Genomic DNA, 57,671 nt, shown 5'->3' with positions numbered 1-57,671 from the left:
ACGGCCTTGATGCCGAGCGAGTTGAGAATCACGGCGTAAGCGTGCGAGCCGACCAGCACAGCCCCGGCCTCGAAAAGGCCGTAATTGTAAAGAACGCCGACGGTAGCGTAGGTTTTGTTGTCTGCCAGTTGAAAACCCAGCTTGCCGAGATCGCGGATTCGCGAGATGAGATCCTTGCTCAGATCGATGCGTTGCCGCACCTCCTCCACCCGGCTATCCACCTCTGGATCGCCCTTTGGACCGCCAAGGCTCTCCTCCTGCTTCTTGCCTTCCGGCCCCATGTACTGACGGGCGTAGTAGATAGCCCCGCCCCGTTTATGTTCGATAACCGTTCCGGGCGCGCCCATCAGGACCTTGTCCTGAGTGGCCGCGGCCTGTTCGATGTTGGCGAACTGGGAGCAGTAGGCTTGCTCTTGCTGCTCGTAGAGAGGAAAAGGCGGCATGGGACCTTTCAGTAATTTTTTATATTTTACTGAAAAATGCCCGTCTGTGGTTTTTTCAGTACTTTTTCACGAATTACTGAAAAACGGAGGCCAGGCGACCAGCCAGACTCCGAATGACGAAAGCCCCTGTTCGTCATAGACAAACAGGGGCTTCGGACACATCAGAAAACCAGCCTCCACGCGACAAGGCCGAGCGAACTCAAACCCTTATCGCCGGCGGCACATACTTACACTCATACCGCTTCCTCACCGTGCCATTCTCATCGACGCTTTCCAGGTAGACGTCGAACTGCCACAAGCGCGCCATGTGCTTGAGCACTTCATCGCTGTCGCCGGACAGATGCCGGTTGTCGCTCATGAAATGCCGCAGCGTCAGACTCCGGTCGCCCCGCGTATTCACCGCCCACACCTGGATATTCGGCTCCCGATGATGCATGTCGTACTGCCGCGACAACGCCTGACGCACGTACTGATACCCGCTGTCGTCATGAATCGCGGACACTTCGAGCGCATCGCGCATGTCGTCGTCGAGCACCGAGAACAGACGCATCTCACGGATCAGATGCGGCGACAGATACTGCGCGACGAAACTCTCGTCCTTGAAGTTGCGCATCGCATAGTGCATTGCCTGCAGCCACGGGCTGCCCGCCAGTTCGGGGAACCACTTGCGGTCCTCCTCCGTCGGCGATTCGCAGATCCGGCGGATATCGCTCATCATCGAAAAGCCGAGCGCATACGGGTTAATGCCGCTGTAGTACGGTTTCGTGACCGGCGGCTGGTAGACCACGTTGCTGTGCGAATGGAGAAACTCCATCATGAAGCCGTCTTCCAGCTTGCCCTGGGCATACATCGTGTTGAGCAAGGTGTAATGCCAGAACGTCGCCCAGCCTTCGTTCATGACCTGGGTTTGCCGCTGCGGATAGAAATACTGGCCGACCTTGCGCACGATGCGGATCACTTCCCGCTCCCACGGCTCGAGCAGCGGTGCGTTCTTCTCCGCGAAATACAGCAGGTTTTCCTGCGGCTCCGGCGGATAACGCTCCTCGATTTCCTCCGGCAACGGCGTATGCCGGGTCGGCAAGGTGCGCCACAGTTCGTTGACCTGCGATTGCAGATAAGCCTCACGTTCGCGGCGCGCCGCAAACTCCTTTTCCAGCGACAGTTTCTGCGGACGTTTGTAGCGGTCCACGCCGTAATTCATCAACGCATGGCACGAGTCGAGCAGCTCCTCCACCCGGTCAAGCCCGAAGCGTTCTTCGCACTCCGCGATGTAATTCTTCGCGTAGACGAGGTAATCGATGATCGCGTGTGCATCCGTCCACAGCTTGAACAGATAGTTGCCCTTGAAAAACGAATTGTGGCCATAGGCCGCGTGCGCGATGACGAGCGCCTGCATCGTCATCGTGTTCTCTTCCATCAGGTAAGCGATGCAAGGGTTCGAATTGATGACGATCTCGTACGCCAGCCCCATCTGCCCGCGACGGTAGCTCTTTTCGGTGGAGAGAAAGTGTTTGCCGAACGACCAGTGACGGTAGTTCACCGGCATGCCGACGGACGCGTAAGCGTCCATCATCTGTTCGGCGCTGATGAGTTCGAGCTGGATCGGATACACGTCGAGTTCATATTGCTCTGCAACACGGGCAATATGCGAGTCGTACTCTTCGATCAATTCGAAGGTCCAGTCGGACGGGCACGGCAGAGGCCGTCTATCGGCTACGTTCATACGGACTTCCCTTTGCCCCTCAGTGGGCGTTCCGGTGTGTCCCCGTGCTGCAGCGGCGTCGACTGCTCCGGCTGCGGCGGCTCCCGTATCGTCCGCCTTCGCCTCGGCATGCCCCGACTGTTGCTGCTGCGGCACGCCTTTCCCGCGCGCCGGCTGATCGCCGCGCGCTTCGTTGTGCAGGGGCTTTGCCGTCATGAAGACGCCACCTGCTTTTCAAACAACTCCCGAAACACCGGATAAATGTCAGCCGCGGTCTCGACCTTCTTCATCGCCATGTGCGGCTGGCTCAGCGCCAACTGTGCATATTCGAGCCACAAGTTCTGCTCTTCCGGCGTAACCTGGATATACGCAAAATAGCGCACCTTCTCCAGGATGTCATCCGAAAGTATCTTGCGGCACTTGGGCGAATCGTCGGTCCAATTGTCGCCGTCAGAAGCCTGAGCGCCGTAAATATTCCATTCAGTCGGCGAATAGCGCTCGTCCATCACCTTCTGCATCAGCTCCAGCGCGCTCGACACCACCGTGCCGCCGCTTTCCGTCGAATGAAAGAACGTGTCTTCGTCGACCTCTTCGGCGCGGGTGTGGTGGCGAATGAACACCACTTCGATCTTTTCGTAGTTACGCTTGAGGAACAGATACAGCAGGATGAAAAAGCGCTTGGCGAGATCCTTGCGCTGCTCGTCCATGGAACCGGACACATCCATCAGACAGAACATCACCGCCTGGCTGGACGGCGTGGGCTGCTTCACCCGGTTCACGTAGCGCAGATCGAACGGATCGATAAACGGAATGCGCCAGATGCGCCCGCGCAAATGGTGGATTTCCTCTTCGAGCAGTTTGATCTCCTCGCGCCGGTCGTCCGGATCGGCCTTCATCACTTCGAGTTGCCGTTCCATCTCGTGCAACTGATTGACGAGCGGCGCACCAAGCGCAATCCGGCGGCCGAGCGCGCTGCGCAGCGAACGGACCACGTCGATATTGTTTGGCGTGCCTTCGGCCGCCCAGCCGGCGCGGATGCTTTTCCACGTGGGCACGGCCATCAGATGGGTTTTGACGAGACGCGGCAGTTCGAGGTCGTCGAAGAAATACTGCATGAATTCTTCGCGGCTCAGCTCGAACACGAAGTCGTCCTGACCCTCGCCCTCGTTGCTCGCCTGGTTGCCCCCGCCTCCGCCGCCGCCCCCTTGCGGGCGCTGGATCTTGTCGCCGCGGATGTAGTCGGAATTGCCCGGATGCACCATTTCCCGCTTGCCGCCGGGACCATGCCGGAACGACGGTTCCGCGATGTCCTTGCGCGGGATGGTGATGCTCTGGGTGTTCTGAATATCCTTGATGCTGCGATCGCGAACCGCTTCCGAGACGGCGCGACGAATGTAGTTTTTAACGCGACGTAAAAAACGCTCGCGGTTTGCAATGCTCTTGTTCTTACCAGCTAACCTGCGGTCGATGATTTGATGAAGCACGCCCGGTCTCCAGTATCGACCGGAGTTGGCGCTTCAGCGCTTACTCCGGTCCTATGCAGTCGCAATTTCCGCTGCGCGAGACGCACGTTGCAATAGGCATGTCCGCAAACACAACGCTATGTCCATGCAACTTGCGCTTCGCAAGGTGCCCGCGCGGTCGGACCGCGCGGGCGGCACGCAGTGCGTATCATGACGACTTGCGCACGCGCAGATACCAATCACACAGCAAGCGCACCTGCTTCGGCGTATAGCCCTTCGTCACCATGCGATTGACGAAGTCTTCGTGCTTGCGTTGCTCTTCCGCCGAACCCTTGGCGTTGAACGAAATCACCGGCAACAGCTCTTCCGTGTTCGAGAACATCTTCTTTTCGATCACGACGCGCAGCTTCTCGTAGCTGATCCACGCGGGATTCTTCCCCGCATTCGCAGCCCGCGCACGCAGCACGAAGTTCACGATCTCGTTGCGGAAGTCCTTCGGGTTGCTGATGCCCGCAGGTTTCTCGATCTTCTCCAGTTCGGCGTTCAGCGCCGCGCGGTCGAAACTCTCGCCGGTGTCGTGGTCGCGGAACTCCTGATCCTGAATCCAGAAGTCTGCATACGTCACGTAGCGATCGAAAATATTCTGACCATACTCGGAATACGACTCCAGATACGCGGTCTGAATCTCCTTGCCGATGAACTCGGCATAGCGCGATGCCAACACGTCCTTGATGAACGACAGGTACTTCTGTTCGGTTTCCGGTGGGAACTGCTCGCGCTCGATCTGCTGTTCGAGCACGTACATCAAATGCACAGGGTTCGCCGCGACTTCCGTCGAATCGAAGTTGAATACGCGTGACAGGATCTTGAACGCGAAGCGGGTCGACACGCCGGTCATCCCTTCATCCACGCCCGCGAAATCACGATACTCCTGATACGACTTGGCCTTCGGATCGGTGTCCTTGAGATTCTCGCCGTCGTACACCTGCATCTTCGAGAACAGGCTGGAATTTTCCGGCTCCTGCAAGCGCGTGAGCACCGACATCTGCGCCATCATCTTCAACGTACCCGGCGCGCATATCGCACTGGCCAGCGACGAATTGCGCAGCAGCTTCTCGTAGATCTTGACCTCTTCACCGTAGCGCAGGCAGTACGGCACCTTCACAACGAAGATCCGGTCGAGTAGTGCTTCGTTGTTGCGGTTATTTCGGAACGCCTTCCATTCCGACTCGTTCGAGTGAGCGAGGATGATGCCATCGAACGGGATCGCGCCGAAGCCCTCCGTGCCCTTGAAGTTGCCTTCCTGAGTCGCGGTGAGCAGCGGGTGCAAGACCTTGATCGGTGCCTTGAACATTTCGACGAACTCGAGCAGGCCCTGGTTCGCAAGGCACAGGCCACCGGAGTAGCTATATGCGTCCGCATCGTCCTGCGCATACTGTTCAAGTTTGCGGATGTCGACCTTACCGACCAGCGACGAAATGTCCTGATTGTTTTCGTCACCCGGTTCGGTCTTGGCGATACCGATCTGACGAAGGATCGACGGGTAGCGGCGCACCACGCGGAATTTGCGGATGTCGCCGTTGTATTCGTGCAGGCGCTTCACCGCCCACGGGCTCAGAATGTTTTTCAGGTAGCGGCGTGGAATACCGTATTGCTCTTCGAGGATCGGACCGTCCTCGTCGTAATCGAACAGACCGAGCGGCGACTCGTTCACGGGCGAGCCCTTGATCGAGTAGAACGGCACGCGTTCCATGAGTTGCTTCAGACGTTCCGCGATCGACGATTTACCGCCGCCGACCGGTCCCAGCAGATACAGAATCTGTTTCTTTTCTTCGAGCCCCTGGGCCGAGTGCCGGAAGTAGGCGACCACCTGCTCGATCACTTCTTCCATTCCGTAGAACTCACGGAATGCGGGGTATACCTTGATGACCTTGTTCGCGAAGATACGCGACATGCGCGGATCGTTGCGAGTGTCGATCTGTTCTGGTTCACCGATTGCCGTCAACATGCGTTCGCCAGCCGTAGCGTACGCGGCGGGATTGTCTTTGCAGAGCGCGAGATACTCCTCGAGCGAGAGCTCATCTTCTCGCGTTTTCTCGAAGCGGGTCGCGAAACTGCTGTAGATATCCATGCTACCTCCTCGCCGAAGTCTAGACCGATGTCGTGCGCGGCGCGCTATTCGGAAACGACATCGCTCGAATTCATCCTAAACCCTTTTAAATTTTTTTTCACGAACTACGTTGCGAAAATCGCGCCGTACCCGCCTCCCAACATTCCTCACTTGGAAACACAGATTCGCTCACCTACAATCTTCCGCTCACATCACAGCGAATGTGCAGCGATCTCCGGCTCACGTTACTGCCTCTCCTGCGCCCTCTGCTCGCCATGATGACCAGCACGGCTCGCTATGCTCCGTTACACGAATCGTCTCGTTCATCGAACGATCCCACTGCTCTACCAGACGGCCTGTCTGCATGCGCACACTTTCTTGCATTGAGCACGGACGTCATGCGTTTTCTATGCCCGGAACCTTTTTTCATCAACGCGCGGCATCGCCATTTGGTCTACAGCGACATGCGCTGTGTTACATGTTCGTTCGCCGCGCTGACCTGAGACGCTGTTCACCGACGCATCTGCAAGCAGTTCGTCAACGCGCTGGCGGTATTGTTCCGCACTATTTCGCTTGAAGCGGGGTGTGTTGCCGCCCGCTTGCTGCCCATGCCTGCCTCGCGTAGTAACCGCGTCGGCGATATGGTTAGCCGCATGTATAACTGGATCACGGCAGCGCATCGGGTCGCTTCATAGGTGTATACGGCTAAGCGCGCAGTGCGGATGCTGCGGCAAATGTAAAACGGCCGCCCGTGGGCAGCCGTTTGCCTGATACTTCGTAATCAGCGGTTACAAGCGGACCATGACGAGCGCGCCGTTACAAGTACACGACGACACGCTCAGGTCAGTTCAATCTCCACTTCCCCAAGGCCGTCGATGTGGCCGCGCACGATGCCCGGTTTGTCCACATTGTGCGCACCGACGTATGAACCGGTGGTGAGCGTCCATTCCGGCTCGATTGTGATGCCCATGGCGGCGCAATGGTTGACGAACCACACCAGCAGTTCACGCGGGTCGCCGGCCGGATTACCCGTGGCTTCGTGCACCAGCGAGTTGCCGTCGAAACTCAGCTCGAGCTCGGGCGATACGAAATCGAAGCTGCGTGCAAGGCCCGCATAGGCAACCGGATGACCGGTGATCAACGCGCCGTTGTTCTGTGCGTCGGCCAGTTGCGCGAGCGGCGCGACATTGGGCCACTCGGCAAAGCGGCTATCGACGATCTCGATGGTCGGCAGCACGACGCCGACCTTCGACAGCACCTCGTCGCGCGCATAAGCCCGGCCGCGCGGCTCGATCGCCTCGGCGAAACGAAAGGCGACCTCCAGCTCCACCAACACCCGGAAAAAGCCGGTATGGGCCACCCGTCCGGGCGACGGCAGCACCAGCGAAGCCGGGATCGGCGCGCCCGCGGCGGCCCCGCCAGGCGCTCTGGCGCCGATCTTCCACGCGCCCGTCGAGTCGCCGAGGCCCACGATGACGGCCTGCTGGATCGCGTACGCGGTTGCCGCGTCAGGCGGCAGGCTGTCGGGTGGGGGCGCATCGATCGGGCGATGCTGCCGGCGGGCTTCGACGAGGCGGTGCGCGAGGTCGTATGGCGTCATGTCGGTCCTTTATGGCTGGCGCGTTGAGCGTTGGGTTGCCGCGCTGAGTTGCAGCAGTTGGGAAAAGCGGGCTCACGGTCCGCGCGCTGACTGCCTGTCGCGGCAAGGTTGCCGGTACAAGCGGTAGTCGCGCCCGTCAATGTACCGGATCACGACGCTTGCCAGGGTGTAGACAACGCTTGTGAACGTTACTTAGTCCGCAGACCATGAAAAAAGACCGCGGTTGCAGGCGCAATCGCGGTCTTTGTCGTCATGCGGCCGATCCGCACAAGCGTCGTTCCGTCTGATGCATCATCGGGAACGAATGTTGCAACGCTCAGAAGGTTTCCCAATCCTGATCGCTTCCGGCGCTCGCCGTTGCCCGGGCCGGTGTCTTCGCCGGCGCGGCGGCAGCCGGTGCCGGTGTCGCTGCGGGCGCAGCAGGTGTCCTGGCTACCGGGGTGGCTTGTGAGGCGGAATGTGACACCTTCCGTGCCGCCATTGGGCGAACCGGCGCAGTCACGCGCTTCGGCGCCGCGCTCACCGGCGCCTTGAAGCCGCTTTCTTCGAGCTGGAACACCGCGACCGCGGTACGCAGCTTGCCGGCCTGATCTTCGAGCGAAGACGCTGCTGCAGCGGCTTCCTCGACCAGCGCGGCGTTCTGCTGTGTCACCTCGTCCATCTGCGTGACGGCGCGCGCCACCTGGTCGATGCCGCTGCTTTGCTCTTCCGAGGCCGCCGCGATCTCACCCATGATGTCGGTCACGCGCTGCACCGCACCGATGATCTCGGTCATGGTGCGGCCGGCTTCGTCGACCAGCGCCGAGCCGGACTGCACACGTTCCACCGAGGTGTCGATCAGTTCCTTGATTTCTTTGGCCGCCGCCGACGAGCGCTGCGCGAGGCTGCGCACTTCGCCTGCCACCACGGCGAATCCGCGCCCTTCTTCGCCGGCCCGCGCCGCTTCCACTGCCGCATTCAGGGCCAGGATGTTGGTCTGGAACGCAATCCCTTCGATGATCGAGATGATGTCGGCGATCTTCGCCGAACTCTGATTGATGTCGCCCATCGTGCCGACCACCTGGCCGACCACCGCGCTGCCCTTGTTGGCAATCTCGGACGCATTGGCCGCCAGCGAGCTCGCCTGGCGAGCGTTGTCGGCGTTCTGCTTGACCGTGCCGGTCAGCTCTTCCATGCTCGACGCGGTTTCCTGCAGCGCCGAAGCCTGCTCTTCCGTTCGCGAGGACAGGTCGATATTGCCGGCCGCGATCTGGCGCGTGGCCGTCGCAATCGATTCACTGCCGCTGCGCACCGTACGCACCGTTTCGGTGAGGCTGCGCTGCATTTTGGCGATACCTTCGAGCAACTGCCCCATTTCGTCGCGCGAGGTGACCACGACCGGGCGGCGCAGATCGCCAGCGGAGATCGCGTCGAAATGGCCGAGGGCTGCGTCGAGCGGGCGGCCAATCGCGCGGCTGAGCGTCAGGTAGGACAGCGCGGCGGCAAGCACGCCGACCAGCAGCGCACCGGCGCTCACCATACGGAACACCTCGAAACTGCTTTGCGCGGAGTCGAAACCTTGCCTGGCCGAGACGAACTGGAACTTGCGCAGCGCGTCATCCGAGGTGGAGAGGTCGTTGTATGCCGCCTGCAAGCGCTTGGCACCGTCGACGATCTTGCTCTGGTCGTTCGCCGTGACGATTGCCGCAAACGAGTCCAATTGCTGATGCAGCGCGTCGCGTTTGGAGACGACGTCCTGCGCAAGACGGTCTTCCTCGGTGTCGCGCGGCAGATCCATATACTTTTTCCACCACATGTCGGACTCCACGCGCATCGCACGCGCGCGCTCCATCGTCGACGCCACCTCCGGCGTGCCGAGCATGAACGCGGCCCGGTCGAGCGCCAGCCGTTCGCGCGCCGCATAGAGCTCGGCGTTGCCGATATCGACCGCGCCCGGCATTGCGTTGGTGAACGTGTCCTTGTAAGCGTCATTCGAACGGCTCATGCCGAACAAACCGAAAACGCCGATGGCGACTAGCAGCGCGGCGAGAAAAGCCATCGTGAGGCCAATCCGCGCCTTGATCGTGATGCCTTTGTTCAACATGCTCGTTCCTGTACTTAACAAATGAGAAGCTGCGTGCGCAGCGCGGGGTAGCGTGTGGCTCTGCGTACATGGCGCCGATTTGAGGCCGCGCTCTAATAGTCGTGTTTACGGCATCTGATCTGCATACTTGAAGGATTTATATGGTATGAAGAAAGACGTTGTAAGCAATTGGAAGAAATTACAAAGCGCTGACAGGCCGCGCTCATGCGGATGTCACGCAGCGCTTCTGACATTCAGGGAATTGAATTCAGGCGGCTCGGAAGACCGAACGCGGATAGGCGAGACGGATTCAGGCGGGGTTCAAACGAGATTCAAGCGGGGTTCAAAACGGAACCCTCGACCTGCGGAGCGCAACGGCGCGCTTGAAAACGGGCACGAAGCACTCGCGCCCGAATCTGTGCCCAACTCCCGCGCACGATCCATGCATGGCGGAAAAGCGGCATCAAAACCGAACGCGAGGCTTTTCGGCTCGCGCCCGGCAACGCAATCATCGATATCAGGCCGCCAGATCGCGCCTCGCCACGCCGGCCCATGTCGAGGTCGATTCGCGCACGATCAGGCGCGGCGACACGACGCGCCGGCGCCCCAGCGCGCGCGGACTGCCCGACGACGTCCCGGCAATGCGTTCGATCAGCGTCTGCGCGGCCATGTCGCCAAGCGCGCGGACCGACTGGCCGACCGTCGAGAGCGCCGGATAGGTGAATCGTCCCAGTTCGATATCGTCGAAACCGATGATCGAGCAATCGCGCGGCACGCTGATATTGCGCTCCGCCGCGGCGCGCAGCGCGCCGATGCCCATCATGTCGTTGCCGGCAAAAATCGCCGACGGCTTCACCGTGTCGAACAGTTGTCCCGCCGCGCGATGGCCGCCCATCCCCGAAAAATCGCTTTCGACAATCGCCCCGGCCGGAATCTCGATACCGCGCTCGGTCATGGCGCGGATGAAGCCGTGTACCCGCATGGCGCTCACCGCCGTCTTCACGGGCCCGGTGATGCAGCCGATCCGCACGTGCCCCAGTTCGAGCAGATGCCGCGTTGCAAGATAGCCGCCCTTCTCGTGGTCGATCTGCACCAGATCCGCGTTCACACCCTCGATATTGCGGTCCACGACGACCAGCGGCTCGCGGGCGTCGGCAAGCGTCTGCGCCAGCACCGCGTCGTCGCCCGCGGAGGCGACGATCAGTCCGTCGATACGCTTTTCCTGCAGTACGCGCAGATAGTTACGCTGCTTGGCCGGATCGTCGTCGGAATTGCAGAAGAACAGGCAGTAGCCGTTGCGCGAGCAACCATCTTCGATACCACGCGCCATCTCCGCGAAATACGGGTTCGTACTGTTCGGCACCACCAGACCGATCGTCGCCGTCGCCCGCGCCTTGAGCGAGCGGGCCACCGCCGACGGTACATAGTGAAGCTGACGGATCGCGTGTTCGACCTTCGCGCGCACGTCGGCCGACACCGGCCGTGAGTTGTTCACCACGTGCGATACCGTCGTGAACGACACGCCTGCCACGGCCGCTACATCCTTGATCGTCGCCATAACCTGTTGCTCTCCTGCCTGTTGTTCCCGCCGGCCACGCCATCTGGCAACCCACCGGACGTCTTCCTCGAAGACAGACCACACCCATGAATACTTGCCTTACCGCACTGATTGGCGATCGCGCCGAACGTCTCGTACGTCAGAAAGGCGATCCGGCAGCGAGAACAGCACGATCATCGCCAGCAGTCCGCCGGCGAGGCTCAGGTAATTCGAAAAGCCGAGCCGCGTGCCGGCCGCCTTGTCGCTTACCTCTGGATTTAACGGCGGCTCAGCAGGTTTCTTGAGCGGTTATTGAATTGACGCGGATTCGCCTGTCTTGTGCCATGCATTCAGCAGGCAGCGGCGTGAGCGCGAGCCCGCGTGCCTCGGCGTGTTGCGGTGCTTCTTGCGAAGCGTATTTCGGTACTGACTGCCCGACGCTTACTTTGTCACGAGGTCGCACGGCGTTTCCACCACGCCGGACAGCTGCGACTGCTTCTTGCGCTCGCTGATCGCCTTCAGTGCGGTGTCGATACCGAACACGGCCTGCTTGGCGGCGTACTGGTCCGCGGTGGCGAGCACGCGACCGTCCTTGAGCATCGGCTTGATCGCGTTGATGTTGTCGTAGCCGACCACCAGCACCTTGCCCTGCTTGCCGGCCGCGCGTACGGCCGAGACCGCGCCGATCGCCATGTTGTCGTTGCCGGCGAGGAGCGCCTTCAGGTTGGGATACTCATTGAGCATGGCCGACGCCACCGCGTTGCCCTTGTCGATTTCCCATTCGCCCGATTGCACCGACACGACCTTCGCGCCGACGGTCTGCATGGCGTCCTTGAAACCCGCGGTGCGTTGCTGCGCGTTGGTGGTGGTCGACACGCCTTCGATAATGCCGACTTCATCGCCCGCCTTCAGCTTTTTGGCCAGATAGTCGCCGACCTTCTGCGCGCCCTTGCGGTTATCCGGGCCGACGAACGGCACGTTCAGGTCTTTCGACTTGAGCACGTCCGGGTCGAGCCGGTTGTCGATATTCACGACGATGATGCCCGCGTCGATGGCCTTCTTGACGACCGGCACCAGCGCCTTCGAATCAGCCGGGGCCAGCACGATCGCATCGACCTTCGAGACGATCATCTGTTCGACGATGCGGATCTGGTTCGCCGTATCCGTCTCGTCCTTGATACCGTTGGTGATCAGGTCGAACTGCGAGGCATTGTGTTTCTGGTAGTCCTTCGCGCCGGTTTCCATGGTCAGGAAGAACTCGTTGGCGAGCGACTTCATCACCAGCGCGACCTTCGGCTTATGGGCCGGCGTAGTTTGCGCGTAAGCGGAGGAAAACGGCAAAGCGGCGGTGGCGGTGACGAGAACAGCGGCCGCCAGCATGCGGCGGCGAATGCGATGGCTCATGCTTATCTCCAGGGTTTGTCGGGCTCGCGGGCGAGCCGTATTTTTAGTGACGCGCAAACGTTTGCGAGGCCTATTCTCAGCGTGCCCTTCTAGGAATGTCAACGATTCGCAGTGTTGCGGGGCACCGGCCCGCAGAAAGTGCGTCGATGCGATGCGCTCGATGGCTTCGGCGTAGTGTCGCGAATAGGCGCACCGGCAGGCTGTGTTCTGGCAACGGTTCCTCGCTCAGTTTGTGCGTGGCAGATTTACCGCCGGCTGCAAGCTTAGCGGCCGGCGGGCCGCCTATGCTGGACTTTTATTGCGCACGGTGCAAGCGGGAATTAAGCGCAGCGATGGGCTAACGGTGTGTCAAAGCCAGCCGGACTTGCGAAAGCGCCAGTACAGGATCAGATCCACGGTCGCCATCACGGCAAGACAGACTGGATAGCCGAACTTGTAGTGCAACTCGGGGATCGTCTGGAAGTTCATCCCGTAGATACCGGCGATCATGGTCGGCACCGCGAACAATGCGGCAAACGAGCCGAGCCGCTTGGTCACCTCGTTTTCGACGAGCGAGATCATCCCCAGATTGACCTGCACCGCGGTCACAACCAGTTCGCGCCGGCCATCGATGATTCTGACGATCCGCTCGAGATGGTCGTAGACGTCGCGGAAATAGGCTTGCATGCCTTCGCAGACGCTCGGAATCCGGCCGCCCGTCAATTTGCCGATCGCTTCCTGAAGCGGCGCGATGTGGTGCTGCAGGATCACGAGACGACGTTTCAGCGAATACAGATCCTCGATGATTGCCCGCGACGCCACCGAATTGTTGCGCTCGAAGATGCGGTCTTCGAGCGCCTCGATCTCGGTGTTCATCGCCTCGACGATCGGAAAATAACGATCGACGATGTCGTCCGCCAGCGCGTACAGCACGAACGCCGAGCCCTCCTTGAGCAATTGCGGCTCGCGCTCGCAACGGGCGCGAACGTTCTGGAACCCGGCGCGCGTACCGCGGCGCACCGACAACACATAGTTGTGCCCCACGAACACGTCGACCTCGCCGATCAGCAGCTCGCCCTCTTCGTCCATTTCCACGGTATGCATGACGGCGAATAGCGACTCGCCGTACTCCTCGATTTTCGGACGCTGATGGCCGTTTTGCGCATCTTCGATCGCGAGTTCGTGCAGGCCGAACTCGTGCTGCATCACGGCCAGTTCTTCGGGCCCCGGGTCTTTGAGCGCAACCCAGACGAAGCACTCGGGCCGCGCCACGTAGTCGCTGATGCTATCGATATCGATATCGGCCAGCTTCCGGCCGTCCTGATAGGCGGCGCAATTGATTAGCATGTTGGATTACCTTGAAAACGGAACAGATCGGCCGGCTTCGCACTATGCGTAGGCCTCACACCAAGTCTGCATAAACGGATACACGATGCCCGCCATGTTAAGGGCTCTGCGTGACTGTCATGTATCCAATTGTTAAACGGTCAGACTGGAAACATAGCTAAAGCTTGCTTGCGGCAGCGGGCACTGTTCGCCACTGTTCAACACGCGCCTGCCGCAATCCCGCGTTGTCAGACCCGGCCCTGCGCTATTGCGCAACCCTGCGCAAAGCGATGCCGTGATCGTCGCCGAAGGTGACCGACGCGCGGTTCGTGTAGCGTGTATCGGCCGTGACCGTAAAGCGCATTTCCACGACCGGATCGAATTGCGTGGAGACACCGATGCGATGCACCCCCGGGCTCAGATAGAAGACCACATGTTCGCCGTTCATCAGATCGGTGACCTGCTCGCCGTCGATATACACCAAGGCATCGCGGAACCGGACGATAACGTCGCGGGAACGCTCGCGCCGCACGTCCACGGCGACCAGTCCGGTTCCCGGCTCCGTGTAACCGGGCTGGACGATGCGCGCTTGCGGCACCTCCTTGAACGGGACGGGCTCGGCCGGTGTCGAGGCGCAACCGGCGAGCAACGCGATGGCCAGCGCAAGCAGCGCGGCCTTGCAGCGGAAGTGCGGACGCATCGGCATGCTGGGTCTCCCGTGTTGTTGGTGGTGTTGCTCCTGTTATAGGCGCATTGCGAGATCCTGGCCGAACGGCCAACCGTCTTTGCGCCCTCTTGCGCGCTGCCGCGTTCTTCTTCATGATCGCTGCAAAGCGCTGCGCTGTGGGCGCCGCGCGCTGCGGATTTACCCTCGGATCCGCCGCGCACTATCTTTATCCGCCTGCATGTTTGCTTCTCTGTACCGACTATGCGTACTGCCTCACCGGCTACCTCGCCGGACATACGATCAAGGAGACCGCGATGTGGTATTTCACCTGGATTCTTGGCATCGGCGTGGCATTGGGCTTCGGCATCATCAATGTGATGTGGCTGGAGGCCAGCGGCAAATTCGCGCGTGACCCGCAGCACGCCGGCAGCCCGGCCGCCGCGCCCGAGGACACGTCTTCGTGACCCACCTGGTTTTCTTCTGCGGTCACGCCGGCACCGGCAAAACCACCCTGGCGAAGAAGCTGATCGGCCCGCTGATGCAGGCGAGCGCGACGCCCTTCTGCCTGCTCGACAAAGATACGCTGTTCGGCGGCTACAGCGCGGCCGCCATGGCCATGCTGACCGGCGATCCGAACGACCGCGACAGTCCGCTCTTTCTGCAACATCTGCGCGATCCCGAGTATCGCGGCCTGCTCGATACCGCCCGCGACAATCTCGAGCTCGGCGTCAGCGCGCTGGTGGTCGGGCCGCTCTCGCGCGAAGTGCGCGAGCGGCGCCTCTTCGATCGCGCCTGGCTTGGTATCGGCGCGGACGTGACGCTGCGGGTCGTATGGGTCTACACGTCCGAAGAGATGGCACATCAGCGCATCGTCGCGCGTGGCAATCCAAACGATGCCTACAAACTCGCGCATTGGGACGAGTATCGGCAGCGCCGCTTCGTGCCGAGCGGTGACATTTGCGAAGACCTGTTGATGTTCGACAACACCGCGCCAACCCGCGCGGATTACGAAGCGTTGCTCGCATGCCTCGTAGACGAGCCGCCTGTGGCGCCTGCGATGCTGCCGCCGCTGCCTGTGTAGCAGCCTATGTCACAGCCAGTGCCGCTGCCTGTATGGCTCGGGCGTTTCAAACTAGCAGCGGCGTTTCAAACGCAAAACGCCCCGCATGGCGGGGCGTTCATCAAACGGCCTTCTGCGAGGCCTGCTTCGTTGCTCGCGGCAATCACTACCGCGTCGTCGCACGGCCCTCGGTATTGAGCCTCTTTTGCAAACTCAACGCGACAGCCGCGGTTTACACCGTTGCCATCGCATCCAGCGACTGCCCTTCGTACAACTGGCCAAAGCGGTTCGCGAGGAAGTCGCGCAGCGACACCTGTTCCTGACGCACGAAACCGCTTTGCGGCAGCTTCTGCTCACGGAACAGATCAAGCACCGCGCACATCGCGCCGGCCGTGGTGATCTGAATGGCGCTCATCGGCACGCCGCACACCGTCTTCGCGAAGATCTTGCGGGTGAAGACTTCCTGCACCAGTTGACCGTCACGCATACCGCTCACGGTGATGAACACCAGCACGACGTCTTGCGCGGTCGCAGGCACCGAGCGGCGCATGATGGTCTTGAGCGTATCGCGGTCGCTCGAAAGACGCAGGTCTTCCAGCAGGAACTGCATCAGGTTGCGGTGGCCCGGATAGCGCACCGACTTGTAGTCGAGCGATTCGACGCGGCCTGCCAGCGTTTCGCATAGCGTACCCAGCCCGCCGGATGTATTGAAGGCTTCGTATTCGGTACCGTCGAGCGAGAAGTGTTCGAGGCCTTCCAGCGGCTGCACCCACTGCGTGCGGCTGTCGCGGATCGCTTCGCACGGCTGGCAGTACTCGTTGATGAGACCGTCGACGCTCCACGTCAGGTTGTACTTCAGCGCGTTGGTCGGGAACTCCGGCAGCGCACCGACGCGCATTTTCACGTCGCGGATTTCGGTGAAGCGGTTCGCCAGTTCATGCGCGGCGATGCCGATGAAGCCCGGTGCGAGACCGCACTGCGGCATGAAGGCGTGATCGGCGTCGTCGGCGATTGCACGAATCGCGCTGGTGGCGCGCACGTCTTCAGTCAGGTCGAAGTAATGAACGCCCGCACCCTTGGCGGCCGAGGCCACGTTCACCGCCAGGTAATACGGCAGCGCGTTGATGAGCGCGTCGAAGCCTTGAATGGCGGCACGCAGCGCGGCGGCATCGGCGGAATCGACACGGCGGGTCGGGATACCCTGGGCGGCGAGCTTGTCGAGCGCGTTCTGGTCGCGGTCGAACGCGACGACGTCGTAGTCGCCAGTTTCGCGCAACATATGGGCGATGGTGTGCCCGATCAAACCTGCGCCAACGATGGCTACTTTCATGCGCTTCTCCTTGTTCTGTGTATGCTGTCTCCAGCTTTGGAAGTGCGCTGCGCTTAGGCGCTGCGCCCGGCGGGCTGAACCCTTGAGACACAGTTTAGGGAGAAGCAAAAACAGTTCATACACGCAAAATGCTGCGCTATGACTATGAACTTCGACGTTATGACGACACAATTAGTCGATATGTCGAAAACATGTCAAAACGGCGTAAAAATTGGGCAGCGGGATCACACCATGCCGCGGTCGATCTTGCGCGCAAGAATGATCGACGTGGTGGTTCGCTCCACCCCTTCCAGGCCGCCGATCTCGTCGAGCAGATCGTTGAGGCGGTCGGGCGAATCGGCGCGCAGCCACGCGACATAGTCGAACTCGCCGCTGACCGCGCATAGCAGTTGCACCTCGGGCATCTTGCCGAGACGTTTCTGCACCGCCGGGCCGTACTTCGGCGCAATGATGATGCCGACGTACGCCTGGATGCTCGAGTCGAGCACATCCTGGCCGAGCCGCACGCTATAGCCGCCAATCACGTTGCTGCGCTCAAGCCGGGCGATCCGGGCGATCACGGTGGTACGCGCCACATCCAGTTGACGTGCGAGGTTGGCGACGCTCTCACGGGCGTTGGCTTGCAACAGCGCAACGAGGTTGCGGTCGAGGTCGTCGAGTTGGTCGAGGCGCGGAGGTCTCATCGAGGGCGAAAGAAGTTGGTCGGTAGTGAAGGATTATCGCGCGTCCTGGGCATCGGGCGGCAGGCAGAGGAACCCCGAACCATGGCAACGCGATGACGAGCGGCTAACAGCGAGCGGGAAGCGGCACGCAGGAAGCAGGAAATGCGGCGTAACAAGGCAAGCGGCAAGATCACGCCCCGAATCGCTCGATCACGAAATCGATGAAGCTGGTGAGCTTGGGTGTGGCGCGGCGGTCGCGTGAGTAGAGCAGATGGACGGGCGCGCCTTCGGGCAGATAGTCCTCCAGCACCGACACCAGTTCGCCACTGGCGATCTCTCTCGCAAGCAGCGCCTCCGGCTGCAACACCAGCCCGAAGCCGCGCAATGCCGCAACCTTGAGCGCCTGGCCGTTGTTCGCCCGGAACCGTCCGGCGCGCAACTGGTTTTCGTCCGCGCCCTCGCCGCCTAGCCGCCACAAGCCCTCGCGGCCCCAATGCAGAAAGCCGAGGCATTCGTGCTGCATGAGATCGGCCGGCGTGCGCGGTATGCCGGCCCGCTCCAGATAGGCCGGCGACGCGCATGCGCGCATCCGGTAAGGCTTCAACGGCCGCGCGACGAAACTGGAATCCGGCAAGCGACCGATGCGCACCGACGCATCGAAGCCTTCCTCCACGAGATCGATCACGCGATTCGACAGATCCAGTTCGAGGCTCACGTCCGGCCACGCACTCAGGTAGTCGGTCATCGCCGGGGCAAAGACTTCGACGCCGTAGGTCAGCGGCACCGTCACCTTCAGCACCCCGCGCGGCGCGGCCGCCATGGCCTCGGCGAGCGACTCCGCCTGCTTGACGTCGGCCAGAATGCGCCGGCACTGCTCGTAATATTGCCGGCCGATTTCAGTCAGGCTCTGACGCCGCGTGGTGCGTGTCAGAAGCCGCGTCGCGAGCCGCGTTTCGAGCGAGCGGATGTGCTTGCCCACCATCGCCGACGAAATGTCAAAGCGCTCGGCGGCCGCCGTGAGACTGCCCGCCTCGACCACCGCAACGAAAATTTCCATGCTGACGAATTTGTCCACCCGCTATTTCCTGTTCGTTTCGGTTGTAAGCGTTTGTCGCACAAGAGCCGCATTGTAGGGATATCGTGATACTAATAGCGGCGACGGCGAAGTGGGCAGCCGGCCGCCTTGCGTCGCTATGCGAACGCGCGTTTGGCCGCTCGCCATGCTCGCCTTGTCATAATTCGAACAGACATCAGGAGTTTCGATGAAAAAAGCACTCGTAATGCTGGCCACCGCAGTCGCCATGAGCGGCGCGTTCGCACAAACTTCCGCACCGGCCTCGGCACCGATGGGCGCCCCGGCTTCGGCGCCGGCCGCCAAAGCAGGCCACGAGCGCAATGTCGAAGACCGCATCGCCTACCTGCACACGCAGTTGAAGATCACGTCGGCGCAGGAATCGCAATGGAACGCGTTCGCCGATGTCATGCGCAGCAATGGCGAGACGATGGGGCAGTTGTTCCAGCAGCGCAAGGCCAACACGAATCTGTCAGCGATCGACGACATGAAGCAATACGCGACGATCGCGCAAGCGCATGCGGACGGCATGAAGAAACTGGTCGATGCGTTCGATCCGCTGTACAGCAGCTTCTCGCCTGAGCAGAAGAAACTGGCCGACGTGACGTTCCATCAGGGCGGCCCTGAAGGCGGTCATCGTCACCATGGCAAGGGCGACGCCAAGAAGGCACCGGCCGCTGCCGAGTGATGCGACTCTGAAGCCGTAAGAGATTAGTTACGCGGTTGGTGGCGCGCGGCGCGGGTTTCCGCGCTGCGCGCGCGGTTCTTTTGCCAATGGCAAAAGAAACCGATCTTCAAGTGCATCTGGCATGATTGCGAGTACGCAGCGTCGGGGCGCAAGGTCCCGGCCAGGCTGTCCATATCTCCACTCCCACTCGCTTCATGACCGAACTCAAAAATCTCGATCTGAGTCACGATGCCGACGCCCAGCGCGTCGTCAAAAACGAAACCGTGCGCGTTGAATTCGCCGCTGCCGAAGGCGAACTGATGAGCCTGGAAGGCCCGAACCGCTATGCCCGCGGCGACGCGCTGATCACCGGCTCGACCGGCGACCGCTGGGTCGTCTCGCGTGAACGTTTCGATGCCAAATACCTGCCGGAAGACACCGCCCTCGCTCACGGCGAACCGGGCGCATACCGCAACCGTCCCGCCGTCGTGCTGGCCAAACAGATGAATGAAGTGTTTTCACTGGCCCGCTCGGCGAGTGGCGGCGACGTGCTGCACGGCGCGGCCGGCGACTGGATCATGCAGTACGCCCCCGGCGACTACGGCGTGGTGCAGGCCGCCCGCTTCGCGAAGGTTTATCGGCTCGCGGACTGAGTCACGGCCCATGACTCACAGCCTGTGATTTACAGCCTGTGACCCACTGCCGGTGGGTCGTGGCCGGCTGGGCGCGCTAAGCCCAGCGGCACTCAAGCCCGCCTTCTACCCAGGGTCTTGAGTCAATCGCTTCAGGCAAACTCGTCGCCGAGATCCACCGTCACATCGCGCGGCACCGCCTCGCCGTTCGCGTACTGTTCTTCAAGCGAGCCAATGCTCGCTTCGACATATGCACGCAGCACGGCGAAACTCCGACCTCGCAGCCGCGCCGGCAACGCGCGATAACGCGCCAACGCCGTCGGCGCAATCACCACGGTCATCACGATACGGCGCGCGGTTGCACCGAAACGCATGGCCACCCAGTGAATCGCCAGCGCAGGCGTGCTGTCTTCGCCCGCACGCTGGATGAACTGCGTCTGCTCGGGAAACAGATCGCTGATAACGCGCGCCAATTCCTCGAACTCGGGATTCGCGCAGTCGTATTGGTAAGCTTCTTCCATGAAATGTGCCGAAAGGATGAGCCTGAACGGCGTACCGCAAGGGTACGCCGAAAGTTAGAGAATCACGGATGGCCGGTGTAACAAGCGACCCACAAGCGGCTCACGCGGCAAGCGCCGGGCGACGGAACGCTCTGAACAACAGGCCCGCGACGATCACCGCCCCCAGCGCATACACGCCGTCCACGGCAGCGAGCGGCACGAGCTGCGCCTGGAACAACGCAGCCGGCACGTCGACCAGCGCATGCAACACAATCGCGAGCGGCAGGATTCCACGCCAGCCCGCCCGCAGCCCACGCCACATCAGCACCGACAAACCGATCTGGAACACCAGCGCGGCCACCCGTTCGAGCGCGAAAATGCCGGCCGTCTGCGGCGTCAGGCTGGCGAGGATCAGGTGGATGCGCATCACCGAGTCGGTCGGCAGATTGCTCAGATAGCCATCCAGCTCGCCGCGATTTTCGAAGATGGCGAACAGGATCCATTGAATCTGCACCAGCACGCCGACCAGCCAGGCTTCAGCGCCGCCGTGGCCGAGGCCATAGGTCAGCGCCGTGCCGTCACCCGTGCCCGCGGCGGACGCGGACTTCGCTGCCGCACGCTTGAGCAGCAGCCGCATTCCGATGAACCGCCCCACTTCCTCGCAGATCCCCGCCGCCAGCGCGCCATACACTACGAAGGCCAGCGGATTGGACAGGAAGGTCGCGGTCGCTTCGTTCCGATGCAGCACGTAGTCGTTCAGCGCGCGCTCGATCACCATCGCGAACAGCGCGAACACGGCGATGCCGGTGATCGCGTCGCGGGGGTTCAGCGCGAGCGGCCGGCGCAGACGGCGGTAGATCAGGAACGGTAAGGCGGCGATGAACAGCGTCGCGACGGCGAGGCTCGAGAGGGTAAGCGGTGCAACAACCATGGGTTTCCTTGCGAAGACCGGCGCGCACCCGCTGCGCGCCGCAGCCCGAATGATCGCAGATCAGCGCGAAGTTGACGCGCGGACGATCAATTCGCCTGGCAAGAGGCAGTCGCGCGCGGTGGTCTGGATCCCTTCGATGCGCTCATGGAGGAACTCGACCGCGCGGTAGCCGATCTCGTAGGTCGGCTGGCGGATCGCGGTGATGCCCGTCAATTCGGCCCATTCGGGATCGTCGATCGACAGCAGCGCGACGCGCGCCTGCCAATCCGCACCGTAGCGCGCTTTCAGATGCAGGGCGAGACACAGCGCGACGGGGGCGTTGGCCGCGAACAAGGCGATGCGCCTGCCTTTGCCGCCGGTGCGATCTATGGCGCTGCGTGTTGCGTTATCTGTCACGCTGGCCGCGGCGCCGCCAAGGTCGCCAGCCGCGTCAATTGCGCGGTCGAGTTCGGCGAGAGCGCGCTCGACGGCTGCCGGCTCCGCAAGATTCAGTACCAGCGTATGCCCGCGCGCGCCGCCCTTGCCGCCTTCGTCTTTGCCGCTAGGGCCGTGCGCGCCACTCGCGCCGCCCACGCCGCTCATCACCTCGCGAAACGCCGCCTCGCGCAGTTGCCGCGAACTGACTTGCTCGAAGGGCTGCACGACAAACCAGATATCGTCGAAACCGTTGTCGAGCAGATGCCGCGTGCCGAGTTCGGCAGCCGCCCGGTTGTCCAGCCCAACCATGTCGGCGACGAGCCCATCCACCAAACGGTCGACCAGCACCGCCGGAATCCCCCCACCGCCCACCGGCCGCAGCGTTTCCTCGCGCACGCCGAGCGCGTTGACGATCACGCCTTCCACGCGATACGTGGTCAGCAGTTGCAGATAGCGCCGCTCCATTTCGACTTCGTTGGCCGCGTGACAGATGAGCGGCATCAACCCGAGCGCATGGCAAGCGGCTTCCACGCCTTGCAGTACTTCGACGGAATACGGGTTGGTCAGATCGGCGAGCAACATGCCGATCAGGCGATTGCGGCCACGCTTGAGGCCGCGCGCCATCTGGTTCGGCTGATAGTTGAGGCGCTCGATGGCCGCCTCGATGCGCGCGCGCAATTCCGGCGACAGCACACTCATCTCGCCGTTCAGATAGCGCGAGATACTGGTCTTGCCCGTACCGGCTTCGCGCGCGACGTCGGTAATCGTCGCGCGGCGCGGGGCGGCAAGCGGCGTCGTGCTCATTTCTTCAACACTTCGCGGTTGACGATGTTGGTCGCGAGCGTTCCGTCGAGCGCGGCAGCGAGGTTTTCCGCCGCGTTGAGCGCCATCGCATGACGAGTCTCGTGCGTCGCTGAGCCGATATGCGGCAGCGCGACCACGTTGGCCATTTTCAGAAGCGGCGAATCGGTCGGCAGCGGCTCGGTCTCGAACACGTCCAGACCCGCACCGTGAATCGTGCCGTTTTGCAGGGCTTCGATCAGCGCCTGTTCATCGACCGTGGCGCCGCGCGACGCGTTAATCAGAATCGCGCTCTTCTTCATCGACTTGAATTCGGCCGCACCGATCATGTGCTTCGTCTCGGGCGTAAGCGGCACTTGCAGGCAGACGAAGTCAGCGGTGGCGAGCAACTCCGCCAACTCGACGCGGCGCGCGCCGTATGCCTGTTCCGCCTGCGCGTTCGCACTGCGGTTCGTGTAGAGCACCTTCATGTTGAAACCGAGCGCCGCACGCCGCGCGACCGCGCCGCCGATCCGTCCCAGCCCGACGATGCCGAGCGTCTTGCCCTGCACGTCGACGCCGAAATGCGCGGGTCCGATGCTTTGCTTCCACTCGCCCGCCTTCACCCAATCCGCGAGCTCGACCACGCGCCGCGCCGACGCGAGGATCAGCGAGAACACCGTATCCGCCGTGGACTCGGTCAGCACGTCCGGCGTGTGCGCGAGCACGATGCCGCGGCGCGTGAGGTCGGCAACATCGAACTGGTCGAAGCCCACCGAGATGGTCGACAAAGCCTTCAGCCGGCTTGCGCCTTCAAGCATCGCCGGCGTGATTTTCACGCTCGAACCGATGCCGCCATCCGCGTCCTTCAATGCGGCGACGAACGTGTCGTGCTGCGCGGGATCGACCTGCACGACTTCCGCATGCTGTTGCAGATACGCGAGCACATCCTCGGGCAGCGACTTCCAGGCGACGATCTTCTTCATCAGCTTATTTTCCTTGCAACGGTGTAGCGAGCGTGGCGCCCTTGCTCAGCGGCTGTGCTTGTGCCTGCGGTTTGACGATCAACGTCAGAATCACCGCGGCGATCAGGGCCACGCTCATGAACGCATAGGATGCCGCAGGCGTTCCGGTCGCGCCGTTCAAATAGCCGACTACGTACGAACCGACGAACGAACCGAGTGCGCCCATGCTATTGATCAGCGCCATCGCGCCGCCCGCGACGTTCTTCGGCAGCAACTCCGGCACGATCGCGAAGAACGGCCCATACGGCGCATACATTGCGCCGCCGGCAATCACCAGCAACGCGTACGACATCCAGAAGTGCGTGGAGCCGAGCGCGTACGACGCGGCGAACGCGATCGCGCCGACCAGCAGGAACGGCCACACGAACACTTTGCGGCGGTTGAGTTTATCCGATGCCCACGAAGCCGCAAGCATGGCGATCGTTGCCGCCAGATACGGCAGCGCCGAAAGCCAGCCGGTTTCGACCATGCCGAGCGTCGAACCGTTCTTCAGGATCGACGGCAGCCACAACACGAAACCATACACGCCGATGCTCCAGCAAAAATATTGCGCGCACAGTTTGATCACCGCGGGCGTGCGGAACGCTTCGCTGTAATTGCGCATCGGTTTGATGGCGGCCTGTTCGGCGCGCAAGGTTTCCGCGAGGTCGTCCTTCTGTTGCTGCGTGAGCCACGATACCTGTTGCGGCTTGTCCTGCACGATGAACCACCAGCACACCGCCCAGAGAATCGCGGGCGCGCCTTCGGCGATGAACATGTGCCGCCAGCCGAACGAGTGCACCAGATAGCCGGATACCACCGACATCCACAGCACCGTCACCGGATTGCCGAGAATCAGGAAGGTGTTGGCGCGGGAACGCTCGCTCTTCGTGAACCAGTTGCTGATGAAAATCAGCATCGCCGGCATCACCGCGGCCTCGACCACACCGAGCACGAAGCGGATCACCATCAGTGAGGGAATATTGCTGACCATACCGGTCAGCGCCGCGCAACCGCCCCACAGGATCAGGCTCCAGAACACGAGCTTTTTCACGCTGCGGCGTTCCGCGTATATCGCGCCGGGAATCTGGAAGAAGAAATACCCGAGGAAGAACAACGCGCCGATTAGCGACGACAAGCCCTTACTGATGCCGAGATCCTGGTTGATGCCGGCGGCCGATGCGAAACCGTAGTTCGCGCGGTCGAGATAAGCCAAGCTGTACGTGATGAATACGATCGGCATGATCGTCCACCAACGGCGAATCGCAAGCGATGAAGTCATGGGAGTCTCCTTTGTCGACCAGAGTTGGCGCTTTAGCGCTTACTCTGGTCCCATGCAGTTGCGGTCGACCAGAGTTGGCGCTTTAGCACTTACTCTGGTCCCATGCAGTTGCGGTCGACCAGAGTTGGTGCAAAGCACTTACTCTGGTCCCATACAAGAAAGTTGCTAACGGCTTCCCGAAGCAATGATGGGCGGTCATGGGGCGCTGTTCGAGCGCTCTTGCTGTTATCGAGCCAGCTAATACCGAATCCGGCTGAGTGCGCCGGGCGCGGCTCATCCGCAGTCAGGCCGCGGTGGCGACGCGCGGCACGTCGGCGCGTTCGAGCGCGTCGAGTTCGGCGCGGCTCGGCAGGCCTTCCGAATCACCGATCACCTGAATCGCCAGGGCGCCAATGCGGTTGCCGCGCGCGACTGCTTGCGGCAATGTCCTGCCTTCGAGCAACGCACTGACCACGCCGACGGCGAAACCATCGCCCGCGCCGACCGTGTCCACCACCTTCGCAACCGGCTGACCGGCGATCACGGCGGCATCGTCGGCGGTGCGGAAGTACGCGCCTTCTGCGCCGAGCTTGATGATCACGCCAAGCGCGCCCTGGTCGAGATAAAACCTGGCGATGTCATCCGGCTGTGTGTAACCGGTCAGAATCTCGCCTTCGCCGATGCCCGGCAGCACCCAGTCGGCCAGTGCGGCGAGCGCATTCAAACCTTCGACCATCGCGGCGCGCGAGGGCCACAGCGTCGGGCGCAGATTCGGGTCGAACGAGATCGTCTTGCCAGCGGCACGCATTTCACGCGCCAGATGGAACGCGAGTTCGCACGAACTGGCTGAGATGGCCGGCGCCACACCTGTCAGATGCAAGTGACGCGCGGACAGCACGTAATCAGCCACGTAGTCAGCCAAGGACAGATGGCTCGCCGCCGACCCTTTGCGGAAATACTCGATGGCCGGATCACTGCCGTCGTCGTTCTTCGACTTCAACTGGAAACCGGTCGGGTAGCGATCGTCGGTGGTCACGCAGCGCTGGTCGATGCCTTCTTTCGTCAGCGTGTCGCGCACGTACTGGCCGAACGAATCGTTGCCGACGCGGCTCATCCAGCCCACCTTGAAACCGAGGCGCGACAGGCCGATCGCCACGTTCAGATCGGCGCCCGCGACGCGCTTGGTAAATTGCCCGACACCGGCGAGCGCGCCTGTTTCGGCGGCCACGAACATGGCCATCGCTTCGCCGTAGGTGATGACGTCGAGTGCTGCGTTTGTGTTGCTCATCCTTCGCTCCTGCGTGTTTCTGCGTGTTCCTGTTTGCTGCCTGTTTTTTGCGTGTGCCGCCTTGCGTGTGCTGCTTTGCTTGCGCTTCTCTGCATGCTTCCACCCGTACCGCGTGTACTTCTCCACACGCGCTTTTTGCCGGACGTTTTTTGGGTACCGCTCTCTCAGGTCCTGCGCGCCGCTTACGCAGCGGCCAGCCATGCGACGTAGTGCGCTGCGTCCGCATCGATACGGTTCGCATCGAACGGAAATTCAATGCCGCGCGGCACGTGGCGCGGCAGCTTGTCGAGCACCGCGGCGAACTGCGTGTCGCCGGCGGCCGGCGCGGCCGGAAAGCGCCGCGCGCCCTCGCCCACCGTCGTCTTGCAATGGATGTATTCGACATGCGCAGCCAGCGGCCCGGCGGCATCGAGCGGCGCGACATCGCGCCAGGCCCAGTTGCCGATGTCGAAGGTCATGCCAAGCAGACCAGCGTGGCCTTCACGCTCCAACGCATCGAACAGGCCGGTGAATTGCGCCAGCGAACCGCCTTCAGCCAGTTGACCGTTTTCGACGACGAGCCGCACGTCCGCGCAGCGCACGCAATCGGCGATCACTGCGGCGTTAGCCTCGGCGCCAAACCCGCCGAGTTGCAGCTTCACGAAGCGCGCGCCCAGCGCGATCGCTTCTTCAATCGAGACGCGCAGTGCGTCGGCGTCGAGCCTGCCATCCGGCGTGTACAGCGACGCGGGTGTCGAGTAGACGGACCACAGCCCGAGGGCCGCAATCTCCTTGCCGAGCGCGCGTAACGCCTGCGGCGCGGCGTCGGCTTCGTCCGCGAACAGTTCGCGACGCACTTCGAAGCCCGTGGCGCCGGCCTGTTTGCTCGCGTCGGCCCACTTCAGATGACCGTGCGTGCGAACCGCGTCCATCCCGAATGCGCTTGCGACGATCACCACGTCCACCGCGTCAGTCATGTCGAATTTACTCAAATCTGTCTCATGATCGGCATTTGGAACCGGTTCCAAACACGTTTCGAAAAAAAGCGCCGAGGCGCTTGCGATGCCCGAATAGTGCGCCGGACGAGGTGTCATGCACCATAGTGGAAATCCCCAGGAAACCTTGATCAGGGTCCGTCCGCAAGGCACAGCGCGAGGAACTGTTCGACCACCCGCGATGGCGCACTCGCATGCGGCACCAGAATCGACAGCCGCCGTGTCAGCGGCTCCGGGCTCAACGAGAACAGGCACAGCGCGCCGTCCTCATGCCGCATCGACATCGCCGAGACGAAACCGATGCCCATGCCTGCCCGCACCGCCTCCTTGACGCCTTCGACCCCGGCAATCTCCAGCGCCACGCGCATCGGCACGCCCGCCCGGGCAAAGGCTCGCTCGACGATCTGCCGCACGCCCGACCCGGCTTCGCGCAGCACCAGCGGATGCGGGCCGAACGCCGCCAGCTCCGCCCGGCCGCCGTTGATATCCGCTCGTTTTTCTACCGCCCCCGGCGCTGCGCCTTCTAGCGCTCCTGCCGTTCCGCTTTCTACCGCTCCTGACACTCCGACCCCGTCCGCCCCATCTGCCGCAACAGCCCTGCCCGCGCCACCCGCCAACGCCAACGCCACCGCCAGCGGATGCGTGCGCGGCATGATCGCGACGATCTCATCCTCACGCCACGCGTGCACCGCGGTATCCGGTGGCAGATCCGAGCCGACCGGACCTTCGATCATCGCGATATCCACCGAGCCCAGCGCACCGACGATCTCCGTGGTGTTGCCATCGGCGGTATGCAGCGTCACGTCGGGGTAGTGGCGATGAAAATCCGCGATCAGGTACGGCAGCAGATAGCTCGCCGGCGTGGTGCTTGCGCCGATGCGCAAGGTGCCCTGCTCGAGGCCGCGCAGCGCGTCGCGATACGCATGCGCCTGTCGCCACGTATCGCGCAGCCGGGTCGCATAGCTGGCGAGTTGCTCGCCGGCGGGTGTCAGGCGCACGCCGCGCCCATCGCGCAGGTAAAGCGGCTCGCCGAATTCGTCCTGCAACTGGCGCAATTGGCCGGATACCGCCGGCTGCGATAGATGCAACGCCACAGCCGCCCGGCTGATGTTGCGATGCTCTGCGACAGCTGCAAACGTTATAAGTTGGTCCGGGGTCATGGCGGGCTAAATATCCGTTGAACTGATACTTCACATTCTAAATCACGATTTTTCATATCGATATATCTAATTTAGGATTGGGCCTATCGAATCAAGACAGTCATAGGAAGGCGCTACGCCATGTCCACCGCTCATCTCACCGCTTCCGCCGCACCCGCGGGGTCATCCACCCGCGGCCAACTCAACGGCATTCTGTTCGTTGCGCTGTTCGCCGCGGCCGTGACCCGCATCGCCTCGATCCCGGCCATCGCCGGCCTGGGCCTGAGCCCGCTGATCGTCGGCATCGTGGCCGGCGCCATTTACGGCAACGCGCTGCGTGACGGCATGCCCGAAAGCTGGGCGGCCGGAGTCAACTTCTCGGCGCGCAAACTCCTGCGCATCGCCGTGGCGTTTTTCGGGCTGCGTGTCAGCCTGCAGGAAATCGCCCAGGTCGGTTTGCCCGGTCTCGCTGAATCGGTGCTGATCGTCGTGAGCACGCTGGTGATCGGCACGTGGGCCGGGATGAAGATCATGAAGCTCGACCGCGACACGGCGCTGCTGACGGCTGCGGGCAGCGCGATCTGCGGCGCGGCTGCCGTGCTCGCGTTCGAGTCGACGCTGCAATCCAAGCCGCATAAGAGTGCGATGGCGGTAGGCAGCGTGGTGCTGTTCGGCACCCTCTCGATGTTCCTTTACCCGGTGCTGTTCAAGGCGGGCTGGCTGCATCTCGACACGGTTGGCGCGGGTCTGTTCTTCGGCGGCACGATTCACGAAGTGGCGCAGGTGGTCGGCGCAGCCAGTAACGTGAGCCCGGAAGCGACCCACATCGCGACCATCGTCAAGATGACCCGTGTGATGCTGCTGGTGCCGGTGCTGCTGGTCGTCGGCATGTGGGTGAACCGCTCGGCACGCAACGCAGCCGCCTCCGCAACGGCCGAAGACGGCAAGCAACACGCCCCGCGCAAGCTGGCGATTCCCTGGTTCGCGCCCGGTTTCCTGGCCTTCGTCGTGATCAACTCGCTGCACGTTCTGCCGGAAAGCACGACCAGCACGCTGAACATGCTCGACACCTTCGCGCTCACCATGGCCATGACCGCGCTCGGTATCGAAACCCGCATCGCGCAGATCCGTCAGGCCGGCCCCCGCGCCTTGACCACCGGCTTCATCCTGTATGTGTGGTTGATTGCCGGCGGACTGGGTATCACATGGACTGTCCAGCACCTGTTCGGCTAAGCCGTCCCCGCCTCGTCGCCAACCCCGCCGCGTGCGGGGTTTTGTGCGTTCAGGAGAACCAGCCGTCACTCATGCGCGGCATACTGGTTGCTGACGTTATCCGTTCACGCAAACCTGTTCATGCAACTGGAATGAGGACTGATCGATGAGCCTGGAACTTTACTATTGGGACGGCCTGCAAGGTCGTGGCGAATTCGTGCGGCTGGCCCTGGAAGAAGCCGGCGCAGACTACGTGGAAGTGGCGCGCGGCGAACCATCCGATGGCCTCGGCACAAACGCGATGATGACGCTGATGAAGAGCAAGGACGCGCCCTATCCACCGTTCGCGCCGCCGTTTCTGAAGGACGGCGATCTGGTGATCGCGCAGACCGCCAACATCCTGTTCTACCTCGGCCCGAAGCTCAATCTCGCGCCATCGGTTGAAAGCCTGCGCTATGTCGCCAACGGACTGCAACTGACGATCGCCGACATGGTGACCGAAGCGCACGACACGCATCATCCGCTCGCCAGTGCGTTGTATTACGAAGACCAGAAAGACGCGGCCAAAGTGCGCGCGCACGACTTCATCGACCACCGGATTCCGAAGTTCATGAAGTACTTCGAGCGCGTGCTGAAACAGAACCCTGCCGGCGACACGTTCATGGTGGACGACGCGCTCACTTACGTCGACCTGTCGATGTTCCAGTTGATCGACGGTCTGCTGTACGCGTTTCCGCGCGCGCTCAAGCGTTTCGGCGAACACTATCCGCGTCTTGCGGCCTTGCACGACGCGGTGATCGAGCGGCCGAACATCGCCGCTTATCTCCAGTCCGACCGGCGCATCGCGCACAACGAGGCCTGCATCTTCCGGCACTACCCGGAACTCGACAAGGCGGCGACTTGATCCGCGCCGCGCTCCTTCGCGACCCTTCCGCATCGCACCCGCTTCCGCCACCGGGCGCGATGCTGTTACCGTACGCGCATTCCATCCACCCATCACGCCCTCTCCTGCCGACGTGCTTTCATTCCTGCTGAAGCTGCGCACCCGCGCCCAAACCCTGTTCCGTCTCTCCGACGCCCATACGATGCTGGTCTGGTCGGTGGTGGTCGGCGTCGCGGGCGCGTTCGCGACGATTGCCTTTCGCGAAGGCATCGCGTTGCTGCAACTGGCGACGGTCGGCAAGTCCGGCAGTTTCGTCGAAATGGCGCGCAGCTTGCCGTGGACGGTGCGCGTGTGGCTGCCCGCCGCGGGCGGCCTGATCGCCGGCTTCTTTCTGCTGATCGCGCAGCGTCACGTCGACAAGTGCAATCACATCGACTACATGGAAGCGGTCGCGATCGGCGACGGCGTGGTGCCGGTGAAGTTGAGCTTCTGGCGCAGCGTGTCCTCGCTGTTCACGATTTCGAGCGGCGGCTCGATCGGCCGCGAAGGTCCGATGGTGCAACTGGCGGCGCTGGCCGCGTCGTTGATCGGCCGCTGGGTGCATTTCGACCCGCCGCGTCTGCGCCTGCTCGTCGCCTGCGGCGCGGCGGCCGGGATTACCTCCGCGTACAGTGCGCCGATTGCCGGCGCGTTTTTCGTCACTGAAATCGTGCTCGGCTCGATCGTGATGGAAAGCTTCGGCCCCGTGGTCGTTTCAGCGGTGGTCGCCAACATCACCATGCGCGAGTTCACCAGCTACAAGCCGCCGTACGAAATGCCGGTGTTTCCGCCCGTGGCGGGCGCCGAAGTCCTGTTGTTCGTTGGGCTCGGGCTGCTGTGCGGTGCAGCCGCGCCGCAGTTTCTGCGGCTGATGGACTTCTCGAAAGCAAACTTTCGCAAACTGCCCGTGCCGTTGCCCATCCGGCTGGCGCTGGGCGGTCTGATCGTCGGCATTCTGTCGGTATGGACGCCCGAGGTGTGGGGCAACGGTTACAGCGTCGTCAATTCCATTCTGCATTCGCCGTGGACGTGGAGCGCGCTCGTCCTCGTGCTGGTGTTCAAGATCGTCGCGACGTCGGCGACTGTGGGTTCAGGCGCGATCGGCGGGGTGTTCACGCCGACGCTCTTCGTCGGCGCGGTGGTTGGCTCGCTGTTCGGCCTCGGCATGCACGCGTTGTGGCCGCACGGCACCTCGGCGCCGTTCGCCTATGCGATGGTCGGCATGGGCGCGTTTCTGGCCGGCGCCACACAGGCGCCGCTGATGGCGATCCTGATGATCTTCGAAATGACGCTCAGCTATCAGGTGGTGCTGCCGCTGATGCTGTCGTGCGTGGTCGCGTATTTCGTGTCGCGCGCGATCGGCAAGACGTCGATGTACGAAATCACGCTACGCCGCAATCAGGAGGAACAGGAACGCACGCGTCTACGCGCGACGCAGATGCGCGAACTGATCCGTCCCGCCGAAACCGTCGTGCCCCCGAACGCGACCGTGCAGGATATGACGCGCGTGTTCCTCGAATATCCGGTGAAGTATCTGTACGTTGCCAACGAGTCCGGTGCGTTTCTCGGCGTGGTCGCGCTCAAGGACATCACCTCCGATCTGCTCGACAAGCGCGACACCTCAGCAAAAACCGCCGCGGATTACCTGCAGCCGCATTTCGATGTGCTCACGCCGGATATGCCGCTCGGCGTTGCGTTGCAGCACTTTATGGCGTTCCAGGGAGAGCGCTTGCCGGTCGTCGAAAGCACCGCGGACCCGAAGCTGGCCGGGGTGGTGTACAAGACTTCGCTGCTCGATGCGTACTTCCGAATGAATCCGACGCGCTGAGGCCGGGGGTCGGGCTTTCGGGCTTTCGGGCACTCCGGCTATCGGGCTATCGGGCTATCGGGCTATCGGGTGCGAAGTCGCTCGGTCGATTGCCGAGTCATTGGCCGAACCCGCGCGGCAATGCGCGGCGCCTCACCCACGCCGCCTTCTCAGCCCGTGCAAAGCGCGGCAGATTCTCTACAATGAGGAAACCGCTGCAGCGCTTGCGAGCAGCGCGCGTTACGCCAAGACGGGCGCACCGAGACGCCCGCCCTTCGATCGGAGCGAAGATGAGCGAACCGTCCCTCGATGCCGTCCGCCGTGATCAGGCCGGCTGGATTTTTCTGCATATCGAAGGCGAGCCGTACGATCGCGGCGAGCAGCATGGCCAGTTGCTCGCCACCGAAATCCAGAACGCGATCCGCACCGCCCGCTACCTGGCGAAATGGGATACCGGTGAAGACTTCGACACCTTTGTCGACGCCGCCGTGTCCCAGTTCGCCAACAAACTCGACACCGAATTCGCCGACGAAATCCAGGGCATCGCCGACGGCGCGAAGCTGCCGTTCGCCGAAGTGCTAGCCTGGAACGGCTACATGGATCTGCTGCAAAGCTGGTGGCCGAGCCACGCGGCGGCCCAGAAACCGCAACTCGGCCTGAAACCCTGGCGCGGACGCCGCGGCCATCACTGCAGCGCGTTCATCGCCACCGGCAACGCCACCCGCGACGGCCGCATCGTCATGGCACATAACTCGTGGGACCGCTACGCCGCGGGCGACGCGTTCAACGTCGTGTTCGACATCGTGCCCGATCGCGGCAACCGCATCCTGATGCAAGGCCTGCCGGGCTGCATCTCCAGCCTCACCGATTTCTGGGTCACCGAAGCCGGCCTGATGGTCACCGAAACCACCATCTCCAACTTTATCGGCTACAACGCAGCGGGTGCGCCGGAGTTCTATCGCTCGCGGCGCGCGTCGCAGTACGCCAACAACATCGGCGAATGGTGCGAGATGTTCGCGGTCGCCAACAACGGCGGCTATGCGAACAGTTGGCTGCTCGGCGACACCAAGACCGGCGAGATCGCGCGCTACGAACTGGGGCTGCACTATTCCGGCTTCGAGAGTACGAAAGACGGCTTCTATAGCGGTTACAACACCGCGACCGATCTGAAGATCCGCAACCAGGAATGCATCGGCGAAGGCGAAGACTATACGGACGTGCGCAAGAACGGCGCGCGCCGCTTGCGCTTCATGCAGCTCGAAGAAATGCATCACGGCAAGATCGACGTCGAACTCGCCAAAGAGATGATCGCCGACCATCACGACGTCTATCTCGACCGCAACGACAATCCCTGCTCGCGCACCATCTGCGGGCATCTTGAACTGGACGACGCGCGCTTCGGCGGTTCCGATCAAGGGCCGTTCAATCCGTGGGGCGCCAACGACGGCAAGGTGGTCGACAGCGAGATGGCGCGCAAGATGGCGTTCACCGCACGCTGGGGGCACCCGTGCGGCAAGCCGTTCGACGCCCAGGCGTTCATGAAGCGCCACCCGCAGTGGAACTGGCTCAACGGCTATATGCGCGACCGGCCGTCGTGGCCGTGGACGCGGTTCGACGTGCTGCGTTAGAAGCTCGCTCTTAGCGGTCGCTGAACCGTTGTTCGCCCAGGCTGTTACCAGGCAGATTGAGGTTCGCACGCGATTCGGGCATCAGCCGCTTCCGCATCGCAACATAGACGCAGCACGACCGTTCGCGACTGCTCTGCCTTTTTCCTGCCATCATGTGAAATCTACAATTAGGTTTTGTCTCATTTGCGCGCGCGTCGCAGCCGTTTGCCATCTAAGATGGTAGATGCACGCCGCCCGCCTGTATCAACGCCGCGTGTAGGTTGCGCCGTCCTTACGACGCGGGGACAGCGTAACGCTTGCTCAACTGTCAGCGCCGCATGAGCTTAGGAGGTCGGGCGATGAAAACCTCGACACTGTTGACCATGGTGACGCTGTCAGCCTCGTGTTTTGCCGCGCCAGTTCATACCGCGCCGGACAGCACGGCCGCCAATAGTCTTGCCGAACGCGCCAACGCCGCACCGGTCGCTCCCGCGGCGCCGGACGTCGCTGCCACGGACGACACTCGTCCGCAACAATGGCAACACATCGCGCTGCCCAAGTCGCGGCATCTGGAGCGAAGCTTCACGGGCCAGAACGAGCACCTGCAGACCTGAAAACCTGAAAACCGCCCCCTTGGAGCGCTTGCATGACCGCATCGGCTATTCCCGGCGAATCGATTGATCTGCAGATCGCCGACGTTCTGCGCGAAGTCCGTTTCCCGACCTACAAGGACGCGCTAGTCGACGCCGCGCGCGAAGCCGGCGCGAGCAACGAAGTCGTGTCGATGCTCGACGGTTTGCCGGAGCAGGACTATGCCGACGTGGCGTCGGTCACGCGCCTCGTCGGCGGCAACTATGGGCCGGGTCTGGGGGCATGAGCGGAAAGCAGGTCTTGACGCCGAGTTCACTTTCGTCCGATCCGAAGCCCGCTGCCGACTGGATCCATCGCTCGCCGCATTCGGGCGGCACGAGCGGCATCGAGCGAATCGAAGCCTTCTTTCATCATGCCGGCTATGCGATGCACCGGCACGATACCTATGCGATCGGCCGCACGCTTGCTGGCGTGCAGAGCTTCCGCTATCGGGGCAGCACGCGTAACAGCTTGCCGGGCGGCACGATGGTGCTGCATCCCGATGAGCCGCACGATGGCCAGGCCGGCACCCGCGACGGCTTTCACTACCGGATGATCTATGTCGACCCGGCGCTGTTTCAACAGGCGCTCGGCGGCAAGCCGTTGCCGTTCATTGAAGGCGGACTCTCGAACGACCCGCGTCTGTTTGCTGCGACCGAGAGCCTGCTGCGCACGATGGATTGTGCGATCGATTCGCTCGAACAGGACGATGCGCTCTACGAACTGGCCATCGCGCTCGACGCCGTGGCAGGGGGCGCGGCGACGCGCCGTCCGGTGGATTACCTCGCGGCCGAACGGGCGCGCGAGTATATGCTTGGTTCGCTCGATAGCGCAGTGACACTCGACGAACTGGCGGCAGCCGCCGGCCGCGACCGCTGGAGTTTGTCGCGGGATTTTCGTGCGCTGTTCGGCACGAGTCCGCATCGCTATCTGACCATGCGCCGGCTCGATCTCGTGCGCCGACTCGCGATTCAGGGCGTGTCGCTCGCCGACGCGTCGGCGGCGGCCGGCTTTACCGATCAGAGCCATATGACACGGCACTTCAAGCGCGCGTGGGGCGTTGCGCCGGCGCATTGGCTCAAGATGCTGGGGCCTTCGACCCGCGGCGCGCGTTAACGGTAGCTCGACGGATATCCCACCGTCCATCGCCCGCCGCCCCCGCGCACAAACGTACAAGACCCGCTAGCGCCTCCCGCCCTACGCTCCTGCCTGACACACACCTACCCCTCAGGAGGGAGCACCGCGATGTCCACCCATCAAACGATTCAACGGCCCTACCGCGCCATCAATTTCGCTGAGAAGCTGGAGCTCTTCAGCGACCAGTGGCAAGCACGCGTGGTCGCGGAAATGAACGACTATCAGTTCAAGCTGGTGCGCATCGAAGGCGACTTTGTCTGGCACGAACATGCCGACACGGACGAAACGTTTATCGTGCTGGACGGACAGTTGCGCATCGACATGCGCGATGGCTCCGTGCTGCTCTCGGCCGGAGAAATGTTCGTGGTGCCCAAAGGCACGGAACACAAACCGTATGCCGAACGCGAGGTCAAGCTGCTGCTGATCGAACCGCGCGGCGTGAAGAACACCGGCGAAGAAAGCAACGAACGCACCGCCGCGAACGACGTGTGGATCTAGGTTTACCGCGCGCTCGTCAAAGCGACGACGATGCTACGATCCGCGCGCGCGAAACCGGGAGCGTCGGCCGCGCCGCGTCGCCCTGCAAAGCGGACACCGGCAGATCGTCGGCATAAACCGGCGAGCCGGCCACGGCACGCCGCGGCATCCTGGCACGGGGATCGCGCGCGTGCTCGTCGGTGCGCTGGAAATGCGCGACAAGGTGATCGATAAAGGTGCGTACTTTCGCCGGCAAATGAAGGCGGCTTGGATACGCGATCGTGATTTCGATTTGCGGCAGGCGGTAATCGCCGAGCAACGGCACAAGCCGCCCGGACGCCAGATCGCGGCCGATCAGGTAGCTCGGCAAAATCGCCACGCCCATGCCCAGCAAAGCGAACTGCCTCAGCATCTCAGTGTTGTTAGCCGCGATCGCGTTGGTGGGTCTCACACGGACCTCACCCAGCGGTCCGGTAAAGACCTTTTCGTCGCCGCCCTGCTCCGCAGGCCGGCTCAGACACGGATGCTTCAACAGATCCTCGGGACGGGTCGGCGTACCGTGCTGCTGCAGATAGGCGGGCGTCGCGCAAACCGTCATATAGCCGGTGGTCAATCGCCGCGTGACAATGCTCGCGCTGCGCATGTGCCGCGCGACCATAATGCCGACGTCAAAACCCTCTTCCACCAGATCGACATGACGATCCGCCAGCGTGACGTCAGGCATGACTTCCGGATAACGCTCGGCGTAAGACTGCACCACCGGCGCGAGGCTATGCAGCCCGAACACCACTGGCGCGACGATGCGCAGCGTCCCGACCGGTTCGTGATTACGCGCCACCACCATCTGCTCGACGCCTTCCAGGTCGTCGAGAATATGGCGCACGCGTTCCAGATAAGTCGTGCCGGATTCGGTCAGCGAGAGGCGCCGCGTCGTGCGATTGAGCAGCCGGGTACCAAGGCGCGCTTCCAGATCCGCGACGTGGCGCGTGACAACGGCAGTGGAAAGATCCAGCGCGCCGGCCGCGCGGACGAAACTGCCAAGGTCGGCCACCTTGACGAATACGCGCATCGACTGCAATTGATTCATGGGACGACTCCTGCCTCGATAAAGCCGGGCCGGCGCAACGCTGCCGCCTGTGTCGACCCGCGCGACAAGGCGCGCGCGGATTTGCCCAACGATTCGATTGTATCGACCCGATCATGTCCCAACCCTGACCTGAACATGACAATCCGGTCAGGTTTCTGAGGCGCTCGCGACGCTATTGCGAGGTTTATTGCGGATATTTGGTAGGTATAAACCCTTAGATGCTGGTAACATAGCGCCCGAAAGGAACACATCGCTATGCCACATCGTTTTCAGCTTTTCGAAAAAATCGCGTTTTCACTGGTTTGCTGGTCCGCGGCGGCCTGTTCGGCCTTCATCGCTTACGAGCGGTGCCCGGAAATCAAGGTTGTCCTGCACGTCGGTGAAGAAGTCCTGCGCTACAGCGGGCAGTATTCGTTCGTCTGCGCCACGCCGGTTGCTAACGCCTGCGCGCAGTTGCCGGCGAGCTGATCCGCCGGCACTCGTATTACGCGTCGCGCCCGAACACCACGCGCGCGAAAAATCCCGCCAGCACCGTTTCAGCCATCTCCGACGAGACGTTCTGCGGGTCGACCGCATAAAAGAACTGCACGCCGTCGCACAAGCCCATCAAGCCCATCGCTAGTGTCTCCGCCGGTAACGGCAGAGGCGTGCCGACCCGCGTCGAAAACTCGCGGATGTACGCACTCAACTGTTCGAGCTTTTCGTGCAGGAACGCGTTAAAGCGTATGCGGAAGCGGCCGTCGCGCACGGCCAGCAGCTTCGCCTCTACCCACAGCAGGAAACATTTGTTCTCGCGATGCAGGTTGCTGTAGTAGCGCAGCACGCGCTCTTCCATTTCCTCGCGCGAAGTCGCGTCTTCGAAAATGGCATGCAACCCCATCTGCATGGTCTCGTGGTCGCGCCGCAGTAGTTCGAGGAACAACTCGTTCTTGCTGCGGAAGTTCGAATAGAACGCGCCGCGTGTATAACCCGCCGCCCCGGCGATGTCTTCGACACTCGCCGCGACAAAGCCTTTCTTCATAAAAATTGCTTGCGCAGCGTCGAGCAGGCGCTGGCGCGTCTGGTCTTTGCTCTGCTCGCGTGTAAGTCGTTGCCGTTTCATGGGCGCAAGTCTAGCACCGAAAAGAATTCCAATTCACGTCAACATTCAAATACAGGTGTGTATTAGAATGCGACCAATCATTCGAAGTCAGATGCGTATGCCGATCGCATGTTTCGACCCTCGTGTCTTCGCTGGCGAGCCGCTGCGGCTTGCCGTGTTCGTTCGCTGTCTCCAGTTGGGGTAATTGTGAAGCGTCCCGGTCCTCCCGCATCGTCTGCGATGCGCCAGCAGTCCCATCGGTATGCCCGTTCTGCGCGTCTGCGCCGCGCAGCATTTGCCCTCGCGCTCGCCGGTATGGTCACGCTCGCCGCGTGCTCGAAGAAGGAAGCGGTTGCGCCCGCGCCGCGTCCGGTGGTCGCCGTCGCCGTGCATGCGGACGGCAGCGCGACAGCCGCGGCCTCGTTGCCCGGCGAAGTGCAGGCGCGCTATTCCACCCCGCTGTCGTTTCGCGTCGGCGGCAAAATCATCGAGCGGCGCGTACGCTTGGGCGACGTCGTGAAGAACGGGCAGATCGTCGCCCGGCTCGATCCGGCAGATGCGCAAAAGAATGCCGCCAGCGCGCAGGCTCAACTCGAAGCCGCGCAACACAGTCTCGTGTATGCGAAGCAGCAACTCGATCGCGACCAGGCACAGGCGAAAGAAAACCTGATCGCGCCCGCTCAGCTCGAACAGACCACCAACGCGTACGCCTCAGCCGCCGCGCAGCGCGACCAGGCCGCGCAGCAGGCGGCGCTGTCGAAAGACCAGTTGCAGTACACCACGCTCAGTGCCGATCACGCCGGCGTGATCACGGCCGAACAGGCCGACACCGGCCAGAATGTGTCCGCGGGGCAAGCCGTCTATAACCTCGCATGGAGCGGCGATATCGACGTCGTCTGCGACGTGCCGGAAAGTGCGCTCGCCGCGCTCTCGGTCGGGCAGACCGCGCAGGTCACGCTGGCCGCGCTGCCGGGCCGCAGCTTCAAGGCGCGCGTGCGCGAACTGTCGCCCGCCGCCGATCCGCAAAGCCGCACTTACCGCGCCAAGCTCACGCTCGACAATCCCGGTCCGGACGTACGCCTCGGCATGACCGCCGACATCGCGCTCGCCGCGCCGTCGCCCTCGGACTCATCTGCCGACGCAACTGGCAACTCAGCTGCCAACGCCTCGGCGAGCCAGAACGGTTCCTTTACTGTGCCCGCCACCGCCCTGTTCCACGACGGCGCGCGGCCGGCCGTGTGGGTCGTGCGCGCCGCGGACAACGCGCTGGAACTGCGCCGCGTGACGGTCACGCGCTATAACGAGCGCACGATTGTGATCGGCCAGGGGCTCAAGGATGGTGAGCGCGTCGTACTGCAAGGCGTGCATACCGTGACCGCCGGCGAAAAAGTCCACGTGATCCCGCCGCTGCATCCCGAGGACTTCGCTTCATGAGCACCACGCCTGAAGAAGGACGCTTCAACCTGTCCGCATGGGCGCTGCGCCATCAGGCGCTGGTCGTTTTCCTGATCGCGCTCGCTACCGCATTCGGCGTTCTCGCCTATACACGTCTTGCCCAATCCGAAGATCCGCCCTTCACGTTTCGCGTGATGGTGATCCGCACCTTCTGGCCCGGCGCGACCGCACGCCAGGTGCAGGAACAGGTCACCGACCGCATCGGCCGCAAATTGCAGGAAACACCCGCCATCGATTTCGTGCGCAGCTACTCGCGCCCCGGCGAATCATTGATGTTCTTCTCGATGAAAGACTCGGCGCCGGTCAAGGACGTGCCCGAAACCTGGTATCAGGTGCGCAAGAAAGTCGGCGATATCGCCACGACCTTGCCGCCAGGCATTCAGGGCCCGTTCTTCAACGACGAATTCGGCGACGTCTACACCAACATCTGGACGCTCGAAGGCGACGGCTTTTCCGCCGCACAACTGCACGATTACGCGGACCAGTTGCGCACGGTGCTGCTGCGTGTGCCGGGCGTCGGCAAGGTCGATTATTTCGGTGATCCGGACCAGCACATCTACATCGAGATCGCCAACACGCAACTCACGCGTCTTGGCATCTCGCCGCAGCAACTCGGCCAGGCGATCAATTCGCAGAACAGCGTCTCGCCGGCAGGCACGCTGACCACCACCGACGACCGCGTGTTCGTGCGCCCCACCGGCCAGTTCAAAGACGTCAATGCGCTCGCCGACACGCTGATCCGCATCAACAACCGCTCGTTCCGTCTCGGCGACATCGCCACCATCAAGCGCGGTTACGACGATCCAGTCGCCACGCAGATGCGCTCCGGCGGCAAGGCGGTGCTCGGCATCGGCGTGACGATGCAGCCGGGCGGCGATGTGATTCGTCTGGGCAAGGCGCTCGATCAGCAGATGGTCACGCTGCGGGCCTACCTGCCCGCCGGTTTGCACCTGGTCGAAGTGTCGAGCATGCCGAACGCGGTGGCGCGTTCGGTCGACGATTTTCTCGAAGCCGTCGCCGAGGCGATCGCGATCGTGCTGGTGGTCAGCCTGCTGTCGTTGGGCGTGCGCACCGGCATGGTGGTCGTGATCTCGATACCTGTCGTGCTCGCCGTCACGGCGCTGTGCATGTATCTGTTTGACATCGGACTGCACAAGGTGTCGTTGGGCACGCTGGTGCTCGCTTTGGGGCTATTGGTCGACGACGCGATCATCGCCGTCGAGATGATGTCGGTGAAGCTGGAGCAAGGCTGGACCCGCACGCGCGCGGCTGCCTATGCGTACACCAGCACCGCTTTCCCAATGCTGACCGGAACGCTCGTAACCGTCTCCGGCTTCCTGCCGATTGCCCTCGCCAAGTCGAGCACCGGTGAATACACGCGTTCGATTTTCGAAGTGTCGGCAATCGCGTTGATTGCGTCGTGGCTCGCGGCGGTTGTGCTGATTCCATTGCTCGGCTATCACATGCTGCCGGAGCGCAAACGCCAGGCACACGAAGCGGAAGATCACGAGCACGACATCTACGACACGCGGTTTTACAAGCGCCTGCGTGGCTGGATCAGCTGGTGCATCGAACGGCGTTTCGTCGTGCTGGCGATCACCGTCGTGCTGTTCATTCTGGCCATGGCAGGCTTCACGCTGGTGCCGCAACAGTTCTTCCCGAGCTCCGACCGGCCCGAGTTGCTGGTGGACGTGCGCCTGCCCGAAGGCGCGTCGTTCGAAGCGACATTGCGCCAGGCAGAGCGGCTCGAAAAGGCGCTGGTGGGCCGTCCGGAAATCGATCATACGGTGAACTTTGTCGGCACCGGTGCGCCGCGTTTCTATTTGCCGCTCGATCAGCAATTGCCGCAGCCGAATTTCGCGCAGTTCGTGATCACCGCGAAATCCGTGAAAGATCGCGAGAAGCTCGCGCAATGGCTCGAACCGGAATTGCGCAACAACTTTCCGGCGATCCGCACACGCCTGTCGCGCCTCGAGAATGGTCCGCCGGTCGGCTACCCTGTGCAGTTCCGCGTGAGCGGCGACGATATCGCCACCGTGCGCTCGATCGCCGAGCGCGTCGCCGCGACCATGCGCGCCGACCGCCGCACCAGCAACGTCCAGTTCGACTGGGACGAACCCGCCGAGCGCTCGGTGCGCTTCGAAGTCGATCAGAAGAAGGCCCGCGAACTCGGCGTGACCTCCGAAGACATCTCGAGCTTCCTCGCGATGACACTGTCCGGCTATACCGTCACGCAATATCGCGAGCGCGACAAGCTGATCAGCGTCGATCTGCGCGCCCCGAAAGCGGAACGCGTCGACCCCGCGAAGCTCGTCACGCTGGCGATGCCGACGCCGAATGGCCCGGTGCCGCTCGGCACGCTCGGTCATCTGCGCAACGACCTCGAATACGGTGTGATCTGGGAACGCGACCGGCAACCTACCATCACCGTGCAGTCCGACGTCGCGCCTGGCGCGCAAGGGATCGACGTCACGCATGCCGTCGATAAATCCCTCAGCCAGATTCGCAGCACGCTGCCGGTCGGCTACCGGATCGAGATCGGCGGCTCGGTCGAAGAAAGCGGCAAGGGGCAGACGTCGATCAACGCCCAGATGCCGATCATGATCATCGCCGTACTGGTGCTCCTGATGGTCCAGTTGCAGAGTTTCGCGCGCGTGCTGATGGTGGTGCTGACCGCGCCGCTCGGCCTGATCGGCGTGGTGTTGACGCTGCTGCTGTTCGGCCAGCCGTTCGGCTTCGTCGCGATGCTCGGGGTGATCGCCATGTTCGGCATCATCATGCGCAACTCGGTGATTCTGGTCGATCAAATCGAGCAGGACATTGCCGCGGGACATAAGCGCTTCGACGCGATCGTTGGCGCGACGGTGCGGCGCTTCCGACCGATCACGCTGACCGCGGCCGCCGCCGTCCTCGCGCTGATTCCGCTGTTGCGCTCGAACTTCTTCGGCCCGATGGCGACCGCGTTGATGGGCGGCATTACGAGCGCGACCATCCTCACGCTGTTCTATCTGCCGGCCCTGTACGCCATGTCGTTCAGAGTACGCACCGACGAGCGCGAGCCGCCGGCGCCGTCCGCCACGACGCATTCGGGGAACTGAGATCATGGCTATCCTTGCATTCCCTCGACACGTGCGCCTCACGCTTCTCGGCGGTGCTGCGCTGACGCTGGCCGCCTGCTCGTTCGGCCCGAACGGCGAGCCGCCCGCCATGCCGCAACCGGCGCACTACGGCGCCGAAGCGCAGCCGACGCAAACCGTGCCCGCACAAGGCATCACCCAGCAATTCGTGGTCGGCGCGAAGCCCGTGCCCGAATGGTGGAAGCTGTATCAATCGGAGGCGCTGAACGCCCTGGTCGACGAAGGCTTGCGCAACAGCCCAACGCTCGCCGCCACCGACAAGAGTCTCGCGGCCGCGCGCGAGCAACTGCGCGCGCAAATCGGCAGTTCGATGCTGCCAACCATCGACGCGGGCGGCCAGATGACCCGCAATCGTGCGCTGGCGATCCCCGAGGCCGGTCCGAATACGTTCCTGTACAACATCTTCGTCGGTCAATTGCAGGCGCACTACACGTTCGACCTGTTCGGCGCCGCGCGTCTCGCCGATGCCGCGCTCGCCGCCCGCGTCAACGTACAGGCTTATCAGTTCGACGCCGCGCGCCGCGCGCTGGCCGCCAACATCGTGACGGCGGCGATCACGAGTGCTGCGTTGCGCGCGCAGATCGACACAACCGAGCGGCTCGTGACGCTTGCCAACGATCAGGCCCGCGACACGCAGCGGCGCTACGTACTGGGCGCGGTCTCACACGCCGACCAGTTGAGCGCGCAACAAAGTGCCGCGAGTCTGTCGGCGAGTTTGCCGGGCTTGAAGCAGCAATGGCTGACGACGCGTCATGCTTTGGCCGTACTACTTGGCCGCACACCGGACGCGGCCCCGGACGACCTCGATCTTGCGCAACTGCACGTGCCTGAACAGGTGCCTGTCGTGGTGCCGTCCGAGCTGCTGAGCACCCGCCCCGACATTCAGGCCGCGGACGCCGCCCTGAAGGCCGCGGCGGCCGATGTCGGCGTGGCGACGGCACAGATGTTCCCGAGTCTCTCGCTGAGCGCCTCGATGGGACAAGGCGGCTTTAGCTGGCCGGTGGCCCTGTCCGGCGCGGGGGCGATATGGAGCATAGGGGCATCCTTGTCACAACCGCTGTTTCACGGCGGCGCCCTGTTCGCGCAGCGCCGCGCGGCCGTCGACACGTATGACGCCACGGTTTCGCAATACAAGCAGACGGTACTGACCGCATTCCAGAACGTCGCCGACACGCTCGCAGCGCTGCAGCACGACGCGCAAGCGCTCGACGCCGCGAACATTGCAGCGCGTTCGGCGCAGGGAATTTTCGACGAAACGTCGGGACGCTACCGACTGGGCGCGTTGCCGATCGCCTCGACGCGCTCGAGCGAGCAGCAGTTTCGCAACGCGCAGCTCGATGAGATCCGCTATACCAGCGCGCGGCTAACGGACACGGCAGCCCTGTTCCAGGCGATGGGGAATCCGCCATTGGGGGCGGGGCAGGCTACATCTGCGTCTGCGTCTGCGTCTGCGTCTGCGTCTGCGTCTACGTCCACGGCGACCTCGGCGGTGCCAGGGGTTTCCACGGCGACCGTGGGCGGGTCGAACTAAACCTGGGATTCCGTAGTTATGGCTGCGGACTTATCCCCAGTTTATGTTGAAGAGGCTGTTGAAAACTATCTGACAAGCGGGCTAACACGTTGAACGCGCTGTAGTTTTTGGGTGCGGTGCGGAATGAACCAGGGGGCGCTGAATGTACCTTTGATTCCGGCCGAAGCCATTGGGACGCCTCACCACGCCACAACGTTATCCCCAGTTTATGTTGACAGGGCTGTTGATAACTACGGGGCTACGCGCTTAAGTGCTTGATGCAGATCGGTTTGTTGCTTGGGGTGCAGGCTGATGCAGGGGGTGATCGACTACGCGCCACGCAACGGCGGCCGTTTGCGGAGAGAGGCCTTATCCACAGATTTTGTTGAAAGGCATGTTGATAACACTTGGACATCCGGAGTAAGTGCTTGAGCGCGCAACGAAATCGGACGTAGATCTTTCAGGCGCCGCCCAAACAGCGAGTGGATTTAAGAACTACTCTTCGGCGCGCGCAGCGCCGCCGGAAGTATGACGCCCTTGTCACAAGCGCAAGCAGGTGCACGAACCCAGATTCCAGATGCACCACTACCCGTAGCAGACCACGGTGCCCACTTAGCAGGAGTGGTTTGAGCCGCTTTCTCTTGCCTACTTTTCTTTGCGGCATGCAAAGAAAAGTAGGTGCCGCCCCGCACAGGGGCAACGCTAATAGACCACTAGCAAATCAAGGAAAGGCCAAAGCCCCAAGAACACGGCCAATGCCGCGCACAGGCAAAAAACTCAATAAACCCCAGCCTCCCCAGCAGGCCGATGCTTAAACCTCTTATGCACCCAATAATACTGATCAGGAATCCGACGCACCTGCGTCTCAAGAAATTCGGTAATCCGCCGAGCATCGACAGCAACATCCTCCGAAGGAAAATCCTTTAACGCTTCGAAGATAGTCAATTTATAGCCCCGATAATCCGGCAAAACCTCAGTCACAAAAGGCACAACCCGAGCATTCCCAGCCTTGGCCATCCGCGAAACGGAAGTAAGCGTACACGCAGGCACACCAAAAAACGGCACAAACACCGAATCCCGCAACCCAAAATCCATATCAGCAGCCAGCATGACAGGCTTGCCATCCCGCAGCACACGCAAAGCCCGCCGCACACTATCGCTACGCGGAATCATCTCCGTACCAAAGCGCCCACGCTGCCGCTTAGCCATCGCATCAAGCAACAAATTCGACATCGGCGTATACAAAGACGCAACCGGATGCCGCGTCGAATACATCATGCAACCCGCCTCGATACCGACAAAATGGAAGCCGACAAAAATCGTCGGCTGCCCCTCCATGTCGGTCAGATCGATCGCGCTCTCCACTTCGACCAGGCGCGCCAACGCCTGCGCATTGCCGAACCATTGGGGACCGCGCTCGACATAACTGCGGATCACATGACAGAAATGCGCGCGCGCGAGACGCTCGCGCGCTTCGTCGCTCATGTCGGGAAAGCACAGTTTCAGATTGGTATGCACGACGCGCCGGCGCGCGCTGGGAATCCGGTACAGCAACGCACCGATGCCGGTGCCGATGCGCGCGACAACGCCATATGGCAGGAAAGCAAACGCGCGCAGCAGACCTGTCATCAGACAGATGAGTATTCGACTTTTCACGAGGCAACGACCCGGTGGATGCTGTGTAACAAACACGCCGGCCGCGGCAACCTGACGGTTGCCCACGGACGAAGTGGCAGGCGCGCGCGTCAAACGGGTCTTGCGCGGCGGGACTTTCGAAGATGGGTGTCTCGCTCGCGGCGAGACACAGCAGTGCTGGAGGCCGAAACCGCTTAGGAATCGGGCGTCCGTATAGGACCCAATATAAAAAGCATCGCAGGCGTGATTAAAACACACTGCACAGCGCAGGCACAAAATCTGCGGGCGGAGCTTACCCGAATACCGCCACTCAATCCGCGGCAGGCAACGGTTTCCCCGCCCTTTCAAAAACTTGCGCGTGCGGCCCCGGACAGGCCGCACACACTCGCTACGCCCCTAAGCGAGCCTCTAAGAAAGTCCCCTTGGGGGGACTGGCGAACATCAAGGCTTGTTCGTCTCGAACAGATCCATGATCTGCTTCTTCTCATTCGACGAGACATTCGGCGGCGGCACCGCCGGCGGCGTCATACCCGCCGGCCCCACGCCACCCACCGCGTCGCTCACACCGGCGGTCGGATTCGCGGAATCCAGACCGATGCTGGCCACGAAACCATTGCCCGGCGTCATGTCCGTATAGAACAGCTCGCCGTCGACCGCGGTCACGCCGTCCGGTTGCGCCGGCTCGCTTTGCGGTATGCCGCGCAGCGCACGCTGCATGTACTCGACCCAGATCGGCAACGCGAGCTGTGCACCGAACTCGCGGCTGCCGAGACTCTTCGGCTGGTCGTAACCCATCCACGCCACCGCCACCAGCGATTGCTGATAACCGGCGAACCAGCCGTCCTTGGCGTCGTTGGTCGTACCCGTCTTACCCTGCAGGTCCGAACGATGCAGCACGTTGGAGCCCGCACCCGTGCCGGCCGTGGCCACCGAGTGCAGCAGGCTGTTCATGATGTAAGCGTTACGCGGTTCGAGCGTACGCGGCGCATCCTGGCCAGCGGTCAACGGCTGTGCCTTCGAGAGCGGTACGCCACGTGCATCCGTCACTTCGTTGATCAGATACGGATTGATGCGGTAGCCACCGTTCGCGAACACCGAGTATGCGCCCGCCGATTGCAGCGGCGTGACGAGGCCGGCGCCGAGCGCCATCGGCAGATACGGCGGGGTCTTGTCGGCGTCGAAACCAAAACGCTGCGTGACAAAATCTTGCGCGTACTTGGTGCCGATGAACGACAGGATACGGATCGACACCAGGTTCTTCGATTTCTGCAGCGCGAGGCGCAGCGGCATCGGACCGTCCGGCTGGTCGTCGTCCTTCGGCTCCCACGCGTCACCACCCGGCGTGCTCGGCGGGAAGTACAGCGGCGCGTCGTTAATGATCGTGGCCGGTCCGAGACCCTTGTCGAGCGCTGCCGAATAGATGAACGGCTTGAAGCTCGAACCCGGCTGACGCCACGCCTGCGTGACGTGGTTGAACTTGTTCTTGTTGAAGTCGAAGCCGCCCACCAGCGCACGAATCGCACCGTCCTGCGGCGTGAGCGAAACTAGCGCGCCTTCCACTTGCGGCAGTTGCGTGATCTGCCAGTTGCCCTTGTCGTCGGCGACGAGGCGCACGATCGAACCCGGCTTGATCTTCGTGGCGGCCGCCGCGCGCGCGGAGAGCGCACCGGCTGCAAAGCGCAGACCGTCGCCGCTGATGGTCACTTCCGTGCCGTCGACCAGCTGCGCCTTCACCTGCTTCGGATTCGCGTCCGTCACCACGGCGGCGATGATTTCGCCGTTGTCGGGGTGATCGGTGAGCGCGTCGTCGATGGTCTGATCGCGGTCGTCGCCCGGTGCGGGCAGTTGCACGAAGCCTTCCGGCCCGCGGTAGCCGTGGCGCCGCTCGTAGTCCATCACGCCCTTGCGCACTGCGCGATAGGCGGCGTCCTGGTCGGCGGAATCGATCGTGGTGGTGACGTTCAGGCCGCGCGTATAGGTTTCGTCCTTGTACTGCGCGTACATCATCTGGCGAACCATTTCGGCGATGTACTCAGCATGCACGCTGTATTCGTTGCCTGGGTTCTTGGTGTGAATCTCTTCCTTGACGGCCTGGTCGTACTGATCCTGACTGATGTATTTCAGCTCGAGCATGCGCTTCAGAATGTATTCCTGGCGGATCTTCGCGCGCTTCGGATTGACCACCGGGTTATACGCGGAAGGCGCCTTCGGCAAGCCGGCCAGCATCGCGGCTTCAGCCAGCGTGATGTCTTTCAGATCCTTGCCGAAGTACACGCGCGCGGCCGCGGCAAAACCGTACGAGCGCTCGCCCAGATAAATCTGGTTCATGTAGACCTCGAGGATCTGATCCTTGGTCAGCGCGCGTTCGATCTTGTACGCCAGCATCATTTCGTAAATCTTGCGCGTGTAAGTCTTCTCGCTCGAAAGGAAGAAGTTGCGCGCCACCTGCATCGTGATCGTGCTCGCACCCTGCGAGGCGCCGCCATGCGTGATGTCGGAAATGCCCGCGCGCAAAATGCCCACGAAGTCGACGCCGCCGTGCTCGTAGAAGCGATAGTCTTCGATCGCGAGCACCGCCTTCTTCATCTGGTCCGGAATGTCCTGGAAGCGCACGATGCTGCGCCGTTCTTCACCGAACTCGCCGATCCCCCCCCCCCCCCCCGGCCCCCCCCCCCCCCCCCCCCCCCCCCCCCCCCCCCCCCCCCCCCCCCCCCCCCCCAGTTGCGGCCCCATCACCACGAGCGCATAACCGACGATCAGTGCACCCACCACGGCAATGGTCGCCAGCAGACTGACAAACCAGATGGTGATGCTCGCACCGATCGAACGGCGGCCGGGCTCAGCGTCGCGCGAAGCAGCGTTGCGTCCTGGAGTGCGGTGGTAGGCGTCCCGGTCGTCACCAGCCGGAGAATTTGAAGAATGCGGTCGTTTGATGATTGGCATGACTGGAATAGTGGGCGCGTAACTGAACGCGTGAGGCGCAAAACACCGCGCGGCCCTATGCCCCCGGGCGACCGCACGGCACGCCCGTGACATCGTCCGGCGCAACGCAACAGCGCATTTTAAAGAAATCAAGCGCCGTCCAAGACAGTTTTTTTGTAAGAATTCCCTTCGCGCGGCGCCATGCCGGTAGATCGCGGCAATGGCACGCGCTCCCGGCGCCACTTGCCCAGGTTATCAACAGAAATTGTTGAAAGGCCTGTGGACAAGCCCGCCGCAAACGCTACAACCCGTTGATGTCACGGGATTTTCATGTCGCGCCCGTTCCGCATCGGTGCAACTCGTCATATGATGGACACGGCGCGGGGGTCGACACCGACACGCGCGACGGCGTACGCCAGATTCACGCCTTGATTCGCCAATGCCAACAAGTATGCGAGCCGACCATGAACAAGCCCAGCGAACGCATCGTCGTATTCGTCACGACCGCACAGAAACGCGCGATCGCCGCCACCGCCGAAAACCTGGGCATTAGCGTCAGCGAACTGATGCGGCGCGCGGTGTTGAGCTTCGGCGCGACCAGCGAACAGGTGAAAGCGGCCAGCATCGTCGACCGGCTGCGTGCGCCGCGCGCGCCGGACGCGCTCGACGCGGCGCTGCAACGGGTCGCGCGCGGTACGCGCCACGCACGGGCAGCGCTTCCGGAGGCCTTTCAGACTCACGGTGACAACGAAACCGCTGTGCCGGCGGAAAGCGCGGCGGCATCGCACGCGGATGAATTGTTGGGCACGGCCGCAGGCGCGGGCCCAGCGCCGTTGCTGCCGGCCGGTGTATTGGCCGCCCTCACCGCCACCGCCGAGGAAATAGAAGCCGCCGCGGCAGCCGAAGCCGTGGCGCGCGTCGCCGCGGCCGAAGCGGCGTCCATTGCCGGTTCGGCGCAAAAACCGGGCGACGTGGACACGCCTTTGCGCCACGTGCTTAAACGCCCTCGCCTCGACGCCACGCGCGACGAAGACGATCCACAAAGCGATCCGAGCACGGAAGGCGGCCGCTTCGCCTGAATCGGAAGTGCCACCACGGTCAAGCGCCCCAACCCACCGCGCATTGATGCGCTGTTGAAGCGCAAGCACGCCGTCGATACACCACGCCTGTTCACATCCGCGACACTCGCCGCGCCGACACTCGCCGTGCCTATGCACGTCGCGGATGCCCGCCGCACGGTGCCCGCCGCGCACAAAGTTGGCGATTGTGTCATCGCGCCCTTTAAGGCGGTTTTAAGAGAATGCGTGGTGTAATATCCGCCGACGGCTGAATAAGCCACCGCGCGTTTTAACCACTGAGGCTGTTGGCCATTCGGTTTCAAAACGTAAATTTGTGGCACCACTATTGCAATTGGCGAGTGTGCCCCGAACTCCGGTCCGAACGCTGCGCAGCTTCTCGCGCAGCGGCGTAAAGTAGCATTTGAAAGCAGTTAAAGCGCGTGGGAATTATTCAGCGCCGATTTCATTCTTTGGAGGTTTTCATGTCGCTTTTTGACAGCATTTCGCGCACGCTTAAAGGTCTCCTGAACGACGCAGCCGATTCCGTGCAGGATCCGTCGCGCGATTCGCGCCAGATCGTGCGCGAACTCGACGAGAGCATCGCTAAAGCCGAGAACTCGCTGATCGAGATTCAGGCACAGGTCGCCACGCAGCAAAGCAAGCGCGATGTCGCCGCCGACAAGGCAAAGAAGTACGAAGACGGCGCGAAGCGCGCGCTGCAATCCGGCGACGAAGCGCTCGCACGCGAAGCCCTCGGCGCGCAAGCCACGGCCGAAGCTGAACGCGATGCGCTGGCGAGAGAACTGACCACGCTGGAGCCGTCCGTTGCCCAGTTGAAGAGTCAGATCGACGACATGCGTGGCCGTCGTAACGACCTGAACGCGCGCTCGAACATTCTGCAAGCCAAGCAGCAGATCGCTCAGGCCAAAGATGTTGCCGCTACTGCGTTGGGCGGTATCGGCGGCAAGAATCTCTCCGAGGATTTCCAGAAGCTGGAAGACAAGGTTGCGTTATCGAACGCCCGTTCCGACGCACGCCTGAATTCGGCCGACGTTAAGACCGGCAAGGCGCTCGACGACAAGCTCGCGGATCTGAACCGCGGCCCGTCAGTCGAAGATCGTCTCGAAGCGTTGAAGAAGCAGATCAACACGCCGGCTCAGTAATTGCGTCAGCAGTGCATACCGGTGGCCGTTACGAGCGCCATCGGAATCGACTGAAGGAGACGGGTGCATCGCACCCGGTCCGTAAATGAAAAAATTTCTCGCAAGCGCATTCGCCTCACTGCTGTTCGTGTCGGCCGCGGCGTTCGCTGTGCCGACGGTCCAGCAGATCGAATCCGCCATGTCGCAAGGCAACTGGCAGCAGGCCGATGCCGGTTTGAGCGAAGTACTGCAGGCGCATCCGAACAATGCGCGCGCGCACTACCTGTACAGCCAGGTGCTCGATCGCGAAGGCCGTTATGCCGACGCCCTCGCCCAGATCCAACAGGCCAAGACGCTCGATCCGCAAATCCGCTTCACCGACCCGACCCGTTTCGCGCAAACCGAAGCGCGCATCCGTAAGGACGCGGAACGTGCTGGCGGCGCCGGCGGCAACACCACGAGCCGCGCGGCCAACCCGTTCGTACAGCAGAATTCGCCGGCGGTGCAGCAGCAGTCGGCGATAGCGCCGCAAGCGCCGCAACGGCATGGTCCCGGCATCGGCATGTGGGTTGGCATCATTCTCCTGATCGGCGTGATCGCGCTGGTGTTGCGCTGGACCTTGCGCCGCGCCCGCACGCAAGACGATTCGCGCGCCGACGACGATCGTCGCGTGCAGCTCAAGCGCGCAACCGAAATGCTCAACGCCGTGCGCTCGTTGAAGCTCGACGTGAAGCTCTCCACCGTGCAAGGTCATGAGGCGCTGGAGAAGGAAGTCGAATCGACCGAAGACCAGTTGCGCGGTCTCGTCGAAACGCTGTCGAACAGCAAGAATCCGGTGCCGCCGTATCAGCTCGACGAACTGGAACAGCGCATCGGCAGCCTGCGCGCCCGCGCCGAAGGGCGGCCCGATCCGTATGCCGCGCCGGCCGGCACGCAGCAGTCGCCGTATGCGCAGGAAGCAGAGCGTTTCGGCAACCCGCCGCAGCCGTATCCGCAACAAGGACCGTATCAGCAGCAGCCGCAGGTCATCGTGCAACAAGGTGGTGGCGGTTTCGGCGGCGGCATGGGCGGTCTGCTGACCGGCGTGTTGCTCGGCGAGGCGCTGAATTCCGGGCGTGAACGCGTCGTGGAGCGCGACGTGATTGTCGATGACGAAACGCGTCGCCGCGGCGGCGACGGGGGCAATGGCGGCGGCCTCGACTTCGGCCAGGGCTCGAACGACTGGAACGACAACAGCGGCGGCGGCGTCGACATGGGCAGCAACGACGATTCCGGCGGCTGGAGCGATACCTGAGAAACACCGCGCTGGATGAGATGCAGTCAATCAAACGCTAATCGATCAAGCTGCAATGAAAACAGGCTCCTGCACGGAGCCTGTTTTTTTATGTCGATTCCCTTCATTCATGCGGGCGCCCTGACCGGCTCATGCTGCGCTAGCAGCACCGAACCAGCAAACAGCCGGACGATGAAACGCTCCGCATACGCGACCAGCGCGTCCCGGCGCGCGGCATTCCCGTCGATGTACTCCGCCGAAAGATGAAACAGCAGCAGCACGATCTGCGTGCAGACTTCGTCGACGGTTGCGCGGGCGAGCGTCGGCATCAGTTGCAGTTGCACGACGTCGTCCGCCATTTCCGCCGACACCTCGTGGAGGTTTGCCCGCACCGCTTCGCGCAGCGCCGGCGACGTGCCGTGATACTCGGCCAGCGCGCTCAGAAATGCCTCGCGATTCTCCAACGCAAACGCGAAGAACGCCATGCACGCGCGACGCGGCACGCTCTGCGGCTCGTCGTGCGCGGCCAGCCAGCGCTCGCGCCGCAGCATCGGCCGCAAGCGGCGGCTCACCGATTCGACCGCTTCGCGCGCCAGCGCGTCGAGCGTGTCGAAATGGCGGTAGAACGTGTTGGGATTCAACCCTGCCTCGCGCGCCAGTTCGCGCAGACCCAGGCTTGCAAAGCTGCGCCCGCCCGCGGTCAAACGCAACGCGGCTTCGATCAGCCTGCGCTTGCCGGGCGGGAGGTCCTGCCCGGCAACAGCGCCATGGTCGGCAGCGAGCGCCGCTTCGGGTACGGGTTTCATGAGCTTTCAGTCGGAGCACGGCTCGCGCGTTTGATAGTCGTACTCTAAACGATCTTGACGCGAAGTGTACAGTTGTCTACCCTGCGCGTTATACGGCTGTAGACATATGTAGACACCCGAATTTTGCTCACCTCCGGAGACCCGCCGTGACGCCTGCTTCAACTGCCCAACCCGCCGCGCCACGCATTGCCATTGTGGGCAGCGGCTTTGCGGGCATCGGCATGGCGATCCGCCTTCAGCAGATGGGCATCACGTCGTTCACGATTTACGAGGCGGCCGGCGATGTTGGCGGCACGTGGCGCGACAACACCTATCCCGGCGCGGCCTGCGATGTGCCGTCTCATCTGTATTCGTTTTCGTTCGAGGCGAATCCGGCGTGGTCGCGTGCGTTCGGCAGCCAGGCGGAGATATTCGCTTACCTCAAGCATTGCGCGCGCAAATACGGCGTCGATCGTTACGTGCGTTGCAATGCACGCGTGGCCTCGGCGCGTTTCGACGAAGCGCGGCAGATATGGCAGGTCGAGATCGATTCGAACGGTACGCGCGAAAGCATCGAGGCCGATGTCGTGATCGCCGCGAGCGGTCCGCTCTCGCGGCCGGCCATGCCGCAGATCGCCGGGCTCGAGCGCTTCGAAGGCAAGCTGTTTCATTCCGCCCGCTGGGATCACGACTATCCGCTCGAAGGCAAGCGCGTAGCGGTAATCGGCACCGGTGCCAGCGCGATCCAGTTCGTGCCGCAGATCCAGCCACGCGTCGCGCAACTCGAACTGTTCCAGCGCACCGCACCGTGGATCATGCCCAAGCCCAACAAGCCGGTCGGCCCGCGCGCACATTGGCTGTTCCGCCATCTGCCGTTCACGCAGCGCTTCGTGCGCAATGCGATCTACTGGCAGCTCGAATCGCGTGCGATTGCGTTCGTCGTCAATCCGAAACTGATGAAGTTGCCGATGAAATTCGGCTTGAGCTACCTCGAACGGCGCGTCAAGGACCCGGCGCTGCGCGCCAAGCTGACGCCGAACTACCGGCTCGGCTGCAAGCGCGTGCTGCTGTCGAGCGATTACTATCCGGCGCTCAACCAGCCCAACGTCGACGTGGTGACGACCGGTATCCGCGAAATCGTCGCCGACGGCATCGTCACTAACGACGGCGCGCATCACCAGGCCGATGCGATCATCTGCGGCACGGGCTTCCAGGTCAACGACGTGGGTGCACCGTTCAACGTGACCGGTCTCGACGGCGCCGACCTCGGCGCGATGTGGCTGCGCGATGGACCGGAGGCCTACCTCGGCACCAGCATCGCCAACTTCCCGAACTTCTTCATGATCGTCGGCCCGAACACCGGGCTCGGCCACAACTCGATGATCTACATGATCGAGTCGCAAGTGCAGTACATCGCCGATTGCCTGCGCGTATTGCGCCGACGCAAGGCACGCACGATGAACCTGCGGCCCGACGTTCAGCACGATTTCAATGCGCGTCTGCAGAAGGAGATGCAGCACTCCGTGTGGGTCAGCGGCTGCCATAGCTGGTATCAGACAAAGAGCGGCAAGGTCACAGCGTTGTGGCCGGGCTTCACATTCAGCTTTCGCAAACGCACGCGGCGTGTGCGGCCGCACGATTATCGCTTCGTGCCATAGAAGCATGCGGCGGCTGAGGGGCTGCTCGCGATGCGGAGGTGGGGGCCGATACCGGCTCAGATGCTGAGTCCGTGGCAGACGCAGAAACAATCTAATTCAAACAAAAGGGAGACAACAACCATGGCAAGCATCGAATCCGCAACGCCCGCATCCACCGTGCCGCTGCGCCCCCGCTCGCTCGCCGCGCGCCTCGGCATTACCAGCGTGCCGCGTGCCGAATTGCAGCGGCGCTACACGCAGAGCGGCTCGAAGTTCGTCAAGATCATGGGTGCCGACGTGCACTACGTCGACGAAGGCAGCGGCGACACAATCGTGATGATTCACGGTTTCGCGTCTTCATTGCACACGTGGAATCGTCTGGCCGATGAACTCAAGCACGAGCATCGCGTGATCCGTCTCGATCTGCCGCCGTTCGGCGTGACCGGACCGCTGCGCTCGAGCTCCGGCGAGATCGAAACCATGAACCTGCCGACCTACCGGCGATTTATCGACACCTTCATGCAGGCTCTAGGCATCTCGCGTGCGACGCTGATCGGCAACTCGCTCGGTGGCCTGATTTCGTGGGATTACGCAGTACGTCATCGCGAGGCCGTCGAAAAGCTCGTACTGATCGACTCAGCCGGTTTTCCGATGAAGCTGCCGATTTACATCGGCCTCTTCAATAGCGCGCTGGTGCGGGTCAGTTCGCCGTGGTGGCTGCCAGAAGTCATTATCAAGAGCGCGGTGCGCAACGTGTATGGCGATTCGCACAAGATCGATGCGGTGACGCTGCGGCGTTACGTCGAGTTCTTCCACGGCGAAGGCACGCGCACGGCGATCGGCAAGATGGTGCCGACGCTCGACTTCAAGGACGTCGATACCGACGTGCTGAAGACGCTGAAGGTGCCGTCGCTGGTGCTGTGGGGGGCGAAGGATCGCTGGATTCCGCCTGCGCATGCTGCCGAATTTGCGAGCCGCATTCCGGGCGCGAAATCGGTGATGTACCCGGGACTCGGCCATATTCCGATGGAAGAAGCCCCTGAGCGCGTAATGACCGATCTGCGCGCGTTTCTCGGCACGAACGACGCCACTGCTCCAGCAGTTGAAGGCGTGCGCGGCGAGCCGGTCTGACCCTTCCTGGCCGCACGATGCGACGGTCGTATCGTCGCATCGTCTGGCGGCCCCGCCGATTCATCCATCCACCGATCCGCACCCAGGCGCGCATGGCCGCGCTGTTGACGCACCGCCGACACGCGACGTTGCGCTCTCAACCACCTCCGAGCAACCGCAACAGTCCCCAGAGAAACTTGCAGAGCATCGCGATCAGCTCCCACAGGTGGTAGAGCTGCTGCCAGCCTGAGACGCGTGCGAAGGAGTCGATCATGGTCCGCTGGTGAGTGGGAGGGCTGCGAGAAATGGCAGGCGCAGTCGCTTGCGGGGCCAGGCCTCTCGCGGGTCTGGGCGTCTCACGCGCGCTGTGCACTGGGCCGTGCCAGCGCCCTGCCGGATCCCACATCATAACGACCGCGGGATACCCCGTATCAAGTTGTTTGCAAGTTTGCCGTCAATACTTCGGGAAGACGCGGCATCCGTGCTGGATGAGCGCACGAATTGACTCAGCAAACCGCGCCATCAAGGAGACACGACCATGACGCGCTTCAGCTTCCGCCGGGCTGCCCGTTCGCAGACTGTGGTCGGCGATATTGCCGCCCACGCCGGCAAACTGGGTATTGAAATCTGCGACGTATCTGGCCACGTCGAAGAAGTGGCTGCGCGCGTGCAGCGCCAGGCACAGGTATGCCGCGCGCTGCGCGAATCCGCTGCCGTCACGCTGGCGGGCAACCACCGCATCGCCGCCGCTGCGCGCGAAATGCGCAGCGTGTCGGCTGAAGCCGCAACCGGCGTGCAGGCGTCGCAACAGACGCTCGAGGCGTCGCTCGCCGATATCCACGGGCTGGTGGAAGGCGTGACGGTAATCGAGAGCCAGATTGGCGCGCTGCGCAGCGCGTTGGCCCATGTGAGCCGCGTCTCCGAGGAGATTTCGCTGATCGCCCGCCAGACGCATTTGCTGGCGCTGAATGCCGCGATTGAAGCCGCGCGCGCCGGCGACTCCGGCAAGAGTTTCGCGGTGGTGGCCGCCGAGGTGAAGAACCTGTCGGCGAAGACCGCGCACGCGACCGGCCAGATCGAGACGACGCTCGCGCAACTTACTCAGCAGACCGAGCAGTTGATCAGCGAGGGCTCGGTGAACACGGCGCGCGCCCATCGGGTACGCGAAGGCACCCGCAAGATCGGCGACGTCGTCCATGCGACGGGCGATGCGATTACGCAGCTCAACGACGAGGCTGGACAGATCGCCGCGTTGACCGGCGAGATTGAAACGCAATGCAACGGGCTCGAAGCGCAGGTGCTGGAGATGGCGAGCGGCGTCGAAGATTCGAGTGAAAACTTCGTCCAGGCGAAGGACCGGCTGGGGAATCTGCTCAGCGTATCCGAGACGTTGATCGAGCTGACCGCGGCCACGGGGGTCGAGACGACGGATACGCGGTTTATCGAAGCCGTGCAGCGGGCTGCGGCCGAGGTGAGCAAGGTATTCGAAGCGGCTGTCGCTCGGGGCGAAGTGTCGATTGAGGATCTGTTCGATCAGCACTACGTGCCTGTTGCCGGGAGCAATCCGGCTCAGTTCATTACGCGGTTCACTGCGTTTACCGATCGGGTTTTGCCGGCTATTCAGGAGCCGTTACTCGGGCTGGATCCACGCGTGGCGTTTTGCGCTGCTGTGGATGTGCGTGGGTATCTGCCTACGCATAATCTGAAGTTTTCTTTGCCGCAGCGCGAGGATGTGGTGTGGAATATGGCGAATTGCCGGAATCGGCGGATGTTCGATGATCGCACTGGGATTGCGGCTGCTTCGCATGTTAAGAAATTTTTGCTGCAGACGTATCGGCGTGATATGGGCGGTGGGCAGTTTGTTTTGATGAAAGATGCGTCGGCGCCCGTGTTTGTGGCCGGGCGGCATTGGGGTGGGGTTCGGGTTGGGTATAAGGTTTGATTGTTTTCTTCTTGCGTGGCGCTTTTTGGCCGTGTTCTTGGGGCTTTGGCCTTTCCTTGTTCTGGCTTTCGTGCCTTTCCTTGCATTGTTAGTGG

The 57,671-nt window shown here is 62.6% G+C and carries 47 protein-coding genes and 2 pseudogenes (1 of these 49 running past the window's edge); 22 read left to right on the top strand and 27 right to left on the bottom strand.

The features are described 5' to 3' along the window. The 11 genes and pseudogenes from M0D67_RS28760 to M0D67_RS28710 form a co-directional block, all read right to left on the bottom strand. Positions 1–443 carry the 5' portion of a GSU2403 family nucleotidyltransferase fold protein gene (locus M0D67_RS28760; protein WP_266240620.1) on the bottom strand. The gene continues 610 nt to the left of window position 1, outside the view, so 443 of the gene's 1,053 nt are visible here — the first part of the coding sequence; the start codon lies at positions 441–443; the stop codon falls past the left edge of the window. Positions 444–642: 199 nt separating this feature from the next. After that, a complete protein-coding gene (locus M0D67_RS28755) occupies positions 643–2,361 on the bottom strand; it encodes a SpoVR family protein (protein WP_154563801.1) in 1,719 nt (572 codons plus the stop codon). Next, the gene (locus tag M0D67_RS28750; RefSeq protein ID WP_168435845.1) at positions 2,358–3,629 is read right to left on the bottom strand and encodes a YeaH/YhbH family protein; all 1,272 of its coding nucleotides are present in this window, start codon (positions 3,627–3,629) and stop codon (positions 2,358–2,360) included. Before M0D67_RS28750 ends, M0D67_RS28755 begins: the two co-directional genes overlap by 4 nt. A 187-nt stretch (positions 3,630–3,816) precedes the next feature. After that, complete coding sequence (locus M0D67_RS28745) at positions 3,817–5,739, bottom strand: PrkA family serine protein kinase (protein WP_154563799.1); 1,923 nt, start codon at positions 5,737–5,739, stop codon at positions 3,817–3,819. An 817-nt stretch (positions 5,740–6,556) separates the two neighbouring features. Beyond that, positions 6,557–7,318 (bottom strand): hydratase, encoded by a 762-nt coding sequence (locus M0D67_RS28740; protein WP_154563795.1) that lies wholly within the window; start codon positions 7,316–7,318, stop codon positions 6,557–6,559. A 316-nt stretch (positions 7,319–7,634) separates the two neighbouring features. Further along, positions 7,635–9,401 (bottom strand): methyl-accepting chemotaxis protein, encoded by a 1,767-nt coding sequence (locus M0D67_RS28735; RefSeq protein ID WP_154563793.1) that lies wholly within the window; start codon positions 9,399–9,401, stop codon positions 7,635–7,637. Positions 9,402–9,897: 496 nt separating this feature from the next. After that, on the bottom strand, positions 9,898–10,938 hold the full coding sequence (locus M0D67_RS28730; protein WP_154563791.1) for a LacI family DNA-binding transcriptional regulator: 1,041 nt from the start codon (positions 10,936–10,938) through the stop codon (positions 9,898–9,900). Between the two features lie 107 nt (positions 10,939–11,045). Next, positions 11,046–11,184 (bottom strand): annotated as a pseudogene (locus tag M0D67_RS28725) (ABC transporter permease); the annotation flags it as partial. Positions 11,185–11,358: 174 nt separating this feature from the next. Next, a complete protein-coding gene (locus M0D67_RS28720) occupies positions 11,359–12,321 on the bottom strand; it encodes a sugar ABC transporter substrate-binding protein (RefSeq protein ID WP_154563789.1) in 963 nt (320 codons plus the stop codon). A gap of 348 nt (positions 12,322–12,669) precedes the next feature. Then, a complete protein-coding gene (gene corA, locus M0D67_RS28715) occupies positions 12,670–13,647 on the bottom strand; it encodes a magnesium/cobalt transporter CorA (RefSeq protein ID WP_154563787.1) in 978 nt (325 codons plus the stop codon). Positions 13,648–13,891: 244 nt separating this feature from the next. Next, positions 13,892–14,332, bottom strand: a complete 441-nt coding sequence (locus M0D67_RS28710) for a hypothetical protein (protein ID WP_154563785.1) — start codon at positions 14,330–14,332, stop codon at positions 13,892–13,894. Between the two features lie 275 nt (positions 14,333–14,607). On the opposite strand from M0D67_RS28710, the gene cydX reads away from it, so the two are divergent. Both cydX and M0D67_RS28695 read left to right on the top strand, forming a co-directional pair. After that, complete coding sequence (cydX, locus tag M0D67_RS28700) at positions 14,608–14,757, top strand: cytochrome bd-I oxidase subunit CydX (protein ID WP_154563835.1); 150 nt, start codon at positions 14,608–14,610, stop codon at positions 14,755–14,757. Further along, positions 14,754–15,374, top strand: coding sequence for an ATP-binding protein (locus M0D67_RS28695; protein WP_168435844.1), 621 nt, complete (start codon positions 14,754–14,756; stop codon positions 15,372–15,374). Before cydX ends, M0D67_RS28695 begins: the two co-directional genes overlap by 4 nt. Before the next feature lie 211 nt (positions 15,375–15,585). Here M0D67_RS28695 and M0D67_RS28690 read toward each other — a convergent pair whose 3' ends face one another. The 3 genes from M0D67_RS28690 to M0D67_RS28680 all read right to left on the bottom strand — a co-directional run bounded on the left by M0D67_RS28690 (position 15,586) and on the right by M0D67_RS28680 (position 18,420). Then, positions 15,586–16,683 (bottom strand): saccharopine dehydrogenase family protein, encoded by a 1,098-nt coding sequence (locus tag M0D67_RS28690; RefSeq protein ID WP_154563783.1) that lies wholly within the window; start codon positions 16,681–16,683, stop codon positions 15,586–15,588. Positions 16,684–16,907: 224 nt separating this feature from the next. After that, positions 16,908–17,366, bottom strand: a complete 459-nt coding sequence (locus M0D67_RS28685) for an Lrp/AsnC family transcriptional regulator (RefSeq protein ID WP_054039581.1) — start codon at positions 17,364–17,366, stop codon at positions 16,908–16,910. 169 nt (positions 17,367–17,535) lie between these two features. After that, on the bottom strand, positions 17,536–18,420 hold the full coding sequence (locus tag M0D67_RS28680) for a LysR family transcriptional regulator (protein WP_168435843.1): 885 nt from the start codon (positions 18,418–18,420) through the stop codon (positions 17,536–17,538). Between the two features lie 187 nt (positions 18,421–18,607). On the opposite strand from M0D67_RS28680, the pseudogene M0D67_RS28675 reads away from it, so the two are divergent. Together M0D67_RS28675 and M0D67_RS28670 are read left to right on the top strand one after the other, a co-directional pair. Beyond that, positions 18,608–19,124, top strand: a pseudogene (locus tag M0D67_RS28675) (Spy/CpxP family protein refolding chaperone). Between the two features lie 175 nt (positions 19,125–19,299). Continuing rightward, entirely contained in the window at positions 19,300–19,737 is a 438-nt protein-coding gene (locus M0D67_RS28670) for a PGDYG domain-containing protein (protein WP_154563781.1), read from the top strand. Between the two features lie 131 nt (positions 19,738–19,868). On the opposite strand, the gene M0D67_RS28665 is transcribed toward M0D67_RS28670, so the two are convergent. The 8 genes from M0D67_RS28665 to M0D67_RS28630 form a co-directional block, all read right to left on the bottom strand. Next, positions 19,869–20,237: a DUF3022 domain-containing protein gene (locus tag M0D67_RS28665; protein ID WP_154563779.1), complete on the bottom strand. Its 369-nt coding sequence runs from the start codon at positions 20,235–20,237 to the stop codon at positions 19,869–19,871. Positions 20,238–20,337: 100 nt separating this feature from the next. Further along, complete coding sequence (locus M0D67_RS28660) at positions 20,338–21,147, bottom strand: YhfC family intramembrane metalloprotease (RefSeq protein ID WP_154563777.1); 810 nt, start codon at positions 21,145–21,147, stop codon at positions 20,338–20,340. 60 nt (positions 21,148–21,207) lie between these two features. Next, the gene (locus tag M0D67_RS28655; protein ID WP_154563775.1) at positions 21,208–22,368 is read right to left on the bottom strand and encodes a LacI family DNA-binding transcriptional regulator; all 1,161 of its coding nucleotides are present in this window, start codon (positions 22,366–22,368) and stop codon (positions 21,208–21,210) included. Further along, positions 22,365–23,330: a D-glycerate dehydrogenase gene (locus M0D67_RS28650; protein WP_154563773.1), complete on the bottom strand. Its 966-nt coding sequence runs from the start codon at positions 23,328–23,330 to the stop codon at positions 22,365–22,367. Before M0D67_RS28650 ends, M0D67_RS28655 begins: the two co-directional genes overlap by 4 nt. A 4-nt stretch (positions 23,331–23,334) precedes the next feature. Continuing rightward, positions 23,335–24,630 (bottom strand): MFS transporter, encoded by a 1,296-nt coding sequence (locus tag M0D67_RS28645; RefSeq protein ID WP_154563771.1) that lies wholly within the window; start codon positions 24,628–24,630, stop codon positions 23,335–23,337. 283 nt (positions 24,631–24,913) lie between these two features. Continuing rightward, entirely contained in the window at positions 24,914–25,897 is a 984-nt protein-coding gene (locus tag M0D67_RS28640) for a sugar kinase (protein WP_154563769.1), read from the bottom strand. A 182-nt stretch (positions 25,898–26,079) separates the two neighbouring features. Further along, on the bottom strand, positions 26,080–26,853 hold the full coding sequence (locus tag M0D67_RS28635) for a sugar phosphate isomerase/epimerase (RefSeq protein WP_154563831.1): 774 nt from the start codon (positions 26,851–26,853) through the stop codon (positions 26,080–26,082). 149 nt (positions 26,854–27,002) lie between these two features. Continuing rightward, positions 27,003–28,031: a LysR family transcriptional regulator gene (locus M0D67_RS28630; protein ID WP_266240619.1), complete on the bottom strand. Its 1,029-nt coding sequence runs from the start codon at positions 28,029–28,031 to the stop codon at positions 27,003–27,005. 120 nt (positions 28,032–28,151) lie between these two features. On the opposite strand from M0D67_RS28630, the gene M0D67_RS28625 reads away from it, so the two are divergent. The 8 genes from M0D67_RS28625 (at position 28,152) to M0D67_RS28590 (ending at position 35,823) form a co-directional block, all read left to right on the top strand. Further along, on the top strand, positions 28,152–29,243 hold the full coding sequence (locus tag M0D67_RS28625; RefSeq protein WP_266240618.1) for a YeiH family protein: 1,092 nt from the start codon (positions 28,152–28,154) through the stop codon (positions 29,241–29,243). A 145-nt stretch (positions 29,244–29,388) separates the two neighbouring features. Further along, positions 29,389–30,126 (top strand): glutathione S-transferase, encoded by a 738-nt coding sequence (locus M0D67_RS28620; RefSeq protein ID WP_154563765.1) that lies wholly within the window; start codon positions 29,389–29,391, stop codon positions 30,124–30,126. 112 nt (positions 30,127–30,238) lie between these two features. Continuing rightward, positions 30,239–31,972: a ClcB-like voltage-gated chloride channel protein gene (locus M0D67_RS28615; RefSeq protein WP_168435842.1), complete on the top strand. Its 1,734-nt coding sequence runs from the start codon at positions 30,239–30,241 to the stop codon at positions 31,970–31,972. A 269-nt stretch (positions 31,973–32,241) separates the two neighbouring features. Continuing rightward, a complete protein-coding gene (locus M0D67_RS28610; RefSeq protein WP_154563763.1) occupies positions 32,242–33,579 on the top strand; it encodes a C45 family peptidase in 1,338 nt (445 codons plus the stop codon). A 338-nt stretch (positions 33,580–33,917) separates the two neighbouring features. Continuing rightward, the gene (locus M0D67_RS28605; RefSeq protein WP_115780011.1) at positions 33,918–34,172 is read left to right on the top strand and encodes a hypothetical protein; all 255 of its coding nucleotides are present in this window, start codon (positions 33,918–33,920) and stop codon (positions 34,170–34,172) included. Between the two features lie 32 nt (positions 34,173–34,204). Continuing rightward, positions 34,205–34,435: a DUF2795 domain-containing protein gene (locus M0D67_RS28600; protein ID WP_093644998.1), complete on the top strand. Its 231-nt coding sequence runs from the start codon at positions 34,205–34,207 to the stop codon at positions 34,433–34,435. A gap of 62 nt (positions 34,436–34,497) precedes the next feature. Then, on the top strand, positions 34,498–35,304 hold the full coding sequence (locus M0D67_RS28595) for an AraC family transcriptional regulator (protein WP_266240650.1): 807 nt from the start codon (positions 34,498–34,500) through the stop codon (positions 35,302–35,304). A 129-nt stretch (positions 35,305–35,433) separates the two neighbouring features. After that, positions 35,434–35,823, top strand: coding sequence for a cupin domain-containing protein (locus tag M0D67_RS28590; protein ID WP_154563759.1), 390 nt, complete (start codon positions 35,434–35,436; stop codon positions 35,821–35,823). Between the two features lie 16 nt (positions 35,824–35,839). Here M0D67_RS28590 and M0D67_RS28585 read toward each other — a convergent pair whose 3' ends face one another. Next, on the bottom strand, positions 35,840–36,889 hold the full coding sequence (locus M0D67_RS28585; protein ID WP_154563757.1) for a LysR family transcriptional regulator: 1,050 nt from the start codon (positions 36,887–36,889) through the stop codon (positions 35,840–35,842). Between the two features lie 255 nt (positions 36,890–37,144). Here M0D67_RS28585 and M0D67_RS28580 point away from each other — a divergent pair, with 255 nt between their 5' ends. Then, complete coding sequence (locus M0D67_RS28580) at positions 37,145–37,357, top strand: hypothetical protein (RefSeq protein ID WP_154563755.1); 213 nt, start codon at positions 37,145–37,147, stop codon at positions 37,355–37,357. Between the two features lie 16 nt (positions 37,358–37,373). On the opposite strand, the gene M0D67_RS28575 is transcribed toward M0D67_RS28580, so the two are convergent. Then, positions 37,374–37,991 (bottom strand): TetR/AcrR family transcriptional regulator, encoded by a 618-nt coding sequence (locus M0D67_RS28575; RefSeq protein WP_154563753.1) that lies wholly within the window; start codon positions 37,989–37,991, stop codon positions 37,374–37,376. Between the two features lie 219 nt (positions 37,992–38,210). On the opposite strand from M0D67_RS28575, the gene M0D67_RS28570 reads away from it, so the two are divergent. The 3 genes from M0D67_RS28570 to M0D67_RS28560 are packed head-to-tail and all read left to right on the top strand — an operon-like array spanning position 38,211 to position 44,093. Then, positions 38,211–39,404, top strand: a complete 1,194-nt coding sequence (locus M0D67_RS28570) for an efflux RND transporter periplasmic adaptor subunit (RefSeq protein WP_154563751.1) — start codon at positions 38,211–38,213, stop codon at positions 39,402–39,404. Beyond that, on the top strand, positions 39,401–42,523 hold the full coding sequence (locus tag M0D67_RS28565; RefSeq protein WP_266240617.1) for an efflux RND transporter permease subunit: 3,123 nt from the start codon (positions 39,401–39,403) through the stop codon (positions 42,521–42,523). Before M0D67_RS28570 ends, M0D67_RS28565 begins: the two co-directional genes overlap by 4 nt. 4 nt (positions 42,524–42,527) lie before the next feature. Next, positions 42,528–44,093 carry an efflux transporter outer membrane subunit gene (locus M0D67_RS28560; protein WP_266240616.1) on the top strand — a complete coding sequence of 522 codons (1,566 nt, stop codon included), beginning with the start codon at positions 42,528–42,530 and terminating at the stop codon, positions 44,091–44,093. A 756-nt stretch (positions 44,094–44,849) separates the two neighbouring features. On the opposite strand, the gene M0D67_RS28555 is transcribed toward M0D67_RS28560, so the two are convergent. Further along, entirely contained in the window at positions 44,850–45,701 is an 852-nt protein-coding gene (locus M0D67_RS28555) for a lipid A biosynthesis lauroyl acyltransferase (RefSeq protein ID WP_233464979.1), read from the bottom strand. Positions 45,702–46,148: 447 nt separating this feature from the next. Continuing rightward, complete coding sequence (locus M0D67_RS28550; protein WP_266240615.1) at positions 46,149–48,650, bottom strand: penicillin-binding protein 1A; 2,502 nt, start codon at positions 48,648–48,650, stop codon at positions 46,149–46,151. Positions 48,651–49,093: 443 nt separating this feature from the next. Between M0D67_RS28550 and M0D67_RS28545 the strand changes: the two genes are divergently transcribed. The 3 genes from M0D67_RS28545 to M0D67_RS28535 all read left to right on the top strand — a co-directional run bounded on the left by M0D67_RS28545 (position 49,094) and on the right by M0D67_RS28535 (position 52,123). Beyond that, positions 49,094–49,708 carry a hypothetical protein gene (locus M0D67_RS28545; RefSeq protein ID WP_154563741.1) on the top strand — a complete coding sequence of 205 codons (615 nt, stop codon included), beginning with the start codon at positions 49,094–49,096 and terminating at the stop codon, positions 49,706–49,708. 461 nt (positions 49,709–50,169) lie between these two features. Continuing rightward, on the top strand, positions 50,170–50,850 hold the full coding sequence (locus tag M0D67_RS28540; RefSeq protein WP_097392886.1) for a PspA/IM30 family protein: 681 nt from the start codon (positions 50,170–50,172) through the stop codon (positions 50,848–50,850). An 85-nt stretch (positions 50,851–50,935) separates the two neighbouring features. Beyond that, entirely contained in the window at positions 50,936–52,123 is a 1,188-nt protein-coding gene (locus M0D67_RS28535) for a tetratricopeptide repeat protein (RefSeq protein ID WP_154563739.1), read from the top strand. 107 nt (positions 52,124–52,230) lie between these two features. Here the strand turns inward: M0D67_RS28535 and M0D67_RS28530 are convergent, their stop codons facing one another. Continuing rightward, positions 52,231–52,908, bottom strand: coding sequence for a TetR family transcriptional regulator (locus tag M0D67_RS28530; RefSeq protein ID WP_266240614.1), 678 nt, complete (start codon positions 52,906–52,908; stop codon positions 52,231–52,233). Between the two features lie 146 nt (positions 52,909–53,054). On the opposite strand from M0D67_RS28530, the gene M0D67_RS28525 reads away from it, so the two are divergent. The 3 genes from M0D67_RS28525 to M0D67_RS28515 all read left to right on the top strand — a co-directional run bounded on the left by M0D67_RS28525 (position 53,055) and on the right by M0D67_RS28515 (position 57,576). Next, positions 53,055–54,545: an NAD(P)/FAD-dependent oxidoreductase gene (locus M0D67_RS28525; protein WP_168435841.1), complete on the top strand. Its 1,491-nt coding sequence runs from the start codon at positions 53,055–53,057 to the stop codon at positions 54,543–54,545. A 120-nt stretch (positions 54,546–54,665) separates the two neighbouring features. Then, on the top strand, positions 54,666–55,655 hold the full coding sequence (locus M0D67_RS28520) for an alpha/beta fold hydrolase (protein WP_154563735.1): 990 nt from the start codon (positions 54,666–54,668) through the stop codon (positions 55,653–55,655). Positions 55,656–56,172: 517 nt separating this feature from the next. Continuing rightward, a complete protein-coding gene (locus tag M0D67_RS28515; protein ID WP_266240613.1) occupies positions 56,173–57,576 on the top strand; it encodes a methyl-accepting chemotaxis protein in 1,404 nt (467 codons plus the stop codon). Positions 57,577–57,671: the final 95 nt, after the last annotated feature.

Origin of the sequence: Paraburkholderia sp. SECH4, from assembly GCF_030511745.1 — a bacterium.
GTDB classification, from domain to species: domain Bacteria; phylum Pseudomonadota; class Gammaproteobacteria; order Burkholderiales; family Burkholderiaceae; genus Paraburkholderia; species Paraburkholderia madseniana.
This window is presented reverse-complemented; position numbering and strand designations above follow the sequence as displayed.

Coding starts and splice junctions, on each gene's coding strand:
- M0D67_RS28600 (WP_093644998.1), top strand. CDS start 34,205: ATGACCGCATCGGCTATTCCCGGCGAATCGATTGATCTGCAGATCGCC.
- M0D67_RS28690 (WP_154563783.1), bottom strand. CDS start 16,683: ATGAAAGTAGCCATCGTTGGCGCAGGTTTGATCGGGCACACCATCGCC.
- M0D67_RS28590 (WP_154563759.1), top strand. CDS start 35,434: ATGTCCACCCATCAAACGATTCAACGGCCCTACCGCGCCATCAATTTC.
- M0D67_RS28620 (WP_154563765.1), top strand. CDS start 29,389: ATGAGCCTGGAACTTTACTATTGGGACGGCCTGCAAGGTCGTGGCGAA.
- cydX (WP_154563835.1), top strand. CDS start 14,608: ATGTGGTATTTCACCTGGATTCTTGGCATCGGCGTGGCATTGGGCTTC.
- M0D67_RS28560 (WP_266240616.1), top strand. CDS start 42,528: ATGGCTATCCTTGCATTCCCTCGACACGTGCGCCTCACGCTTCTCGGC.
- M0D67_RS28540 (WP_097392886.1), top strand. CDS start 50,170: ATGTCGCTTTTTGACAGCATTTCGCGCACGCTTAAAGGTCTCCTGAAC.
- M0D67_RS28710 (WP_154563785.1), bottom strand. CDS start 14,332: ATGCCGATGCGTCCGCACTTCCGCTGCAAGGCCGCGCTGCTTGCGCTG.
- M0D67_RS28635 (WP_154563831.1), bottom strand. CDS start 26,853: ATGACTGACGCGGTGGACGTGGTGATCGTCGCAAGCGCATTCGGGATG.
- M0D67_RS28610 (WP_154563763.1), top strand. CDS start 32,242: ATGAGCGAACCGTCCCTCGATGCCGTCCGCCGTGATCAGGCCGGCTGG.
- M0D67_RS28580 (WP_154563755.1), top strand. CDS start 37,145: ATGCCACATCGTTTTCAGCTTTTCGAAAAAATCGCGTTTTCACTGGTT.
- M0D67_RS28755 (WP_154563801.1), bottom strand. CDS start 2,361: ATGACGGCAAAGCCCCTGCACAACGAAGCGCGCGGCGATCAGCCGGCG.
- M0D67_RS28555 (WP_233464979.1), bottom strand. CDS start 45,701: ATGACAGGTCTGCTGCGCGCGTTTGCTTTCCTGCCATATGGCGTTGTC.
- M0D67_RS28630 (WP_266240619.1), bottom strand. CDS start 28,031: ATGACCCCGGACCAACTTATAACGTTTGCAGCTGTCGCAGAGCATCGC.
- M0D67_RS28740 (WP_154563795.1), bottom strand. CDS start 7,318: ATGACGCCATACGACCTCGCGCACCGCCTCGTCGAAGCCCGCCGGCAG.
- M0D67_RS28670 (WP_154563781.1), top strand. CDS start 19,300: ATGACCGAACTCAAAAATCTCGATCTGAGTCACGATGCCGACGCCCAG.
- corA (WP_154563787.1), bottom strand. CDS start 13,647: ATGCTAATCAATTGCGCCGCCTATCAGGACGGCCGGAAGCTGGCCGAT.
- M0D67_RS28745 (WP_154563799.1), bottom strand. CDS start 5,739: ATGGATATCTACAGCAGTTTCGCGACCCGCTTCGAGAAAACGCGAGAA.
- M0D67_RS28515 (WP_266240613.1), top strand. CDS start 56,173: ATGACGCGCTTCAGCTTCCGCCGGGCTGCCCGTTCGCAGACTGTGGTC.
- M0D67_RS28650 (WP_154563773.1), bottom strand. CDS start 23,330: ATGAAGAAGATCGTCGCCTGGAAGTCGCTGCCCGAGGATGTGCTCGCG.
- M0D67_RS28605 (WP_115780011.1), top strand. CDS start 33,918: ATGAAAACCTCGACACTGTTGACCATGGTGACGCTGTCAGCCTCGTGT.
- M0D67_RS28640 (WP_154563769.1), bottom strand. CDS start 25,897: ATGAGCAACACAAACGCAGCACTCGACGTCATCACCTACGGCGAAGCG.
- M0D67_RS28655 (WP_154563775.1), bottom strand. CDS start 22,368: ATGAGCACGACGCCGCTTGCCGCCCCGCGCCGCGCGACGATTACCGAC.
- M0D67_RS28645 (WP_154563771.1), bottom strand. CDS start 24,630: ATGACTTCATCGCTTGCGATTCGCCGTTGGTGGACGATCATGCCGATC.
- M0D67_RS28685 (WP_054039581.1), bottom strand. CDS start 17,366: ATGAGACCTCCGCGCCTCGACCAACTCGACGACCTCGACCGCAACCTC.
- M0D67_RS28625 (WP_266240618.1), top strand. CDS start 28,152: ATGTCCACCGCTCATCTCACCGCTTCCGCCGCACCCGCGGGGTCATCC.
- M0D67_RS28665 (WP_154563779.1), bottom strand. CDS start 20,237: ATGGAAGAAGCTTACCAATACGACTGCGCGAATCCCGAGTTCGAGGAA.
- M0D67_RS28550 (WP_266240615.1), bottom strand. CDS start 48,650: ATGCCAATCATCAAACGACCGCATTCTTCAAATTCTCCGGCTGGTGAC.
- M0D67_RS28575 (WP_154563753.1), bottom strand. CDS start 37,991: ATGAAACGGCAACGACTTACACGCGAGCAGAGCAAAGACCAGACGCGC.
- M0D67_RS28570 (WP_154563751.1), top strand. CDS start 38,211: ATGCGCCAGCAGTCCCATCGGTATGCCCGTTCTGCGCGTCTGCGCCGC.
- M0D67_RS28530 (WP_266240614.1), bottom strand. CDS start 52,908: ATGAAACCCGTACCCGAAGCGGCGCTCGCTGCCGACCATGGCGCTGTT.
- M0D67_RS28565 (WP_266240617.1), top strand. CDS start 39,401: ATGAGCACCACGCCTGAAGAAGGACGCTTCAACCTGTCCGCATGGGCG.
- M0D67_RS28720 (WP_154563789.1), bottom strand. CDS start 12,321: ATGAGCCATCGCATTCGCCGCCGCATGCTGGCGGCCGCTGTTCTCGTC.
- M0D67_RS28735 (WP_154563793.1), bottom strand. CDS start 9,401: ATGTTGAACAAAGGCATCACGATCAAGGCGCGGATTGGCCTCACGATG.
- M0D67_RS28660 (WP_154563777.1), bottom strand. CDS start 21,147: ATGGTTGTTGCACCGCTTACCCTCTCGAGCCTCGCCGTCGCGACGCTG.
- M0D67_RS28545 (WP_154563741.1), top strand. CDS start 49,094: ATGAACAAGCCCAGCGAACGCATCGTCGTATTCGTCACGACCGCACAG.
- M0D67_RS28520 (WP_154563735.1), top strand. CDS start 54,666: ATGGCAAGCATCGAATCCGCAACGCCCGCATCCACCGTGCCGCTGCGC.
- M0D67_RS28730 (WP_154563791.1), bottom strand. CDS start 10,938: ATGGCGACGATCAAGGATGTAGCGGCCGTGGCAGGCGTGTCGTTCACG.
- M0D67_RS28585 (WP_154563757.1), bottom strand. CDS start 36,889: ATGAATCAATTGCAGTCGATGCGCGTATTCGTCAAGGTGGCCGACCTT.
- M0D67_RS28535 (WP_154563739.1), top strand. CDS start 50,936: ATGAAAAAATTTCTCGCAAGCGCATTCGCCTCACTGCTGTTCGTGTCG.